Source organism: Pseudomonas sp. NPDC096917 (genome assembly GCF_044762555.1).
In the GTDB taxonomy this organism is placed as follows: Bacteria; Pseudomonadota; Gammaproteobacteria; order Pseudomonadales; family Pseudomonadaceae; genus Aquipseudomonas.
This window is the reverse complement of record NZ_JBIWEO010000009.1, coordinates 161,454-217,640: the sequence shown is the minus strand read 5'-3', so window position 1 is coordinate 217,640 and position 56,187 is coordinate 161,454. Positions and strand designations below refer to the sequence as shown.

Genomic DNA, 56,187 nt, shown 5'->3' with positions numbered 1-56,187 from the left:
ACCGGGTTGGTGGTGCTGCTGGCGTGGTGGTTTGGTGCCGAACACATGATGCTGATGACCTTGGCGCCCAAGTCGGTGACCTCGCCGATTGCGATGCTGGTGGCCGAACAAATTGGCGGTGTGGCCGCGCTGGCTGCAGTGTTTGTACTGATCACAGGGGTGATTGGTGCGATTTTCGGGCCGGGCCTGTTGAACCTGCTGGGCGTGCACAGCCCAGAAGCGCGCGGCATGGCGCTGGGCATGACGGCTCACGCCGTGGGCACCTCGGTGGCCTTGCATGAAGGCGAGGAGTGCGGCGCTTTTGCGGCGTTGGCGATGAGTTTAATGGGCGTGGGCACGGCGGTGTTTTTGCCGTTGGCCGTGACTCTCGTGGTGTAAGGAGGGCTTTATGAAATTGCCGCTGTTCCCCTTGAGTACCGTGCTTTTTCCCGGGTGTGTGCTGGATTTGCAGATTTTCGAAGCCCGCTACCTCGACATGATCGCCCGCTGCTTGAAGCAAGGCACCGGCTTTGGGGTGGTGTGCATTCTTGAAGGCAGTGAAGTCGGCCAAGCCCCGCAAGACATTGCCGTGGTCGGCTGTGAGGCGCTGATTCGTGATTTCCAGAAGCAGGAAAACGGCTTGCTGGGGATTCGCGTCGAAGGTGGGCGCCGGTTTGAGGTGCTGAGCACCGAGTTGCAGCGCGACCAGTTGCTGATAGCCGAAGTGGAATGGTTGGATGAGATCCCGGAGCAGCCGCTCCAGGATGAAGACCAAGACCTTTTGGCGTTGCTCAAGGCCTTGGCAGAACACCCGATGGTGGCTGCGCTGAACATGAGGACCGACGTCGCGGGTCAGCAATCACTGGCTAACCAACTGGCCTATCTGCTGCCTTTTGCCGAAGAGGACAAGATTGACTTGCTGCAGGTTGATGACCCGCAGCAGCGTCTGGACGGGATTCAAGCCCTGCTCGATGAAATGCAGGGCGAAATGCTCAGCTAATCCTCGCCCAGCTTATGTAGGCGTGAGTTGGCTCGCGATCTGTTGATCTTTCAAAAGATCGCGGGGCTCCCGAGCGTACAAGGCAAGGGGCATTCAATAGGCGTAGCGCAGCATCTCTTTGGACAAATGGCCCAGCATGAAAAAGCCATACAGCGCCGCACACGAAGGCAAGATCATCCACCAGACTTTCTCTGGCACCGCTGTCAGCACCATGTAGCGTTGGGTCAAGGCCAGGGCGAAGGCGTTGACGGTGATGGCGAGCAGGGCACCGGCCATGATGTCAGTCGGCCAGTGAGCTCCCAGGTACACCCGCGACATGGCGACAGTTATCGCCAGCAAGCAACCCATCAGCACGCAGGTAATGCGCATGCGTTGCGGTTTTTCGCGGCCCGCCAGAATCGCCAATGCCACAAAGAAGGCAAACGCCCCTGAGCTATGGCCGCTGGGCATGCTGTAGCTGGTCAGCGGATCCACCAATACTTCAGGGCGCATGCGTGCAAAGAAGTGCTTGGTGGCGGTATTGGCCACGGCGGTAAACAGGGTGACCCCGCCGAAGAAGATCAGCGCACGCCACTGTTTGTTGAAGAACAGCCATGCACACACCAGTACTGCGGCCAACAATTGAGTACGGAAGTTGCCGATTTGCGTCACCAGCACCGCGGCCAGGTCCATGGCGCTGCTGCGGTGCTCTTGCACCAGAGCGTTGATGCCTTGGTCGAACGCGCTCATGTGCGTGTAGCCGAAGAACACCGCGATCAGCAGGGCCAGGCTCAGTGTGCCGATCAGCACGGTAGCTTTAGGTTGGCGCCGAATATTGGCATGGATGCACAGCCCCAGCAGCGCCGCGACACTCACGGCAACGATGGCGGCTTGTGGCCAGAAACCTTCGGGCAGCGGCAAGCGAATGGCTGCGCCAGTCGCCCAGCCGGGCAAAAGGTAGGCGACAGACCAGCCCGCACCGGCCAGCAAGCTCACGATGATGAAGCGTGGGATGGGCATGTCGCACATCCCGGCGACCATCGGCAGCATCGGACGCAGCGGGCCGATGAAACGGCCGACCAGCAGGCTGACGATGCCGTAGCGATGAAAGTAACTCTCGGCGCCGGCTATCCATTCTGGGTGGCTGCGCAGCAAAGGCAGGCGCCGAATATTTTGATGGAAGCGTCTGCCCAGGGCGTAAGACAGCACGTCACCCAGCAGGCCGCCGAGAAACCCCAGCAGCAATGTTTCGCCTAAGGAGAGTGCGCCGCTACCGGCCATGACCGCGATTGCAAACAGCAATACCGTGCCAGGAACGATGATCCCGACAATGGCCAGGCACTCTGTGCAGGCCACAATAAAGACCGCCAGACCCAGCCATTGCGGGTTGGCCGTCAGCCAACTGGTCACGCTATCGAGCCATGGGCCCATACTTCAACTTCCTTTTGTTTTTTGTAGAGAATCAGCCGCCCTCTGTAGGAGCGAGCTTGCCTCGCGATCTTTTGATCGTTTAAACGATCGCGAGGCAAGCTCGCGCCTATAAAGGTTCTTCGTTTCGCAACAGCAAATAATCCTGCCCTTCAACCTGACCGCGCCGCAGCGGGTTGCGGGTGCAATACGCTGCGTAATCAGCGTCGACAAATCGGTACATCAAATGTTCGTCGCGACCGTGCGGGATCCCCAGGCGTGTGGTCTGCAGGATCTTCGACGGTCGTTCTCTGACGTCATCGACCCGCAATCGTTCGGGGGCGAAACCTTTGGCATCCCATTGCGGGACTTTCAGGCCGAGGGATTTGCACAGCAATGTCTGCCCCGCGCACAGTTTGTGCTCGTTACGGGGTTGGCCTTTGGCATCCGGGTTGTTGAGTTGCATCTGCGCCAGGCTCTCGGGGCCGGACAGTTCGTCCAGCCATGGGTGCGCGGATTTAATCAGTACAGCATTGCCGGGCCCGTGGGCGCTGAAGTTCAGCGAGTCGCCACCGCGCGCGTAGTACATGTAGATGTGTCCGCCATCCAGAAACAAAGCCTTACGCTTTTCTGTGTACCCTAGCGACGCATGGCTGCCTTTTTCGGCGCAGTAATACGCTTCGGTCTCGATAATGCGGGCACTGAGCCACAGTCCGTTGACCTTGTGACGTATGACCTTGCCCAGCAGTTCGCGCGCGAGGAGCTGGGCGTCGCGATTGAAAAAGGCGTCAGGCAGCATGGTTGGCATCGTCGCAGCGGTCATTGGAGGGCTTAAAAGCACGAGAGCATAGCAAGTCATGCTTAATTGGGGCTGAACGAGGGCTATTTGCAGCCCATTTTGACCATCCGCCTGTCACCGCTGTGCGTGAGGCGGCTTGATCGCTATAATCGGCCGCTTTCCCCTCTGCCAAGACCATTGAGACCATGACTGAGTCCGTTCTTGACTACATGACCCGCCTGGGTCGCGCTGCTCGTGAAGCCTCCCGAGTGATCGGCCGTGCCAGCACTGCGCAGAAAAACCGTGCCTTGCAAGGCGCTGCGTCCGCCTTGGATGCGGCCCGTGCGCAGCTGACTGCCGCCAACGAGCTGGACCTGGCCGCTGGCCGGGCCAACGGCCTGGAGCCTGCAATGCTGGAGCGTCTGGCGCTGACCCCGGCGCGTATCGACAGCATGATTGTCGGCTTGCGCCAGGTGGCCAGTCTGCCGGACCCCATCGGGGCCATTCGTGACATGAGCTACCGTCCATCGGGGATTCAGGTGGGCAAGATGCGCGTTCCGCTGGGTGTGGTCGGGATTATCTATGAGTCGCGTCCGAACGTGACCATCGACGCCGCCAGCTTGTGCTTGAAGTCGGGTAACGCGACCATTCTGCGCGGAGGCTCTGAAGCTATTCATTCCAACCGTGCCATTGCCACCTGCATCCAGCGAGGTCTGGCCGAGGCCGGGCTGCCGCCGGCGGTGGTACAAGTGGTTGAAGTGACTGACCGTGCCGCTGTGGGCGCGCTGATCACCATGCCCGAGTATGTCGACGTGATCGTGCCGCGCGGTGGCAAAGGCCTGATCGAGCGCGTGAGCCGCGATGCCAAGGTGCCGGTCATCAAGCATCTGGACGGTATTTGCCATGTGTACGTCAGTGCCCACGCCGACCTGGCCAAGGCTCAGCGCATCGCTTTCAATGCCAAAACCTACCGTTATGGCATTTGCGGGGCGATGGAAACCTTGCTGGTGGATCAGGCCGTGGCGGCGCAGTTTTTGCCGGCTATGGCCGAACAGTTTCGCGCCAAGGGCGTCGAACTGCGCGGGTGTGAACGCACTCAGGCGCTGATCGACGTGGCGCCGGCGAGCGAAGAAGACTGGAACACTGAATACCTGGCCGCGATTTTGTCGATTCGTGTCGTTGATGGGCTGGATCAGGCGATTGAGCACATCAATCACTATGGCTCCCATCACACTGACTCGATCGTGACCGAGCATCAGGGCGAAGGCCGCCGTTTTATGGCCGAAGTCGATTCCAGTTCAGTGATGCTCAACACCCCAACCTGCTTCGCCGATGGATTTGAATACGGATTGGGTGCGGAGATTGGCATTTCTACTGATAAGCTGCACGCCCGCGGCCCGGTCGGTCTCGAAGGGTTGACCTGCGAGAAGTACATCGTGGTCGGTGACGGCCAGTTGCGCGGTCAGGAGCCGAGCTGACTTGGTCGACCTTAGCCCATTAGTGGGGCGGCCGGTCATCGACGTGTTACCCCGGCGCATTGGTGTGCTGGGGGGCACCTTCGACCCGGTGCATATCGGGCATTTGCGCGGTGCGCTTGAAGTGGCGGAAATGATGGAGCTCGATGAGTTGCGTCTGACCCCTAACGCCAGGCCGCCACACCGCGACACCCCTCAGGTGTCGGCGCTCGACCGTTTGGCGATGGTTGAGTGTGCTGTCGCCGGAGTAGCTACGCTGGTGGTTGACCCTCGGGAGCTGCAACGGGACAAGCCGTCCTACACCATTGATACCCTGGAACTGATGCGGGCCGAGCTGGCCGCTGATGACCAGTTGTTTTTATTGCTGGGCTGGGACGCTTTTTGCGGCCTGCCCATGTGGCACCGCTGGGAAGAGATACTCCAGCATTGCCATATCCTGGTGCTACAGCGCCCGGATGCCGACAGCGAACCGCCGGATGCCTTGCGCAACCTGCTGGCAGCGCGCTCGGTAAGCGACCCGCTGGCCCTGAAGGGGCCCGGCGGACAGATTGCATTCGTCTGGCAGACGCCGCTCGCGGTATCCGCCACCCAGATCCGTCAACTGCTGGCCAGCGGTAAGTCGGTACGTTATCTGGTGCCCGACGCGGTCCTGGCCTACATCGATGCGCACGGGCTGTACCGTGCGTCGAACTAAAAAGGCGTGTTTCAAGGCACGATTGAACGTGTATTGAAGTACCCGAACATACGAGCAAAACGAGTTTTATATGACTGACAAAGATGTAAGCAAAGTAAAGCGCAAAGGCACATTCAAAAGCGCTCCGCTGCCAGTAGCTGTTAGCACGGGTGTGGTTCTGGCTGGCGAAGAGCTGGCGAAAGTGGCTGTTGCCGCTCTGGAAGACGTAAAAGCCCAAGACATCCTGGTTATCGACGTTCGTGATAAGCACAGCATCACTGACTTCATGATCATCGCGACCGGTACCTCCAACCGCCAGATCGGTGCGATGCTGGACAAGGTCCGCGAAGCCGTTAAAGCACAGGGCGTCAAGCCACTGGGCGAAGAAGGCAAGGGCGACAGCGACTGGGTTCTGCTGGATATGGACGACGTGATCGTGCACATGATGACCGCCAGCGCGCGTCAGTTCTACGACCTGGAACGTCTGTGGCAAGGCGCTGAACAGAGCCGTGCCCTCAGTGCAGCTCACCACAGCCCGGAAAACACCCACGAGCATTTCATCAAGCTCAACAAAGACCAGGAATAAGGGTTAGCTGTGCGCCTGCGTTTGATCGCTGTCGGTTCGCGGATGCCCAAGTGGGTGGAAGAAGGTTGGCATGAGTATGCCAAGCGTCTGCCATCCGAGCTGGCCCTTGAACTGGTAGAAATACCGCTCAATACCCGTGGCAAAAATGCCGACGTTGCCCGATTCATCCGTCAGGAAGGCGAGGCCATGCTGGCCAAAGTCGGCCCGGGGGAGCGGATTGTCACCCTCGAAGTGCACGGCAAGCCCTGGAGTACCGAGCAACTGGCGGTTGAGCTGGACCGCTGGCGCCTCGACTCGCGTACGGTGAACTTTATGGTGGGCGGCCCAGAAGGGTTGGCGCCTGAAGTCTGCGCTCGCGCCGATCAGCGCTGGTCGCTGTCGCCGTTGACGTTGCCGCACCCGTTGGTAAGGATTCTGATCGGTGAGCAGTTGTATCGCGCCTGGACGGTATTGTCCGGGCACCCTTATCACAAATAGCTCAGCGCCTCAGAATGACCCAGCCGATTCGCCTTAAAGACCACGAAAAGGACGCACGCCTTGTGCGTAGACGCGTCGTGGTCGGCGCATGTGTGGTGGTGGCCCTGATATGCGTACTGATTGCTCGTCTGTACTACTTGCAAGTGGTGCAGTACGACTATCACTCCACGCTGTCCGAAAACAACCGGGTGCATGTGCAGCCGATCCCCCCGACTCGCGGTCTGATTTTTGACCGCAATGGTGTGGTGATCGCAGACAACCGTCCCAGCTTCAGCCTGACCATGACCCGTGAGCGCTCGGGTGACTGGGCGCAAGTGCTCGACGCCATCGTCGAAGTGCTGCAACTCACGCCTGAAGACCGCGCCTTGTTTGAAAAGCGCATGAAGCAGGGGCGTCGGCCGTTTGAGCCGGTGCCGATTCTGTTCGAGCTCAACGAAGAACAAATCGCCCGGATTGCCGTCAACCAGTTCCGTCTGCCCGGTGTTGAGGTGGTTGCACAGTTGGTACGTCACTACCCGCAAGGTGCGCATTTTGCGCACTCGGTGGGTTATATGGGGCGGATCAACGAGAAAGAGATTAAAACCCTTGATCCGGTCAACTACAGCGGCACTCACCACATCGGTAAAACCGGCATTGAACGCTTCTATGAAGCCGAGCTGCACGGTCAGGTGGGTTACGAAGAAGTTGAAACCAACGCGCGTGGCCGTGTACTGCGGGTGCTCAAGCGCACGGATCCGATTCCGGGTAAAGACATCGTCCTGAGCCTGGATATCAAGTTGCAAGAGGCGGCCGAAGAAGCGCTGGCTGGCCGACGTGGCGCTGTGGTCGCATTGAACCCGCTGACGGGTGAAGTGCTGGCGATGGTCAGCCAGCCGAGCTTTGACCCTAACCTGTTTGTAACCGGCATCAGCTTCAAGGCTTACGCCGAGCTGCGTGACTCGATTGACCGCCCGTTGTTCAACCGGATCTTGCGGGGCCTGTATCCGCCGGGTTCGACCATCAAGCCTGCGGTCGCGATTGCGGGCCTGGACAGCGGCGTCGTGACCGGCTCCACTCGGGTCTATGACCCCGGCTATTACCAATTGCCCAATTACGATCACAAATACCGTAACTGGAACCGCACCGGTGATGGCTATGTCGATTTGGACACCGCGATCATGCGCTCCAACGACACCTATTTCTATGACCTGGCCCATAAGCTGGGCATCGACCGTTTGTCGAGCTATATGAATCAGTTCGGCATTGGTCAAAAAGTCTCGCTCGACATGTTTGAAGAGTCGGCCGGTCTTATGCCGTCCCGTGAGTGGAAGCGTGCGACCCGGCGTCAGGCGTGGTTCCCGGGCGAAACACTGATTTTGGGCATTGGTCAGGGCTACATGCAGTCCACCCCTCTGCAACTGGCCCAGGCGACTGCGCTGATTGCCAGCAAAGGCAAGTGGAACCGTCCACACCTGGCTAAAACCATTGAGGGTGTGCCACCGGTAGATCCCAATCCGATGCCCGATATTGTGCTGCGCGACCCGTCCAACTGGGCCAAGGTCAACCACGGCATGCAGCAAGTGGTGCATGGTGCGCGCGGCACTGCGCGGGTTGCAGGCGTTGGGGCGCAGTATCTGATTGCCGGCAAGAGTGGTACGGCGCAGGTGGTCGCAATCAAACAGGGCGAGAAATACGACCGCTCCAAAGTCCAGGAACGCCACCGTGACCACGCCTTGTTCGTCGGCTTTGCACCGGCCAACAACCCGCAAATCGCGGTCTCGGTCATGATTGAAAACGGCGAAGCCGGCAGTCGCGTAGCTTCACCCGTGGTGCGTAAGGTCATGGACGCCTGGCTACTGGATGCAGACGGCAAGCTCAAACCTGAGTACGCCAGCGCTTCAAAGGCGGAGGCTACGGCCAATGATGAGTAATTTTGACCGCATCCTCTCCAGTGAGGATGTGATGCGTCGTCGTGCCACGCTGCTTCAGCGTTTGCACATCGACGGCCCTTTGCTGATTTTGTTGCTGACACTCGCAGCTGGCAGTTTGTTTGTGCTGTATTCGGCCAGCGGCAAAAGCTGGGACCTGTTGAGCAAGCAGGCGACCTCATTTGGTATCGGTCTGGTGTCGATGTTCATCATCGCCCAGCTGGAACCCCGCTTTATGGCGCGTTGGGTGCCGATCGGTTATCTGGCCGGTGTCATGTTGCTGGTGGTGGTGGACGTCATGGGCCACAACGCCATGGGCGCCACGCGCTGGATCAATATTCCGGGGGTCATTCGCTTCCAGCCTTCTGAATTCATGAAAATCCTGATGCCCGCGACCATCGCCTGGTATTTGTCCAAACGCACCTTGCCGCCGCAGCTCAAGCATGTGGCGGTCAGTTTGTTGCTGATCGGGATTCCCTTTGGCCTGATCGTACGTCAGCCCGACCTCGGGACGGCCCTGCTGGTACTGGCTGGCGGTGCCTTCGTGCTGTTTATGGGCGGTTTGCGCTGGCGCTGGATTATCAGCGTGCTGGCGGCTGCCATACCGGTGGCGATTGCCATGTGGTTCTTCATCATGCACGACTACCAGAAGCAGCGAATCCTGACCTTCCTCGATCCGGAGAGCGATCCGTTGGGCACCGGCTGGAACATTATCCAGTCCAAGGCGGCCATTGGTTCGGGCGGTGTGTTTGGTAAAGGCTGGCTGCTGGGCACCCAGTCGCACCTGGACTTTCTGCCGGAAAGTCACACTGACTTCATCATCGCCGTGATGGGGGAGGAGTTCGGCCTGGTGGGTATTTGCGCATTGCTGTTGATCTACCTGCTGTTGATTGGTCGCGGCCTGGTGATTACCGCCCAGGCACAGACGCTGTTCGGCAAGTTGCTGGCTGGCAGTTTGACCATGACTTTTTTTGTTTACGTTTTCGTCAACATCGGTATGGTCAGTGGCCTGTTGCCGGTGGTGGGTGTGCCATTGCCGTTTATTAGTTACGGCGGAACTTCGCTCGTGACGCTGCTGTCAGCGTTTGGAGTTTTGATGTCGATCCACACGCATCGAAAGTGGATCGCGCAAGTTTGATTAAGGTGAACAATTCAATGCAAGCAATGCGTGGCTGGGCCGCTCGATACGTGTCATGGGTGGGCCTGCTGGGTCTGTTCGGTGCCGCGTCTAACGCGGTGGCCGGCGACTATGAAGGTTCTCCCCAAGTGGCTGAGTTCGTTGGCGAGATGACCCGGGACTATGGGTTCGCCGGTGAACAGTTGATGGGCGTTTTCCGCGAGGCTGAGCGCAAGCAGGCCATTCTCGACGCCATTTCTCGGCCGGCCGAGCGTGTCAAGCAGTGGAAAGAATACCGGCCGATGTTTCTGACCGACGCCCGGGTCGCCCGCGGTGTCGATTTCTGGCGTGAGCATGAGGCCGTACTGGCTCGTGCCGAGCAGGAATACGGCGTTCCGGCGCAGGTGATTGTGTCGATCATCGGCGTTGAGACCTTCTACGGTCGCAATACCGGCAATTACCGGGTGATTGATGCGCTGTCGACCCTGGGCTTTGATTACCCGCCGCGCGCCGAGTTTTTCCGCAAGGAATTGCGCGAATTCCTGTTGCTGGCCCGCGAAGAACAAGTCGACCCGCTGAGCCTCAAAGGTTCTTACGCCGGGGCGATGGGCTTGCCGCAGTTTATGCCGAGCAGCTTTCGCGCCTATGCGGTGGACTTCGATAACGATGGTCACATCAATATCTGGAGCAACCCGGACGATGCCATTGGCAGCGTTGCCAGTTACTTCAAGCGCCATGGCTGGGTCGCGGGGGAGCCCGTGGTGGTGCGTGCCGACGTGCAGGGCGATCGGGTCGATGAAGGTTTGACCCAGGGGATTGAACCGGTCAAGACCGTCGGGGAGTTGCGAGCGCTGGGCTGGTCGAGTCATGATGCGCTGCGCGACGATATGCCTGTAACGGCGTTCCGTCTTGAAGGCGAAAAGGGGCCTGAATACTGGATGGGCCTGAAGAATTTTTATGCGATCACACGCTACAACCGTAGCGTGATGTACGCCATGGCAGTGCATCAACTGTCCGACCTGCTGGTTCAAGTTCGGGGCAACAAGTAATGGCGTTTCCTGCGATCCGCACTCCTTTGAAACTCGCCGCCTGCGCGGCGATGGCGCTGCTGGTGGTGAGCTGTTCGAGCAGTCGCTCGAGCAGCCCGCAAACCTCGACCGCTATCAGTTCCAAGCCGGGGCTGGACATCAACCGCGCTCACAAGGACGGCGCGCCGTGGTGGGATGTCGATGTCTCGCGCATCCCGGATGCCACGCCGACGCTGCATACCGGCCCCTACAAGGCCAACCCTTACACGGTATTGGGTAAAACCTACTTTCCGATGCAAGAGTCCAAGACCTATGTGGCCTCGGGCACTGCGTCCTGGTACGGCACCAAGTTTCACGGGCAGAACACTGCCAATGGCGAAGTGTATGACCTGTACGGCATGAGCGCCGCGCATAAAACACTGCCATTGCCCAGCTACGTCAAAGTGACCAACCTGGACAATGGCAAGGCCGTGATTTTGCGGGTTAACGACCGTGGCCCGTTCTATTCGGACCGCATCATCGACTTGTCGTACGCCGCAGCCAAAAAACTCGGCTATGCCGAAACCGGTACGGCTCGGGTCAAGGTCGAAGGCATTGACCCGCAAGCCTGGTGGGCGCAGCGTGGTCGTCCGGCGCCGTTGATGCTCAACGAGCCTAAAGTGGCACAGGCAGCACCCGGTTTGACGGTTTCGACCGGCAAGGTGGAGCAGTGGACACCACCGCCTCAGCAGCACGCTTCGGATGTGATCCCGCCCGTGGTTGCGCAAAAGGGCCAGGGCACTTATTTGCAAGTCGGTGCATTTGCAAATCCGGACGCTGCCGAGTTGCTTCGATCCAAACTCAGTGGCATGGTCAGCGCCCCCGTCTTCATCAGCTCGATTGTGCGCAATCAGCAAACCTTGCACCGCGTTCGCCTGGGGCCGATTGCCTCAGCCGGTGAAGTGCAGCAAATGCAAAACAGCGTGCGATCGGCCAATTTGGGCCAGCCGAGCGTTGTGACGGATCAGTAACACTGATTAAAGCGTTGGGCCTTGAATCCTGGAGGCCCAAACGCAGTGGCAAGGATCAACAATAAAAGCCTGTCCAGAGGCTCACTTGCAACTGAATACGCGACAGCCCGTCATACGGCTGTCACAAAAGTTTTGCCCGCGAGGGTAAGTTTTCACTAACAAATTCGAGAGACGGATGAACATCACCACCTTTGCCAAACGCCTGTGCCTGCTTGTCCCGCTGATCATCACCCCGGCTGCCTGGGCAGTCGAGATGATGCCGTCGCCGCCTCAACTGGCTGCCAAATCCTACGTTCTGATGGATGCCAACAGCGGTAACGTGCTGGTAGAAAACAACGGCGACCAGCGTCTGCCGCCAGCCAGCCTGACCAAGCTGATGACCGCATACATCGCGACCCTGGAAATCCGTCGCGGCCAGATTGGCGAGAACGACCCGGTGACCGTCAGCGAGAACGCCTGGCGCACAGGTGGTTCGCGTATGTTCATCAAGGTCGGCACCCAAGTATCGGTCAGCGACCTGCTCCACGGGATCATCATTCAGTCGGGTAACGACGCCAGCGTTGCGCTTTCTGAGCACATCGCCGGCAGCGAAGACGCATTCGCGGACATGATGAACAAAACCGCTGGCGACCTGGGCATGACCAATAGCCACTTCATGAACCCGACCGGTCTGCCGAACCCGGATCACTACTCGTCGGCTCACGACATGTCGTTGCTGGCTCGTGCAATCATTCACGAAGACCCGACTCACTACGCGATCTACTCGCAGAAAGAGTTCTTCTGGAACGGTATCAAACAACCTAACCGCAACTTGTTGCTGTGGCGTGACAAGACCGTTGATGGTCTGAAAACCGGTCACACCGACGAAGCCGGCTACTGCATGGTGTCTTCGGCGGTACGTGATGGCATGCGCCTGATCGCCGTGGTATTCGGTACTAACAGCGAAGCGGCCCGTGCGGCTGAAACTCAGAAACTGCTGACCTACGGCTTCCGTTTCTTCGAAACCCAAACCTTCTACCAGAAGGGCACCGAGCTGGCTCAGGCTCCGGTCTGGAAAGGCACCACTCATGAGGTTAAAGCCGGCCTGGCCGATGACCTGACCATGACGTTGCCTAAAGGCCAATTGAAAAAGCTGGCCGCCAGCATGACCATGAACCCACAACTGATGGCGCCTATTGCCAAAGGTGATGTGATCGGTAAGGTTGAGGTCAAACTGGACGACAAGGTTGTGCACAGCGCCGACCTGATCGCCCTTGAACCGGTTGAGGAAGGTGGTATTTTCCGCCGCGTCTGGGATAGCATCCGTCTATTCTTCTACGGGATGTTCAACTGATAGCACTTCCTTGTATGCCCCCGTGCTAACCATGCACGGGGGCATTCTGTAGTTCTGGGCTTACGAGGCCGATACGCCATGACCGACACCGAAGTAAAGGCGCCAAAGATCGAATTTCCTCAAACTGATTATCCGGTCAAGGTGATCAGCGACACGGGTGTGGGCAACAAGGACAAGATCATTGAGATCGTGCTCAAGCACGCGAAGATCAATGATCAGCGCATTGACGAGCGCCAAAGCACCAATGGCAAATACACCACGATCCAGTTGCACATTGTTGCGACCGATCAAGACCAGCTGTACAACATCAACAGTGAATTGCGAGCCACCGGCTTCGTACACATGGTGCTGTGATGTCGCAGGTCTTGGGTATTCGCGAGTTGGGCCAGCTCGACTACGAGCGGACTTGGCTGGCGATGCAGCGTTTCACTGACGAGCGCAAGCACAAGCCGGACACGCAAGATGAAGTCTGGCTGGTGCAGCATCCGCCAGTGTTTACCCAAGGTCAGGCAGGCAAGGCCGAACATCTGTTATTGCCGGGTGATATTCCGGTGGTTAAGTCGGACCGCGGCGGGCAAGTGACGTATCACGGGCCTGGCCAGTTGGTCGCTTATCTGTTGCTTGACGTGCGCCGCCTTGGTTTTGGCGTACGAGAACTGGTGAGCCGGATGGAGCATTGCCTGATCGACCTGCTGGACACTTATGGTGTGACAGCAGCGGCCAAGGCTGATGCCCCGGGCGTTTACGTTGACGGCGCGAAAATCGCCTCCCTGGGTCTGCGTATTCGCAATGGCTGCTCTTTTCACGGTCTGGCCCTGAATGTGGACATGGACCTGGAACCGTTTCGACGGATTAACCCCTGTGGTTATGCGGGGCTGGCGATGACCCAGTTGCGTGACCGTGCAGGGCCGATTGAATTTGCCGAGGTGAGTGCCCGGCTGCGCGCGCAGCTCGTCAAACACCTCGACTATGCTGAGCAGACGACCCTAACGGGCGGAATCGATTGATATGACTACTGCGCAAGACGCTGTTCAAACCCTGATCCCGACGCTGGATATCTCCGAACGTGTGGCCCGTGCACAAGAGGCCCGTTCCAAGGTTGAGACCGGCGTTAAATTGCGCGGTGCCGAAAAGGTTGCGCGTATCCCGGTAAAGATTATTCCGACCACCGAGCTGCCAAAGAAGCCGGACTGGATTCGCGTGCGCATCCCGGTGTCGCCGGAAGTCGACCGCATCAAGGCCCTGCTGCGCAAGCACAAGTTGCACAGCGTGTGCGAAGAAGCATCCTGCCCCAACCTGGGCGAATGCTTCTCGGGCGGCACGGCGACGTTCATGATCATGGGCGACATCTGCACCCGTCGTTGCCCGTTCTGTGACGTGGGCCACGGCCGTCCGAAGCCACTGGACGTCAACGAGCCAGAAAGCCTGGCAATCGCCATTGCTGACCTGCGTTTGAAGTACGTGGTGATCACCTCGGTAGACCGCGACGACCTGCGTGACGGTGGTGCCCAGCACTTTGCCGATTGCATCCGCGAAATCCGTCGACTTTCGCCCAACGTGCTGCTCGAAACCCTGGTTCCGGACTACCGTGGCCGTATGGACATTGCGCTGGAAATCACCGCAGCCGAGCCGCCAGACGTGTTCAACCACAACCTGGAAACCGTGCCACGCCTGTACAAGGCTGCGCGCCCGGGTTCTGACTACCAGTGGTCGCTGACCTTGCTGCAACGCTTCAAGCAAATGATGCCGCATATCCCGACCAAATCCGGCCTGATGCTGGGTTTGGGCGAGACCGATGAGGAAGTCATTGAAGTGATGAAGCGCATGCGCGAGCACGACATCGACATGCTGACCCTGGGCCAGTACCTGCAACCGTCGCGCAGCCACTTGCCGGTGCAACGTTTTGTTCACCCTGACACCTTTGCCTGGTTCGCCGAAGAAGGTTACAAAATGGGCTTCAAAAACGTAGCGTCGGGCCCACTGGTGCGTTCTTCGTACCACGCTGACGAACAAGCCAAGCTGGTTAAAAACATGCTGGTGGGTGCCTGAAACGATGAATAGCCGGCTCACCGCGCCCGTGTCTTTCAAGACTCACAGCGCGGTGCCCGCGCTGCCTGCTGGCGGGGTGATCGGCCTGATCGCCCCGGCCGGTCCTGCCGAACTTGATCTGCAACTCGCAACCCAATGGATGCATGCCCGTGGCTATCAGCTCAGGGTGTTTCCAGGCGTTTGGGAAAAAGAAAGTTACCTGGCAGGTTCAGATACCGTTCGCTTGCGCGACCTTCATAACGCGTTTGCAGACGACAGCATTGATGCGATTTTCTGTTTGCGCGGTGGTTATGGTTGTTCGCGCTTTCTTGAAGACATCGATTTTGAGCTGCTGAGACGCCATCCCAAGCCGTTCGTGGGCTATAGCGACATCACTGCGCTGCATTTGGCGATCACCCGCTACGCAGGCTTTGTGACCTTTCACGGGGCCATGCTCAAGGCAGACCTTCTGAATAATAAGCAGCAGCCAACTGAGTCCTCTCTTATGCGCATGCTGAGGGGGCAACAACCTGCTTTGCTCGAACACCCGGCGGCCTATCCGTTGACCACCCTGACGCCAGGCTCGGCCAGTGGCCGTTTGCTGGGCGGCAACCTGTCGATGATCTGCGCTGCCATGGGCACTGCGTTTGAGCTGGATGCTCAGGGCATCATCCTGTTTATCGAAGACGTCAACGAACCGCTGTACCGGGTCGATCGTTTGCTCAACCACCTGCGACTGGCAGGCAAGCTTGGCCAGTTACGCGGGGTGCTGGTGGGGGATTTTGCCGGGGTGGATGTGCAGGCGCTGGAGCGGTTGCTCAAGCAAGAACTCGGGCCGCTGAACATCCCGGTGCTGGCTGGCTGGCGCAGCGGACATTGCGACCCGAACATCACCTTGCCGATGGGCGCGCAAGTGCGCCTGGATGCGGACAATCAGCAATTGTTGCTTGAGCAAGACGTGGTTCTGACTGCAGGGCTTTGAGTCCAAAGCCCCTCTAGACCTCTCCCTTTGGGAGAGGGGCGGGGTGAGGGCGCTCTTACTGACTGCGCAAACGCTCCAGCAGTTTATGCGAAGGATAGCCGTCCGCCGGCCAGCCAAAAGCCTGCTGCGCACTGCGGATTGCTTTGCGGGTGTTCGCGCCAATAATCCCGTCAGGATTACCCGCATCGTAATTGCGCTGCGTGAGCAGGGTTTGCAGCTCGATTCGCTCGGATCGGCTCAGCGGCAGGTCATCTTTTGGCCAATCACCCAAAATGGTTCCACCACCATTGAAGCGCTGAGATAGCAGGCCCACGGCCAGTGCGTACGACGATGAGTTGTTGTAACGCAAAATGGCGCGGAAGTTATCCAGCACCAAAAAAGCCGGGCCTCGGTAGCCAGCAGGCAGTAACAAGGTTGCGCTCAACTCTTCGCTGCCAGTAGGCGCTTGGATGCCAGTTGGCAGTGTAACGCCCAGCTTCTGCCACTCGCTGACGCTTTTTCGGACCGAACCATCGGCCAGTGCGTAATCAAAACCACTCGGTAATTCAACTTCAAACCCCCATGGCTGACCCTGCTTCCAGCCTGAGCTTTGCAGGTAGTGCGCCGTCGAGGCCAGGGCGTCAGCCGAGCTGTTCCAGATGTCTCGGCGCCCGTCGCCATCGAAATCCACGGCGTGGGTTTCATAGGTGGTCGGGATGAACTGGGTCTGGCCCATGGCACCTGCCCAGGAACCGAGCATTTTTTCAGGGGTGATATCACCCTCCTGGATGATTTTCAGCGCGGCGATCAGTTGGCTCTGGGCGAACTCAGGGCGGCGGCCTTCGAAGGCGAGGGTTGCCAGTGAGCGGATCACCGACTTGTTGCCCTGGAAAGTACCGAAGTTGCTTTCCATGCCCCAGACCGACACCAGCGCCTGGCGATCAACGCCGTAGCGTTGCTCGATGCGGGTCAGCAACTCGGCGTTTTGCTCCAGCAGGCGCTGGCCGTTACGTACCCGCAAAGGCGACAGCGCACCGTCCAGGTACTCCCAGACCGGGCGGCTGAACTCAGGTTGGCTGCGGTCGGCCTTGATCACGCTCATGTCGGGCGTGATGCCGGCGAACGCGTTATCGAATACGTGCGGTGAGATGCCGGCGTTCAGGGCTTGAACGCGGAAATTGGCCTGCCATTCGCTAAAACTTTGGGCGGGCTGAATATTGGGCACATCGGTGCTCGCAGCGCTGGTGGTGACCGCGGGCGCAGTGGGCGTGACGGGCAGGGGTTGAGCATCGGCTGCGGTCGGTTTTTCTGCGCAGGCGACTAACAAAATGACGCTGGAAGCAGCAATCAGTTGGCGCATTGGCCAACGACGTGAAGAACTTAAGGTCATGCGCAGGTCCAGGTAATGCAAATCAGATGCAGACCTTATCATCCCCGCTGTCAGGCAGCCAGAAAGTAAAAAGCCTCCCGGTCTCTCGACTGGAAGGCTTCGCGGCGGTAGCTGCCTTTGCCTTTGGCAGGGCGTTCCTGGCGGCTGCGGAACAAGGGTTGGGCGACGATGGATTTGGCCTTGTTGGGGCGCTTGCTCATGGCATTTGCTCTCACGGGGTTTAAACAAGCGCAAATCATCGGCCAGTTTTTTGAAGATGTCCAGTGGCTGTCCAGCAACACTAAATCCCACGGAGAAAGTTGGTTTACTCCGATGGCAAATTCAGACGTTGCCCACACATCAGCAGCGTTAATCGACTCAGGCTGCTCCACGCAGAACCCGCTGCCTGACCTTTGATTTGCGCATCAATGCGCTGTGCATCCATCAGCAATTGAGCCCAGCGTTGCGCCGTATAACGTTGCAAGGCTTTGCTCATCAGCGGTTTGCGCTTGTCCCAGACCGGTGGTCGGGCCTGGCTAAAGGCTTTGTCCAGTGAGATGCCCTGGCTGTACTGCAAGGCAATGTTGGCCAGTACCCGCAACTCTCGGGCCAGCGCCCACAAAATCACCGGCGGCTCAACGCCCTCGCCGCGCAGGCCTTCCAGCATGCGCAAGGCGTGCGCCGCTTCGCCGTTAAGCACCGCATCAACCAGTCCGAAGACATCGAAGCGCGCACTGTCAGCCACCGCAGCCTGCACGGTTTCCACCGTAATCTGGCCGTCTTCGGCCATCAGCTTGAGCTTTTCGACTTCTTGGGCGGCTGCCAGGAGGTTGCCTTCTACCCGAGCAGCAATCAGTTCGACCGCGTCCTGACTGGCAGACAGCCCAGCTTGAGACAAGCGCTGGCGAATCCATTGCGGCAACTGGCTGGCGTCTACCGGCCAGATTTGTATGAATTGGGTCTGCGGGCCTTCAACCAGGGCCTTGCCCCACTTGGTTTTCTGCGCGCTGCCATCGAGCTTGGGCAAGCTGATCAGCAGCAAGGTGTCTTCGCCAGGGCGTGAGCAGTATTCGAGCAGTGCCGCAGCCCCTTTGTCACCAGGCTTGCCGGAGGGCAGGCGCAGTTCCAGCAGGCGCTTCTCGGCGAACAGCGACATGCTGGCACCCGCTTGCAGCAGCGAACCCCAGTCAAAGCTGGCGTCAGCGCTCAATACCTGGCGTTCATCAAAGCCTTGTTTGCGGGCGGCACTACGGATGGAGTCGGCAGCTTCCTGGCACAGCAACGGGTCATCGCCGCTGATGATGTAGATGGGCGAGAGGTTGCCTTGCAGGTGTTTGGCGAGTTGAGCGGGGGCGAGTTTCATAGGGCTTGATAGATAACGGGGCGCCACAGCGCCCCGTATGCCTTACTGGTTTGGCAGTTCGAGTGGCGACTGTTGCGGCGTTTCGGCTTCAGCCTTGCGTGCCGCTTCCAGGGCTTGTGCTTCAGCACGCGCCTTCTCATCCGCCACTTTTTGCAGCTCGGCCAGGCGCGCCGGTGTCAGTTGCGACAGACGCAACAGCATTTGCTGCACCAGGTCACGGGTCATTTCTCTGCGGGTCATCGCCGCTTCCTGAGTAGAGCCGCTCAGGTTGTTGCCGTCCTGCAGGTAAACCTTGCGCGCCTCAATCTTGCTATCGAGCAAAGGCAGGTTGTTTTCGCCTCTGATCTCGTAGTTCCAGACTTTGGTCAGCTCGTACTCAGCTGAAGAGTTGGTGCCGACATAGCTGGCAGCGCGCGAGCTTTCTTTTTCGTTGGTCAATACCAGTTTGTAGGGTGCGCTGTCAGTGACTTTGACGCCGCTGCTTTCAAGCGCCTGGCGCAGTTCGCGAACCGAGTCGCCATAAGCATTGCGTGCGCTCACACCCAATTCGGTCATGGTCAGCTGATCGGTGCCGGTGCCACGCAGCTGAAAGCCGCAGGCGCTCAACAGAACAGCGAGACCCATCACCAGCAAGTTGCGTTTGATCATGTGTTGCTCCCCTTGAAACCAGGAGGGCCGACGTGGCGGCCCGAAAGGTTTTGTTGGACGCCCGCATGCTGTACGGGCGTCTGTTCCAATTAGCTGGCGACGATGTTGACCAATTTGCCAGGCACCACGATCACTTTGCGGATCGTCAGGCCTTCGGTGAAGCGCAGCACGTTTTCGTTGACGCGGGCAGCCGCTTCAACGTCTTCGCGGCTGGCGCTTGCCGGCATGTCGATCTGGCCGCGCAGTTTGCCGTTAACCTGAATAACCAGCTGCAGGGTGTCTTGCACCAGCGCGCTTTCGTCCAGGGTTGGCCACGGCGCGTCGATGATTGCACCGGCGTGTCCCAACTGATTCCACAGCTCATGGCTGATATGTGGAGTGATCGGCGCCAGGATCAACGCAACAGTCTCAAGGCCTTCTTGCAGCAAGGCGCGATCCTGTTCGGTGGTTTGTGGTGCTTTTTCAAGCACATTCATCACGGTCATCACCTGGGCGACGGCGGTGTTGAATTTGTGGTGCAGGCCGACGTCCTGGCTGGCTTGCTTGATCGCCTGGTGGATGGCACGGCGAATGACTTTCTGCTCGTCGTTCAGGCTGGCGATGTCCAGCGCGCCCGGCAGGCCTTGGCCGACGTGAGCGTGGGCCAGGCGCCATACGCGCTTGAGGAAACGGTGCGAACCTTCAACACCCGAATCCGACCATTCCAGGCTTGCGTCAGGCGGCGAGGCAAACATCATGAACAGGCGGCAGGTGTCTGCGCCGTATTGTTCGATCATGTATTGCGGGTCCACGCCGTTGTTCAGCGATTTGGACATTTTCTGCGTACCGCCGATTTCCACCGGCAAGCCGTCAGTCTTCAACGTGGCGCCGATGATCTTGGCCTTGGCGTCACGTTCGATTTCGACGTCGTCCGGGTTGAAGAAGTCCTTGCCGCCGTTGTCCAGCGTACGGTAGTAGGTCTCGGCGATGACCATGCCTTGAGTCAGCAGGTTCTTGAACGGCTCGTTGGAGCTGACCAGACCTTCATCACGCATCAGTTTATGGAAGAAGCGCGCGTACAGCAGGTGCAAAATCGCGTGTTCGATGCCGCCAATGTATTGGTCAACCGGCAGCCAGTGGTCAGCGGCCTTGCGCTCAACCAGACCGCCGTCGAAATGCGGCGAGGCGTAGCGAGCGTAATACCACGACGATTCGACGAAGGTGTCCATCGTGTCGGTTTCGCGCTTGGCCGGTGCGCCACATTTAGGGCAACTGCACTCGTAGAATTCAGGCATGCGCGCCAATGGAGAACCGGCGCCATCGGGTACCACGTCTTCTGGCAGCACGACCGGCAGTTGGTCTTCAGGGACCGGCACGTCACCGCAGGTGTCGCAATGCACGATCGGAATCGGGCAGCCCCAGTAACGTTGACGGCTGATGCCCCAGTCTCGCAGGCGGAACTGGGTGCGCGATTGGCCCAGGCCTTTGGCGGTCAGAGCGGCTTCGATGGCATCGAACGCAGCCTGGAATTCCAGGCCGTCGAACTCGCCTGAGTTGATCAGTGTGCCGTGTTCGCCGTAAGCGGCTTGCCATGGAGCGGGTGTCTCATCGCCTGCGCTGGTACGAACCACGGCCTTGATCGGCAGGTTGTACTTGGTGGCGAATTCGAAATCACGCTCGTCATGCGCCGGGACTGCCATAACTGCACCGTCGCCGTAGTGCATCAGTACATAGTTGGCGACCCATACCGGGAGCTTTTCGCCGGTCAGCGGGTGTTCAACGAACAGCGAGGTTGGCAGGCCCTTTTTCTCTTGGGTCGCCATGTCAGCTTCGGCCACGCTGCCGCCTTTGCATTCAGCGATAAACGCTTGCAGTTGCGGGTTGCCTTGCGCAGCCAAGGTGGCCAACGGGTGTTCGGCGGCGACGGCCACGTAGGTGGCGCCCATCAGGGTGTCTGGACGGGTGGTGAATACTTTGAGTGCGCCCGCTTCGCCGATGGACTCGACGTTGTAAGGGAACTGCACTTCCATGCCACGGGATTTGCCAATCCAGTTGCGCTGCATGGTTTTGACCTGCTCCGGCCAGCCGGGCATGTCGTCGAGGCTTTCAAGCAGCTCATCCGCGTAAGCGGTGATCTTGAAGTAGTACATCGGGATTTCGCGCTTTTCGATCACCGCGCCCGAACGCCAGCCGCGGCCGTCGATCACTTGCTCGTTGGCCAGAACGGTCTGGTCGACCGGGTCCCAGTTCACGGTGCCGTTTTTACGGTAGATCACACCTTTTTCGAACAGGCGAGTGAACAGCCATTGTTCCCAGCGGTAGTAATCAGGCTTGCAGGTGGTAATTTCGCGGGACCAGTCCACAGCCAGGCCGAGGCTGCGCAGCTGGGTTTTCATGTAGGCGATGTTTTCGTAAGTCCATTTGGCCGGTGCGACTTTGTTTTTCATCGCGGCGTTTTCGGCCGGCATGCCGAAAGCGTCCCAACCCATGGGTTGCAGAACATTTTTGCCCAGCATGCGCTGGTAACGGGAAATCACGTCACCGATGGTGTAGTTGCGCACGTGGCCCATGTGTAGCTTGCCGCTTGGGTACGGGAACATCGATAGGCAGTAGTAGGTTTCCTTGCCTAGATCTTCGCTGACTTCGAAGGACTTTTGGTTGTCCCAGAATGATTGGGCGGCGGCTTCTATTTCACGGGGCTGATATTGTTCGTGCATGGCTACTTGTACTAATAAAGGGTGGCCTAGTCCTCTTCAACTTACACAGGCATTTGTGTTGCCCGGTCAGGTTGGAGCAGGGGTTACAGGAAGTTCCGTAGCATACATGACCCCACTCTATCGAGGGAAACCCTGATTGCCTCATCATTCCGTTGGTCGCGGCAACGCGCTGGTTTTACAAGCGCAGCTAAGCTGTATGTGGGGGGAGAAACTTCCTTAATGAGGTGTACGGATGGCAGAGTCGCAACGCAAAGAAATAAAATCGGAGGTGTACGAGCGGCTGATTGATCGTTTGAGTGTGGCTCTTGATTCAGCAAAGACGGCAGTGCGATTACGAGACGAGCGCCCTGCCGAATTGGAATTGCGTGGTTTGAGTCGTGCCGAGTTAGAGTTGATCAACGTCTATTTAAACCGGATCGGGCGTGAGGCTGATGAACGCCCCCAAGGCAGCTTGAATGTGCAAAATGCCCCTCGCAAGGCCAAGGTCATCTGGCTCAAAGACAGGGTGCAGGGAACGTAGGGCTGTGTGGCGATCCAGGCCGGGCCCACGATGAACGCGCAGCGTACAGGGTTGATGCATCAGGGTTTGAGTGTTGACCAGCCCTGTTGATGCCTCCCTTCAACCCCCTTAGGCTTCGGGCATCTCTGGAGATGCTCGATGCCTATTCGATATGTCGTTAAACAACTTCTCTTGCCTCCGGGCATTCTTCTGTTGTTCCTGCTGCTGGCCTGGTGGTTTAGGCGCTCGCGTCCGCGTCTGGCGGGTGTGCTGTTTGCCTTGGGGCTTGGCGGATTATGGTTAATGAGCTTGCCCATTGTCGTGGAGTGGGGCGCGCGTGCCATCGAGCGTGAGCCCGCGTTAGCCCAAAGCGAGTGGTCGACCCTGGCTGAGCGCGCGGATGCGATTGTGCTGCTGGGCTCCGGGCGCGAGCGTGGTGACCCGGCCTGGGGCAGTGATCAGCCGACCATGATCGGGCTCGAGCGCCAGCGGTATGCGGCGCGACTGGCGAAGGCTTCAGGCTTGCCGGTGCTGACTACGGGCGGCTTGCACTACGGTACACCGCCCAGTGAGGCGCAGATCATGGCCGACTCGTTGCGAGACGATTCGGGTGTTGAGGTGCGCTGGAAAGAAGAACAAAGCCGCACCACATGGGAAAACGCCCAAATGAGCGCCGACATTCTTTTGCCTCAGGGCATCAAGCGTGTCGTGGTGGTCACCCAGGCGTGGCACATGCCGCGCTCGGTATGGAGTTTTGAAAAAGCCGGTTTTGAGGTGGTGCCTGCGCCGGTCGGCTTTTTGAGTGCTGACAACGCCCGCCCGTTGGGTGGTTGGCTGCCGGAGTACAAATCGGTCTGGCAGTCTGGGCTGTTACTCAACGAAGCTGTGGGGCAGATTGCCTACCCGTTGTTTTATCGTAACCAAGCCCGCTGATAAGCCTGAGAAGCGAGCTGCCCGCGAAGCAGGCAGCTCGGTGTGACTGGAAGATGCGCGAGCCAGCTCGCTCCTGTAAGGAGTTGGCTTTTATGGTTTACACCGTCTTGGCAATCCGGCTGGTAATCAGCGCCCAGCCGATCAGCAGCACGCAAAGAATTGCCAGTGGCCATGAGCGCCATTGCAGATACGGCGTCAGGTTGTGCATCGGTACGACGTCGCCATACATGATGCCGCGCTCGAATTGCGGAATCTGGGTGGTGATTTGACCGAACGGGTTAATCAGTGCGGTGACACCGTTGTTGGTTGCCCGGATCATCCAGCGGCCTGCTTCAAGGGCGCGCATTTGTGCCATCTGCAAATGTTGCAGCGGACCAATCGAAGTGCCGAACCAGGTGTCGTTGCTGATGGTCAGCAAAATATCGCTTTGGGCAGCAAGGCCAGCGACAAAGTCCGGATACACCACTTCGTAGCAAATCAGCGGGGCGATCTGATAACCCTTGGCTTGCAACATGGGTTGATCGGATGGGCCACGAGCAAAGTCTGACATGGGTAGGTCAAAGAACGCGATCACACCGCGTAATACGTCCTGCAACGGTACGTACTCACCAAAGGGCACCAATTTTTGCTTCAGGTAAATACCATCGCCTTCACCTACCGCGGTAATGCCGTTGAAGTAACGCGATTCGTGGCGCACGTCCTGGCGGATCGGCACGCCGGTAATTAACGCGGAATTTCGTTCGGCGGCAAACCGCCCCATCATCGTCAAATAGCCTTCGGCGTTTTCTTTGAGGACCGGGATGGCGGTTTCTGGCCACACGATCAGGTCGGCCCGTTTAGAGCTGAGGGTCATGTCGCGGTACAGCGCCAACTGCGCGTTGAGCTGTGCCGGGTCCCATTTCATGCTCTGCTCAATGTTGCCCTGAATGGCGGCCACGCTCAGCGGATTGCCCGACGGGCTGGTCCAGGCGTGATGCTTGAGTGCGATGCCGATGCACCAAGGGCCGATCAACAGCGCGACGGCTAAGCCAATAAAGGCCTTGCGCTTGATCTTGATCAGGCGCGGCAAGTTGCACAGCAGGGCGGCGGTCAGGGCCAGGGTGAACGAGATTAGCCACATGCCACCCAGTGGCGCGAGCCCGGCCAGTGGGCCATCTAGCTGGCTGTAACCCGAGTAAAGCCATGGGAAACCGGTCAGGAACCAGCCGCGAAATGCCTCTTGAACCACCCACAGCGCAGCAAACGCCAGGGCATCGGCCAGTGGCGCTTCGTTGCGACGAATCCAGCGCGCCCACACCCAGGCGGGCAGGGCGAAGAACCAGGCGATGGCCGCCGTGAACAGCAGCATCAGCAAGCCGGCCAGCAGCACCGAGGCGCCACCGAAGTGGTGAATGCTGTAATAGATCCAGCTGGTGCCCGCGCCAAACAGGCCGAAGCCGTAGCACCAGCCACGTCCCAGCGCCTGTTTGGGCGAGAGGTCGCGCAAGCCAAGATAGAACATGGCCAGGGCAACCAGTGCCAGAGGCCAAATATCAAAAGGAGCCAGCGCCAGGGTTGTCAGTGCGCCGGCTACCACGGCCAGCAGGTTACCGGGCCAGCCGGGGGAGGTTATCCAGCGCATTTCAATCCTTAGCGTTAAGGTTTAGCGGGCAATGGGTGTTAAGCGAATCAAATGAATCCGGCGGCTGTCAGCATTCAGAATGCGGAACCGATAAGGGCCGATTTCAGTGATTTCATTGCGTTTTGGCAAGTGCCCGAACGCGCTCATGACCAAACCGCCAACGGTGTCGAATTCGTCGTCGGAGAAGTCGCTGTCAAAGAACTCGTTGAAGTTCTCGATGGGCGTCAGGGCCTTGATCAGGAAGTCGCCGCTGGGCAGTGGCTTGATATAGCTGTCTTCTTCGACATCGTGCTCGTCTTCGATGTCGCCGACGATCTGCTCCAGAACGTCTTCAATCGTGACCAGACCGGCCACGCCGCCGTATTCGTCAATGACGATGGCCATGTGGTTATGGTTGGCACGGAACTCACGCAGCAACACGTTAAGGCGCTTGGACTCAGGGACAAAGGTCGCCGGACGCAGCAAATCCTTGATGTTGTACTTGTCGCCGTTCTCTTGAAGGATCAGCGGCAGCAGGTCTTTGGCCAGCAGGACGCCGAGGACGTCATCGTGGCTTTCGCCGATCACCGGGTAGCGCGAGTGCGCCGCGTCAATGATCGCCGGGAGAAATTCGCGGGGTGTCTGGGTCGCCTTGATGCTGATCATCTGCGAGCGCGGAACCATGATGTCCCGTACTTGCAGGTCAGCCACTTGAATGGCGCCTTCGACGATGGCCAGCGCTTCGCTGTCCAACAGTTTGTTCTGATGTGCTTCGCGCAGCAGCTCAAGCAGCTCCTGGCGGTTTTTCGGCTCATGGGCAAAGGCCTGGGTCAGCTTACCTAACCATGACTTTTGCCCGTTGCTCGATCGGTCTTCGCTCATAGCGATTTACTCGTATCCCTTGGTTGTTTCAGTGGGTGGTTAATCGGTTTCGTCGTCTGCATACGGATCCGGATGACCCAGTTCCGCAAGCAACGTTCGTTCCAGAGCTTCCATTTCTTCAGCTTCGTCGTCTTCTATATGGTCGTAACCCAGAAGATGCAAGCAGCCGTGAATCACTAAGTGAGCCCAGTGGGCTTCAAGCGCCTTGCCCTGTTCAGCGGCTTCGCGTTCGACCACGGCCACACAAATCACCAGGTCGCCGAGTAACGGGATGTCGAGGAATTCGTCGGGCACGTCAGCCGGAAAAGACAGCACATTGGTTGCGTAGTCTTTTTGACGCCAGGTGTGATTAAGCTCACGGCCTTCGGCCTCGTCCACCAGGCGAATGGTCATTTCCGAGTCAGCGGTGCGCTGGCGCAGCGCCAGTTCGCACCATTGGCGCAACTGGGCTTCGCTGGGAGAGGCGGCTTCGGTCGCCCGTTGCAGGTCAAGCTCAAGCATCGTGGCGGTAGTCCTTGGCGGCCGGCAGGGCGGCCAGTTTGTCTGCGGCTTCCTGTTCGTAGCGCCCGTAGGCCTCAACGATGCGTTGCACCAATGGGTGGCGCACTACGTCCTTGGACTGGAAGTGAGTAAAGCTGATGCCCGGCACGTCCTTGAGCACTTCGATGACATGATTCAGGCCCGATTTGGTGCCTTTTGGCAGGTCGATCTGAGTGATGTCACCGGTGATCACGGCGGTCGAGCCGAAACCGATACGGGTCAGGAACATCTTCATCTGCTCAACGGTGGTGTTCTGGCTTTCGTCGAGAATGATGAAGCTGTTGTTCAGCGTACGGCCGCGCATGTAGGCCAGCGGTGCCACTTCAATGATCTGGCGTTCGATCAGTTTGGCCACGTATTCAAAGCCGAGCATCTCGTACAGTGCGTCATACAGCGGGCGCAGGTACGGGTCGATCTTCTGCGACAGATCGCCTGGCAGGAAACCGAGCTTTTCACCGGCTTCAACGGCTGGGCGCACCAACAGGATGCGACGAATTTGCTCGCGCTCCAGGGCGTCAACGGCGCAGGCCACGGCCAGGTAGGTTTTACCCGTACCGGCTGGACCAATGCCGAAGTTGATGTCGTTGCCCAGGATTTCCTTCACGTAGCGCTGCTGATTGATACCGCGAGGGCGAATCATGCCCTTTTTGGTGCGCAGTGAAACGCTGGCTTCAGCCACGGGGTTGCTGGCGAGGTCTTGCAGGTCAGATTCCTGCAGGAACAGGTGCACCAGATCCGGCGAAAGCTCAGTGGCTTTGGTTTCGCGGTAGAGGCGACGCAGCAGGTTTTCTGCGCTGGACGTGAGTTTTGGGTCGCCGATCAGCTCGAATTGATTACCGCGATTGCGGATTTCGATCGTGAGACGCTGTTCGATCAGGCGCAAATGCTCGTCGAATTGTCCGCACAGATTGGCGAAGCGGCGAGCCTCAAAAGGCTCGAGGAGAAAACGATGTGGTTCGATGGGTGCGTTCAAGGTCGTTTTTAGCCGCCCTAAGGCAATTAAGATGAATTGAAGGATAACGCTAGCAGGTCATGCGCGAAAGGACTTACTGATGCGACGTAAAACCTGTAGTTGCTGCCGCAGGCTGCGAACGTCCACACGGCGGACGCAAACCTTGTGGCGTTTATCGCAGCCTAAGGCAGCGACTACAGATGGCGTCAACTCAGTAATGACCCCCGCAACGAGTGCGGTTGCGCCGCATCGATATGCACGTCGGCAAACTGGCCGATCAACTGCGGATTGTCACAGCGGAAGTTGACGATGCGGTTGTTCTCGGTACGGCCTTGCAACTCGCCAGGGTCTTTTTTCGAGTAATCGGTGACCAGAATCCGCTGAGTGGAGCCCACCATTTGTCGGCTGATTTCGAAGCCCTGCTGGTTGAGGCGATGCTGCAGCGCGTTCAGGCGCTCCTTTTTACGCTCCTCCGGCGTGTCGTCGGCCAGGTCGGCTGCGGGCGTGCCGGGGCGCTGGCTGTACACAAAGGAGTACGAGAAGTCGAAACCGACGTCTTCGATCAGTTTCATGGTTTGTTCGAAGTCTTTTTCAGTCTCGCCCGGGAAGCCGACAATAAAGTCAGAGCTGATGCAGATGCCCGGCACCGCCGCGCGCAATTTGCGCAGCTTGGACTTGTACTCCAGTGCGGTGTGGTTGCGCTTCATCGCTGACAGAATACGGTCCGAACCCGATTGCACGGGCAAGTGCAGGTGCTTCACCAGCTCAGGCACTTCGGCGTGTGCCTGGATCAGGCTGTCGGAGAACTCCAGCGGGTGCGACGTGGTGTAGCGGATGCGCTCGATCCCGTCGATAGCGGCGACCACGCGAATCAATTCGGCGAGATCGGCCAGGCGACCGTCTTCGGTCAAGCCGCGGTAGCCGTTAACGTTCTGCCCCAGCAGCGTCACTTCGCGCACGCCGTTTTCAGCCAGGTGAATCACCTCGGCCAACACGTCGTCGAACGGGCGACTGACCTCTTCGCCGCGGGTGTAAGGCACCACGCAGAACGTACAGTACTTGCTGCACCCTTCCATTACCGACACGTAAGCACTCGGGCCGTCGATGCGAGGCTCGGGCAAGTGGTCGAATTTTTCGATTTCGGGGAACGACACATCCACCTGTGGCAGTTTGGTGATGCGTGCAGCGTCGATCATCTCAGGCAGGCGGTGCAACGTTTGCGGGCCGAATACCACATCAACATACGGCGCTCGGTCGCGGATCGCGGCGCCCTCCTGGCTGGCCACGCAGCCCCCCACCGCAATTACCATCTCGGGGTTGGCCAGTTTCAGTTCACGCCAGCGGCCCAGTTGCGAGTACACGCGGTCTTGGGCGCGCTCACGGATCGAGCAGGTATTGAGCAGGATGACATCAGCGTCTTCGGCGCGCGCTGTGACTTCCAGGGCCTGATGTTCACCCAGCAGGTCGACCATGCGCGAGCTGTCGTACTCATTCATCTGGCAACCGTGGGTTTCGATGTAAAGCTTCTTGGCCATGGGTGTTCATCAAGTGGTTCAAAGAACCGCGCATTATAGGGGGCATGGCCGTTGGTTCCTAGCGCTACGCGTCCAGTGGCTATGCTATAGTTCGCGCCCTCTTTTATATCCTCAGATGTCACCCGCCCACCATGACCAAACGTGAAGCTCCAATCTACAAGGTGATTTTCCTCAATCAGGGCCAGGTGTTCGAAATGTACGCCAAGCAGATCTATCAAAGTGATCTGTGGGGCTTCCTGGAAGTCGAGGAGTTCGTCTTCGGTGAGCGCACGCAAATGGTCGTCGATCCGAGCGAAGAAAAGCTCAAGGCCCAATTTGAAGGTGTAGTGCGCAGTTTTGTGCCGATGCATTCGATTGTGCGTATCGACGAGGTTGAGCGCCTGGGCACCCCAAAAATCAGCGAAGCGCGTGGCGTGAGCAACGTGATGCCGTTTCCGTTTCCGATGCCGGATAAGTAAAACCCCGAGCGCACTTTATGCCTGGGTGCAGGCCGTTTTGTTCACTTAAGAGCGGCACACGGCCATCTGTAGGAGCGATTCTGCTCGCGAGCTTTTAAAAGATCGCGAGCAAGCACGCTCTAACAGGGGCTGCTTTGGCTCAGGTGAGCAGCATTGCAGTGGCGGGGGATTCAAGGCAGTGGCGAAAACGGCGAGCGGCCATCGGCTGACTGCAGTTCTAGCAGGTATTTGCGGAAAATCTGCCCCAGGATCTGGGTTGCAGTTTCGAGTTGGTCGCGAGGCATTTGTTCGGCCACCAGGTCGGCGGTGTCGAGCGCGTCTTCGGCGCCATTGACCGCAGCCATTTTCAGCACGATATACGCCTGAATGTTATTGGCCGGGACCCCTTCGCCCTTGAAGAACATGGTGCCGAGCTGGAACTGGGCCATGGCGTGACCTTGCAGTGACGCCTGCTCGAAGTAGCTCAGGGCTTTATTGAGGTCTTGTGGGGCATTTTTACCGTCGTAATAGAACTGGCCTAACTCGTATTCAGCTTCTGCATCCCCGGCCTTAGCTGCTTCAACGCACGCAGCGAGTGCCTCCTGAAGGTCTTCTGGCTGAGTATTGAGGGTGCAGCGACCCATCGCTGGGATCAACAACGAGTTACCGCCTGCCTGGGCAAGCAGCGGTTGTAGGAGCAACAGGCAGCCCAGTGCAAGGGCGCGGCCGGTGCGGTTCATGGGAATCGACGTACCTCTGAAAGGCGGGCATACCCGACCAAGGGATGAGTAGGCGCGCATTATGAAATAAGCGGAGGCAACCTTACAAAGTCTTTACTCGTTTTTCTGCTGCGTGACCGCCATATCGATTGATTTAAGCCGATTCTCGACGGGTGGCGTCAGAAATTACCTTGTAACGGGCATAAAAAAGCCGACAAGGGAGCTAACCCCTTATCGGCTCTAGGGATTACTTCAGCGCAGCGAAAGCGCGCTCGGCAGCATCCAGGGTCAGTTGCAACTCGACTTCGCCATGGGCAATGGACGTGAAACCGGCTTCAAAAGCACTCGGTGCCAGGTACACGCCGCCTTCCAGCATCAGGTGGAAAAAGCGCTTGAACAGATCGGCGTCGCTGGCCATTACGTCGTCGAATGTCACGATGTCATCGGCGCCGCTGAAGTACAGGCCAAACATGCCGCCCGCCTGAGTGGTGACAAACGGGATGCCGGCGGCGTCCGCGCGCTGTTGCAAGCCATCGAGCAGGCGTGTTGTGTAGTCGGTCAGTTCGCCATGGAAGCCCGGACGGCTGATGAGGCGCAAGGTGGTCAGGCCTGCGGCCATGGCCAGCGGGTTGCCGGACAACGTGCCCGCCTGATAGACCGGGCCCAGCGGGGCGATGTGTTGCATGATTTCGCGTTTGCCGCCAAAGCAGCCAACAGGCATGCCGCCACCGATGATTTTGCCGAAGGTGCTCAGGTCCGGGGTGACGCCGTAGTGGGCTTGAGCGCCGCCGAGGGCAACACGGAAACCGGTCATCACTTCGTCGAAAATCAGCACCACGCCATGTCTGTCGCACAGGCTGCGCAGGCCTTGCAGAAAGCCCGGAGCCGGCGGCACGCAGTTCATGTTGCCGGCGACCGGCTCGACGATGATGCACGCCACGGTGTCGCCCACTTCGGCCAGCAGTTTTTCAACCGCGTCGATGTCGTTGAACGTGGTGGTCAGGGTGTGTTTGGCGAAATCGGCAGGTACACCACCGGAGCTTGGAACGCCCTGGGTCAGTGCGCCGGAACCGGCCTTGACCAGCAGGCTGTCAGAGTGGCCGTGGTAGCAGCCTTCGAACTTGAGAATGTTGTCGCGGCCGGTGAAGCCTCGCGCCAGACGAATGGCACTCATGGTGGCTTCAGTGCCGGAACTCACCATGCGCACCATTTCCATCGACGGCACAATCGAGCACACCAGGTCGGCCATTTCGGTTTCCATGGCGGTCGGCGCGCCATACGACAAACCGTGTTCCAGCTGCGCACGCACCGCGTCCAGCACCTGCGGGTGGCTGTGGCCCAGAATCATCGGGCCCCAGGAGCCGACGTAGTCGACATACCGCTTATCGTCTTCGTCTGTGACATAGGCGCCTTCGGCATGTTTGAAGAACAACGGCGTGCCGCCCACGCTCTTGAATGCACGAACAGGCGAGTTAACCCCGCCAGGGATGTGTTTTTGGGCGTTGGCAAACAGGGTTTCGGAACGAGACATGATGGGCTCTCTCTGAATCAGAATTCGGTATTTAAATAAACAGCAGGGCGTTGAACGCGCGGGTGCGTCGAGTCACTTCCTGAGTGCTGTCAGCGCCAAACAGGCCGTGCACCACCGCCAGCAAATCGGCTCCGCGCTCGACCAGCGGCGCCGCGTTATCGAGGGTAATGCCGCCAATCACACAAATGGGCAGGTTAAGCCGCGAGCGCGCCTGTTCAATGACATCCAGGGACGCCGGGACAGCACCGGGTTTGGTGCTGGAGGTGAAAAAGCGGCCAAAGGCCACATACGTTGCCCCTTCTTTGGCTGCCTGCTCGGCCAGGTCGATCCGGTCGTGGCAGGTTGAACCAATAATGGCCTGTCGACCCAGCAGTGCCCGCGCCGGCGTCAGCGGGCCGTCGGTTTGGCCTAGATGAACGCCTACGCCCAGACGTGCTGCCAGCTCAGCGTCATCGTTGATGATCAGGTGCGCCTTGTAGCGCTCGCATAACCGCTTCAACGTTTCGGCTTCGCGCAGGCGGCGGTTTTCGTCGTTGCTCTTGTCGCGGTACTGCAAAAGGGTCAGCCCGCCATCCAGCGCTGCCTCGACATACTGTAAAAATTTGCCGGCCAGCAGCTGGCTATCAGTGATTGCGTAAAGACCACGCAGCTTCATCGGTCGAGCCTCATTCGTTACGAACAGAAGTCCAGCGGCAAACGGCGAGGCACATATTGGCCCTGGCCCAGTTGCTCGGCATCACGCAGGGTGCGCCACGTGTAATTGAGTGCGGTTTCAACAGCGCTGACCAGATTTTCGCCAATGGCCAAACGCCCGGCCAATGTACTGGCCAAGGTGCAGCCCGAGCCGTGATAGCTGCCCGGCAACCGATAGCAGGTGAAGGTGTGACGGCTGCCGTCGCGGCTGTACAAGCGGTTGTGGACTTCGTGTTCATCGCCGTGTCCGCCGGTGATGAGTAAATGTTTGCACCAAGGCAGGAGTTTTTCGGCGCACTCATCGGCGCTGCCCTCGGGCAGTTCGGCCAGAATGCGGGCTTCAGGCAGGTTAGGCGTGGCAATGACGGCCAGCGGCAGCAAGCGCTCGCGCATGGCATAGCCCACTTCGTCTTTGCCCAGTCGTCCGCCACCGCCGGCGCGCAACACCGGGTCGCAGACCATTGGCAGATGCGGGTGGGCTTGAAGCAGTTCGACCACGGTGTCGACCATTTCCAGTGAGCCGAGCATGCCCAGCTTGACGGCCGCAACCGTGGAGTCGCTGAGCACGGCATTGGCTTGCGCCAGCACCCACTCTCGATCCAGCACGCGGAAATCGCTGACATTCACGGTGTTCTGCACAGTCAGGGCTGTTACCACAGGAGCGGCGTGGCAGCCTTGAGCCAGCAGGGCTTCGATATCTGCCTGCAAGCCGGCACCCCCACTGGGGTCATGGCCGGAGAGACAGAGGACAACGGGGCGAGAACTGTAGATATTCATGGTGCGCGAGCTTACCACCAAACGCTTTTTTGCGGCGGCTTGCTCCGCGTTGAATGATAGGTCGCCTATAAGTCTTTAATTGTCCTGCAAAAGAAAGCGGATAATCCTACGCTGATGCTCTGTGATGCCCGTTCTAGAGCCTTCTCTTTGATCGTTTAAGGGGTGTGTATTTGCCATCATTGGCTATGCTAGAGTTGGTCCCCAATTAATAACAGGTAAGCCGGTGAACGTGGCCTCGAAAGTAATGGGGAATTATGCACGTTATCGGATGCGCCACGCTGGGGCTGTATGCGCTATTTGGTGATTATGTTACTGGGCTGGCTACCGATGCTGGCCAGCGCAGTTGAGTTCGACGAAACCACTCAGAGCTTGCCCCTGGGCCGAGTGATGCAGGTCTTCGAAGATACAGAAGGCTTGGCGACGCTCAACGATGTCACCAAACACGATGACCTGTTCAAAACGCACGATAAAGCCACGCTCAACGCGGGCTATTCGCACTCGGTGTTTTGGCTGAAAGTCGATTTACGTTACCTGCCCAAAAATCCTGAAACCCATCGCACATGGTTGCTGGAGCTGGCTTATCCGCCGCTCGATCATATTGATTTGTACCTGGCCGATGCCGCGGGCAACTACCACCTGGCTGAACGAACGGGCGATGCGCTGCCCTTTGACAGTCGGCAAATCAAAGAAAACAATTACCTGTTCGAACTCAACTTCAGCCCCGGGCAGAGCCGGACTGTGTACTTGCGTCTGGCCAGCCAAGGCTCAATTCAGGCCCCGCTAACCCTATGGTCTGCGCAGTCGTACCTGGAAGAGCAACCGCTACGGATCTATATCCTGGGGTTGATTTACGGGGTGTTGCTGGGGATGCTGGTGTACAACCTGTTCATCTATATCAGCGTGCGCGACACCAGCTACCTCTATTACATCTTCTATATCGGTTCGTTCGGCCTCTACCAGCTCTCGGTCAATGGTGCAGCGGTGCAGTACTTTTGGCCGAACAACCCGTGGTGGGCCAACGCGGCTACCCCGTTCTTGATTGGCTCTGCCGCGTTCTTCGGCTGTCAGTTTGCGCGCTCCTTTTTGCACACCGCCTCCCACAGCCGCTGGCTCGACCGCATATTGATGTTTCTGATGGGCGTTGGTGTACTGGTGATGGTGCTGTCGCTGGTCACCAGCTATGCCGTGGCATTGCGCCTGGCGACGGCTCTGGCCTTGGCGTTTATTGTTGCCATCTTTGTTTCTGGTGTGGTGGCCTGGGCTCGTGGCTTAAGGGTGGCGCGCTACTTTGTGATTGCTTGGTCGGCCTTTCTACTCGGAGGCCTGGTCAATACGCTGATGGTATTGGGCTACCTGCCAAACGTGTTCCTGACCATGTATGCCAGCCAGATTGGCTCGGCGATCGAGGTAGGTCTGCTGTCGCTGGCGCTTGCCGACCGGATCAATGCCATGCGCGACTTGCAGGCGCGCACGTTGCAAGAGACCGGGCAAAAACTGGCGGCGATGAACCAGCAACTGGCACGTACCAACCAACTTAAAGACGAGTTTTTGTCCACGGTCACCCATGAATTGCGCACGCCCATGAACGGCGTGCTTGGCTCACTGGAGCTGATCAAAACCCTGGACATGAACCCGGAGCTTGAGCTCTATACCCGGACTGCCGAAGGCTCTGCCCAAGAAATGATGGGCATGGTCAACGGCATTCTGGCCCTGACCGAGTTGCAGGCCGGTCGGCTTAAGGTCAATCCCCGGCCTTTTAGCCTGAATGAACTGCTTACGGATCTGGACAACCAATTCGGCCCGAAGGCACGGGACAAAGGGTTGTCGTTTTCCTATGAGGTGGCGCAGGGCATGCCCGATCAATGGGTGGGGGATGCCGAGAAAATTCGCCAGTGCCTTGCGTGTCTGTTGGACAACGCCATCAAGTTTACCCATGAAGGTGGGGTGATTCTGCGCGTCACCGGCCAGGCGACCGACCAGTGGCGTTGGGCATTGGCCTTTGATGTAATCGACAGCGGCATTGGTTTTGTCCATCAGGAGGAAGCCGAGCTGTATCAAAACTTCTTCCAGGTGGATGGTTCCATGACCCGAAGCTATGGCGGGTTGGGCATCGGTCTGGCCATTTGTCGGCGTTTGGTTGATCTGCTGGGTGGGCGTTTGACCCACCATTCGCAGCCGGGCCGAGGCTCACAGTTCCAGATGTCGCTAGAGCTTGAATCGCTGGCCCAGCCGGTTTCGGCACCTGCGTTGCACCCGCAAAAAAGCCCGGGGGAGCTGACGGTGTTGCTCGTTGAAGACAGCAGTGCGGCACCTTTGCGCGCCATGTTGCTCCAACTGGGTTATCGCGTACTCAGTGTCGACAACGGCCAGGCGGCCATTGACGTTTTGCGTCGAGAACGGGTGGATGCGGTGTTGCTCGGCTGCCCGTTGATGCTGGTCACGGGTGCCTCGATGGGCAATCAATTGTTGACCCTGGCCGCGTGCACGCAGTTGCCAGTGCTGGTGCTGTTTGAATCCCAGGCCGAGGCTCAGGCGGCGCGTGAACAGGTTGACGCGATTACTGACTATTTGATCAAGCCGTTGCGGGTTGAAGACCTGCAGCGAGCGCTGTCGCAGCGCCTGTCGACCCTCGAGTGATGGCGCAAGCGCCGGGATTTAGGCGTTTATGCCACTTGTGATGATGGCTGTGCGTGCTTCACTGGGTCCAGTGGATTGATCCTTGGAGCCCGCGCAATGAACCTGCACCCGTACGCCGAAACTCACACAGTCACCAACCAGCCGCCATCTCTGGACGGCGTCAATCTGTACCGCATTGACCTGCCTTTGCAGCACTGGAGTCAGCGCTTTGGCGCGGGTTGGGCGCAATCGCGGATTGATCAGTACGGTGCGCTGGCGGGTGGCCCTTTGATGGCTGCGGGCTTTCTGGCCAATGAAAACAAACCGGTGTTTGTCAGTCATGACCGTTTTGGCCATCGGATAGATCTGGTGCAGTTTCACCCGGCCTATCACGAACTGATGCGCACGGCGATCGAGCACGGCTTGCCGTCCTTGCCCTGGACCGACCCGCAGCCGGGCGCGCATGTCGCCCGAGCGTCCATGACCTATCTGCACAGCCAGGCCGAGGCGGGCAGCGGTTGCCCGTTGACCATGACCTTCGCCAGCGTTCCGGCGCTGCGTCTGCAGCCGGATATTGCCGAGATTTGGCTGCCCAAAGTTCTGGCCACTGAATACGATCCGCGTAACGTCGACATCAGCCAAAAGGCCGGCGTGACCCTGGGTATGGCCATGACCGAAAAACAGGGCGGTACTGACGTGCGCGCCAATACCACGCGTGCTTACCCGGTGGGCACTGGCGGCCCAGGGCAGGCCTACGAACTGTTGGGGCATAAATGGTTTTGCTCGGCCCCCATGTGCGACGGCTTCCTGACCCTGGCGCAAACCGACAAAGGCCTGACCTGTTTCCTGTTGCCACGTCATCGCCCGGACGGCAGTCGCAATGAGTTCTACATTCAGCGTCTTAAGAACAAGCTGGGCAACAGCTCAAACGCCTCCAGTGAAGTTGAGTTTCGTGGGGCATTGGCCTGGATGATTGGCGAAGAAGGGCGCGGTGTGCCGACGATTATCGAAATGGTCGCCATGACCCGTTTCGATTGCATGGTCGGCTCCAGTGCGTTGATGCGTCAGGCGTTGACCCAGGCCAGCCATCATTGCGCCCATCGTTTGGTAGGCGGTCGGGTACTGGCCGAACACCCCCTGATGCAAAACGTACTGGCTGATCTGGCGCTGGAAAGCGAAGCGGCGCTGGCATTGAGCCTGCGCATGGGCCGTGCGCTGGACCATCTGGATGACCCGCAAGAAGCCAAGTTCTCACGTCTGGTCACTGCGGTGGGCAAGTACTGGATCTGCAAACGGGCCCCGGCGATGATCAACGAGGCGGCCGAATGCATGGGCGGTGCGGGGTATGTTGAAGACAGCATCCTGCCGCGCCTTTATCGCGAGGCGCCGGTCAATTCGACGTGGGAGGGTTCGGGTAATGTGCAGTGCCTTGACGTATTGCGCGCCCTGTCCAAAGAACCCGGCGTGCTTGACGCCTTGTTTTGCGAGTTGGGCGATGGGCATGGCGATGCGCGATTGGCACAGCATATCGAGCAGTTGAAAAAGGCCTTCCAGGACACCGACGACATCCAATACCGCGCCCGGCAACTGACCGAAGACATTGCCTTGGGCCTACAGGCCAAACTGCTCTTGGAGGCGGGTAACAGCGATGTGAGCGATGCCTTTATTGTCAGTCGGCTACACGGCAGCGGGCGGGCTTACGGCAACTTGCCGCGTGGCTTGAATGTGGCTGCCATCGTTGAGCGATCAACCCCGCACATCCTCTAACCCCAGCCATCCACATACTGTGGGAGTGGGCTCGTGCCGACAGAGTTTTGTGGTGTGCCCGGTATGCATTGCTCAATGATGCAGGCAAGATAAAGGCCTGCCAGTTCAGAAGACAGGATGCTTATCGTGACCGAAGCTTTTATTGTCGTTTCAACCGCTGCCGAGGCTGTCGATCGCCTCGCCGCCCTGCATGAACGCGCAACCACGGCGTTAAGCCAGGCACTCAAGCGCTACCTCAAGGACCGGGTCGAGCCCACTTCAGAAGAACGTGCACTGTTTCGCTACCCGGAATTGCGCCTGACCTACCGCATTAACGGCGAAGTCCCCACCACAACGCGTGCGTATGCCAAGGTGCAACTGCCAGGCACCTACAGCGTCACCGTCACTCATCCGGCTTCGTTCCGTAACTACTTGCTGGAACAGTTAGTGCCGTTGATGCGTGACTTCACGGTGGTGGTCGAAGTCGGGGTTAGCCAGCAAGACATCCCGTATCCGTATGTGGTCGAGCAGGGCGATGAACTCGCCGGTTCCGGCGTGACCGCTGCCGCCCTGGCTCGCGTGTTCCCAAGCACCGATCTGTCAGCTGCCACTGATGGCATTGCGGATGGTCTGTACGATTGGGAAAACACCGATCCGCTGCCTCTCGCGCTGTTTGACGCCGCCCGCGTCGACTTCTCGCTGCGTCGTCTGGTGCACTACACCGGCAGCGACTGGCGCCACGTACAGCCGTGGATTCTGCTGACCAACTACCACCGTTACGTCGACCAGTTCATCCTGCACGGCCTTGAGCAACTGCGTGACAACCCGCGCTTTGTCCGCATGGTGATGCCCGGCAACGTGATCATCGAAAAGTCCATGGACTACGGCGAAGCCCAGGCGATTGCCTCAGGCGTGGTGTGGCACCGCTACCAAATGCCTGCGTATCACTTGGTGGCCAACGACGGCCATGGCATCACGCTGGTCAACATCGGCGTAGGCCCGTCCAACGCCAAAAACATCACTGATCACCTGGCGGTGCTGCGCCCGCATTGCTGGTTGATGATTGGTCACTGCGGCGGCTTGCGCCAATCGCAGACCATTGGCGATTACGTGTTGGCACACGCTTACATGCGCCGCGACGGGATCCTCGACCGGGTTGTGCCGCCCAATATTCCGATTCCGGCCTTGGCTGAAGTGCAAATGGCGTTGCAGGAGGCCGCGGCTCAGGTCACTGGCGAGCGTGGCGACGAACTGAAAAAGCGCCTGCGTACCGGTACCGTCCTGACCTACGACGACCGCAACTGGGAACTGCGCTGGGCGCAAGAACGTCCGCTGATCAACCTGTCGCGCGCGGTGGCCGTGGACATGGAAAGCGGCACCATCGCGGCACAAGGGTATCGTTTACGCGTTCCGTACGGCACCTTGCTGTGCGTCTCGGACAAGCCACTGCACAGCGAAATCAAGCTGCCGGGTTCGGCCAACGCGTTCTATGAGCGGGCCGTGAGCCAGCACCTGAAAATCGGTATTGCTGCCGTGGACTTGATGCGCAGCCAGCTCACTTCGCTGCACTCACGCAAACTGCGCAGCTTCGACGAGCCGCCATTCCGTTGATTCAAGTGGTCATTTAGCGAGCAGGGCACTAGGGTCTGTTCCCGTTTCATTGCAGCCGCGACGAAAGCCTACGTGGTGCAGGGCAAGGCGCGAGTAACGCCGCCCAGCGACGCGGCTTGCAATGAAACGGGAACAGACCCTAGCATTACCAGCCCTGATCGCTAGATGTCCTTTTTGTCATGTCCCGTCCTGCTCGTCCCGCCCCACGCCGTCCGGCGCCTAAAAGTACCAGCCCTGGTGCTGCCAATCGCCGGGTGGCGAAGGCCCCGCCGTCTGATCCCAAGTTGTACCTGTTCAATAAACCGTTCGATGTGCTGACCCAGTTCAGTGACGAAGGCGGCCGGGCGACGCTCAAGGACTTTATCCCCATTCCCGGCATTTACCCGGCCGGGCGTCTGGACCGCGACAGTGAAGGCTTGTTGCTGCTGACCAATGACGGCCAGTTACAGGCGCGGATTGCCGATCCTAAACACAAATTGCCCAAAACCTATTGGGTGCAAGTGGAAGGCGAACCGACGCCCGAGCAGTTGCAGCAGTTGCGTGATGGCGTGCAATTGAATGACGGCAAGACCCTTCCTGCTCAAGCGAGAGCGCTTGAAGAGCCGCAGTTGTGGCCACGCAACCCACCGGTACGGTTTCGCAAAAGCGTACCCACTTCATGGTTGGAGCTGGTGATTCGCGAGGGACGCAATCGTCAGGTGCGGCGCATGACGGCGGCCGTCGGCCTGCCCACTCTGCGTCTGGTGCGGGTGCGCATTGGCGACTGGACAATTGAAGGGCTGGATCAGGGGCAATACAAAGAAGTGCCGGCGCGGCTATAGCGCGCCTGACTCGATCAAACCGATGACCACACTTTTGATGATGAACGCGGCGACACCGAGCCCCAGCACAAAAAACAGAATCATCGAGCCGAAGCGCCCGGCCTTGGACTTCTTCGCGAGATCCCAGACGATAAAGCCCATGAACAAGATCAAGACACTGACTAGAATCGTCATCATCCATTCTTCGAGTACGGCAGGATCCATCGGTGTTCTCCAGCGGCCAGGGGGCAAAAACCGTTGAAGTATACGTCAGGACGTCCCCGTGAAAATTGATCTAGGTAATGTGAGCAACTGCAAACCTGTAGGTGCTGCACCAGGCTGCGAAAAGGGCCGCAGGATCTTCGATTTTATTGATTGAGGCTGGGGCAGCGGCTAAAGGGGGTGACTTACGTGCGCAAATGCGTCAACGGCAACTCGGTGCTGTTAAGCACCTGGTTCAGCACAAAGCTTGAGCGCACGCTGGTCACACCGTCGATACGGGTCAGATGGCCCAGCAGCAGTTTTTGATAGTGGTCCATGTCGGGCACGACGACTTTCAATTGGTAGTCGGCGTCCATCCCTGTCACCAAACTGCATTCCAGCACCTGTGGCAGGCTGCGGATCGCGGCTTCAAAGTTCTCGAAACGCTCAGGCGTATGTCGGTCCATTCCGATTAGTACGTAGGCTGTGAGGCTCAAGCCCAACAGCTTTCGATCCAGCAAGGCGACCTGGCGCGAAATGTAGCCGTCATCTTCGAGTTGTTTGACCCGTCTCGAGCACGGCGAAGGCGACAGCCCAATACGTTCGGCCAATTCCTGATTGGAAATGCGCGCATCACGTTGTAATTCCGCCAAAATGCTCAGGTCATACCGGTCGAGTTTGCTCACGAAGACACCCTTTGTCATAACTATTGCGTGAAAGTATCCATCTGAAGTCAAAAATTGCGCAAGTCATATTTTATTCAGCAATCTTAGCAATCCTGTGTCGTCCGCACAGGCCTATTCTTAACACCAGAATCACTGCCCGGACATAGAGTCCACTGCGGCCCGCCGAATCAGGCCTGCCGCGGCCGCCAACCCAACAGGGTTGCCCCGGCCCCCGGGCTACGCACTGTCCAGAAGACGGCGCGAGGTGAGCCAACATCACAAGTGTTGAGCCAGGACGGAAAAATTCAAAGGGCGACCGACGGGTCGCCCTTTTTTATTGCCTAAAAATAAATTGAGTAACTGATAGCCTTGCGTCGAACCGGTTCCCGGTTTTCCAGTCTTATATTTACGCCCTATCCCTTAGTGAGGAACATCATGAAATCGCACATCTGGCGTTTGGCGACAGTTGGCTTGCTCTGCGTGAGTGTCAGCGGCCAGGTGTTGGCTGATGAGCGAGGGGACGGAGGCCCTCAAGAAGCTCGCCCCAATGGTGGGCAGCACGGAGGGCAAGGACAAGGCGGTAATAATCAGCCGCGTCAGGAACACAGCCAGGGTCGACAGGAAGGCGGGCAGGGCAATCAGCCGCGAGTTGAACGCGGCCAGCCCAACGAAGGCCATGGCCAGCCCCAGAATAGTCAGTGGCAAGGTCGACCCCATCAAGAAATCAATGGCCAGCCGGGTCGCCCGGCTCAGCCTGGTAATGAGCAACATTTCGATGTCAGGCCACCGCAAGCCAGTCCGACTCATCCGGGCAATAACCTGCAGATTCAGCCGCGGCCCAATGCCGTTCAACAAACCCAGGTCCCTGACCGGGGTGGCAATCCAAACTGGCAGCAAGGCGGGGGTTCAAACCCAAGGCCCGGCTTCAACTCCGGCGGCGGCAACGCTCACCCCAATGATGCGCGCTGGGCCGGCCGTCCTGACGGGCATGGCAATGGCTGGGGCCCCGGCCCGCAATACCGGCCAGGCTATACCGTGGACCGATTCCAGGGCCAGCACTGGCAAGTGCCCTATCGCGGCCAGAACTACTTCTTTTCGGGCGGCTACTGGTATCGCCCACAAGGTCCGAAGTACGTCGTGGTCCAGCCGCCTTATGGTATTCGCGTAGGCTATTTGCCTGATTTTGCACGAGAAGTGTGGGTTGGCAGTACCTTGTTGTTCCTGGCGGCTGGCGCGTACTACGCCTACCAACCGGCTACTCAGGACTACATCGTGGTGCAGCCTCCGACCACGATCCTGCAGCCAGCGTCGCAGCCTGTGAGCAATGGTTATGACGTCGTGGCTTATCCTGCCAACGGTCAAACCCCGGCCCAGATTGATCAGGACCGCTATGACTGCTACCGCTGGGCCGTTGACCAGAGTGGTTTTGACCCGGCCAAAGTCACCTACGCGCCTTCACCGGCAGTGGTACAGACCTACCGGCAAGCACAAGGTAACTGCTTGAGCAGTCGTGGTTACCAGGTCAATTACTAGAGGCCGCGTGGGTACTGTGGGGCTTTGAGATTACGGGTTGCTGCGCAACCCTTCTCAGCCTTGGGCAGCGACTACGCGACGGTCTTGGGTTTGACGACCTCTTGCGGGTCGGCATGCACCAGCACCTCGGCCTTCGGGTAGGCTTTCTCAATGGCTTCGGCAGCGCGATCGCTGATGGTGTGGGCCTCGGACAAGCTGAGGTGTCCCGGTAACTCAAGGTGCAGTTGTACAAACCAGACGTTTCCCGAAATGCGGGTGCGAAGGTCATGTGCGCCCAGCACCTCCGGTACGCCACAGGCCAACGCCAGCATGTTCTCGCTGACATCGCTGGGTAACTCTTCGTCCATCAGTACGGCGAAACTCTCGCGTGCGATCTGGATTGCGCTCCACAGGATGTACACGGCAATCCCCAGACCAAACCACGCATCCAGTTGCGGGAAGCCCACGCTGGCCAACACCAGCGCTACCAATATGCTGCCGTTGAGCATTAAGTCAGAGCGATAGTGCAGCGAGTCTGCGCGCACCGCATTCGAGCCCGTGGCCTTGATGACCCGGTATTGCAGGGTCAGCAGCAGCACGGTCATGACCAGCGAAAAGATGATCACGCCAATCCCGATCCACGGCGCACCGACCGGTTCGGGATTTTTCAGCCGTTCGAAGGCCTGAAAGGCAATCAGCACGGCACTCACACCGATAAACAGGGCTTGCGCCATGCCCGCCAAAGACTCGGCCTTGCCGTGCCCATAACGGTGATCGTCATCAGCCGGGCGTAGCGCGTAATGCACCGCCAGCAAGTTGAGAAACGATGTCACGCCATCGAGCAGCGAGTCCGTCAGCCCGGCGAGCATGCTGATCGAGCCACTGAGCCACCAGGCGATGGCCTTGGTGATGATCAACATACTGGCTACCGCTACCGATGCGCGGGTGGCCAGGCGTAATAGACGAGCGTGTTCCGTGCTGCTGGTCATGGACTTTCCTTATCAGGCTGCGGGTTTCAAGCCATACATCGCCAGTTGCTGGGTGCTGCCCTTGTGCTGGATCAGGCGCGGGTCGTCCAGCGGGAAGCTGCGGCCCAGCTCACTTTCTAGGATCGCCTGGAGCTTACTGTTGTCCACCTTGCCATCAGCGCCAATGGCTTCACGCAGTTTTTCGGGTGCGATTTGTGCGGTTTTGCCTGGCGGCAGATAAATCGCCCCCGTCGCAAAGTCGACCCCAAACGCAATCAAGCCTGGAATCACGTAAAACAGCAGGCCGACCGCATCCAGTACGACAACCACGGGATCGATCTTGCCGTCGATCTGGCCACGTCGATCCGGGAAGAAAATACTGCCGCAGGCAGTCATTTGAGTGAGTAGCGTCGCAACCACGACACCGCCAATGACGCGGGAAAATGTACGCATAGGAAAACCTCTAACACACTGAAGAATTAAGACCACGCTTAATGCATAACCGTTCGCCGTTATACTCGCCGCTCTGTTCTGGAGCCACCATGATTTCTTTGCCGATTGATGAAGTTTTACCTGCACTGCGTCAAGCCTTGCGTGAGCGCCACGAAGCGGTGCTCGAAGCACCGCCCGGCGCCGGTAAAACCACCCGTGTGCCGCTGGCGCTTTTAAATGAGCCGTGGCTGGCCGGTCAGCGCATCGTGATGCTGGAGCCGCGGCGCCTGGCAGCGCGGGCCGCCGCCGAGCGTTTGGCCAGCGAAATGGGTGAAAAAGTCGGCGAAACAGTCGGTTATCGAATTCGGCTCGACAGCAAGGTCGGGCCCAATACCCGTATCGAAGTGGTTACCGAAGGCATTCTGACCCGCCGCCTGCAGGAAGACCCGGCGCTGGAAGGCGTCGGGTTGCTGATTTTCGATGAGTTCCACGAGCGTAGTCTGGATGCCGATCTGGCGTTGGCCCTGAGCCTCAATGGCCGTGAGCTGTTTCGTGATGAGCAGCCGCTGAAAATTCTGTTGATGTCGGCGACCCTCGAAGGCGAGCGGTTGGCCAGCCTGCTTGACGATGCCCCGGTGTTGCGCAGTGAAGGGCGCATGTACCCGGTGGCGATGCGCTGGGGGCGGCCTTTTGTGCCGGGCGAGTTTATCGAGCCGCGTGTGGTGCAGACCGTGCTGGATGCCATCAGCGATGAAACAGGCAGCCTGCTGGTGTTTTTGCCCGGCCAGGCCGAGATCCGCCGGGTCAATCAACAGTTGGCCGACGCGCTGGGCCAACGCAGTGACATTGTGCTTTGCCCGTTGCATGGTGAGTTGGATCTGGCCGCGCAGCGCGCCGCCATCGAACCGGCGCCCAGCGGCACACGCAAAGTGGTGCTGGCCACCAATATCGCGGAAACCAGCCTGACCATCGACGGCGTTCGCGTGGTGATCGACGCCGGTTTGGCAAGGGTGCCGCGTTTTGATCCCGGCAGCGGCATGACCCGCCTCGATACCCAGCGCATCTCCCGCGCCAGCGCCACCCAGCGGGCTGGCCGGGCCGGGCGACTGGAGCCGGGTGTGTGTTATCGGTTGTGGTCCGAAGATCAGCACACCCAGTTGGCTGCGTATGGGAGTGCTGAAATCCTCCAGGCCGATCTGGCCGGGCTGGCCCTGCAACTGGCCCGCTGGGGCGTGACTCCTGCGCAACTGATCTGGCTGGATGTACCGCCTGCTGCCAGTTATGCACAGGCCCAGCAGTTATTGGAACGCCTGGGTGCCTTGCGTGCACAGACCGGCCAGGACTGGAAGCTCACACCCCACGGCGAAGCCATGGCGCAATTGCCGGCACACCCGCGCATCGCCCATTTGCTGCTGCGCGGCCAGGATCTGGGGCTGGCTGACATGGCCTGTGACGTGGCTGCGCTGCTGGGCGAGCGCGATATTCTGCGCGGGGCCGGGGCTGATGTGCACAGCCGCCTGACCTTGCTCACGGGGCAAAGCCGAGCGGCTCGAGGCGGGCAGGGCGGGGTACAACGCGCCAAACAACTGGCCCGGCAATACCGGGGTTACTTGCGCGGCAAGCCGACACGAGCGGTGGCCGACCCTGATCATCCCCGCTGGCTGGGCGCGTTGCTGGCGCTGGCCTATCCCGACCGCATCGCCCAGCAACGTAAGCCGGGTGGCGCCGAGTACCGGCTTGCCAATGGTCGGGCGGCACTGTTCAGCGACGTTGATGGGTTGATGAAGCAGCCGTGGCTGGTCATTGCGGATTTGGGCAGCCGGCAAGGCCAGCGTGAAGAGCGCATCTACTTGGCAGCCGATTTTGACCCCGCCTTGCTGGATGATGTGCTCAGTGAGCAAGTCAGCATCGTCGACCAGCTTGATTGGGACGAGCGCGAAGGCGTGCTGCGCGCCGAACGTCAACGCAAAGTCGGCGAGCTGGTGCTTAGCCGCGAGCCACTGACCGGTCTGGACGAAGCGGCGCGCACGCAGGCCTTGGTCAATCTGGTGCGGCGCAAGGGGCTTGAGTTATTACCCTGGACCCCCGAGCTGCGTCAGTGGCAGGCACGGGTGGCGTTGTTGCGTCAGCTAGACCTGAAGACTCAAGACGCTAGCGAGTGGCCAGACGTCAGCGATGCGGCATTGCTGGCAGGGTTGGAAGACTGGCTGGGTCCGTACCTGAGCCGTGTGTCGCGGCTCAGCCATTTTGCAAACCTCGACTTGTCGAGCATTGTGCATAACTTGCTGAAATGGCCCTTGCCCCAACGCCTAGATGAACTGGCGCCGCAGCACATCAAAGTGCCGTCGGGCTCCTCGGTGCGGCTGGACTACAGCGAACAGCCGCCGATCCTCGCGGTGCGTCTGCAAGAACTGTTCGGGCTGGCCGATACCCCGTGTATTGCGGGTGGGCGGCAAGTGGTCAAACTGCACCTGCTGTCGCCCGCCCGCCGCCCCGTGCAAGTGACGCAAGACCTGGCCAACTTTTGGCGCAGCACCTATGCCGAAGTGAAGAAAGACTTGAAAGGGCGTTACCCCAAACACTATTGGCCCGACGACCCGCTGGTGGCTGAAGCCACGGCGCGGATCAAACCGCGCAAGACGTAAGGCATTGGGGCTGGCACGAAACCCTGTAGCCGTTGCGAGAAGCCTTCAACAAAGAGGTGCTCAATCCGCCGGTAACAAGAACCGCCCGACGACGGGTAGGTGGTCTGAAATGGCCTGTGTGTCTTGCTGGCGAACATAGCCTTTAACGCGTTGCAGTTTAGGGCTGTAGAACAGGTAGTCGAGGGTTCGATCAGGCCCCTCGGCGTCTGGATTGTTCGGGACATGGGTCAGCCACCGTTCGCGGTCGATGCCGGTCGCTTCCGGGTTGCTGGGGAGCATCGGGTATTTTTCCCATAACAGATGCAGCTCACTGTCTGCTGAGTAACCCAAACGCAGTTCTGCCGGTAAGCGCAAAAACTGGCCAATCGGCAGCAGGTTAAAATTGCCACCAATGACCCACGGCGTCCCTTGGCTCTCATATTTGTCGACCACGGCGGCAGTCGCCTGCATTTGCCGGCGCAGGTTGCTGTTGTTGAGCGTCGGCGCATCGAGCTGGGTGTTGATGGCGACCAGTTGCCCACCATCATTGAGTGGCAAGTAGCTGACCAGCATCGCAGGCTTGGGCTGGAACTGACGGCTGATCAGGTTGCTTTCGGCCACTGGCAGTTGCAGGCGCTCGGCATGCTCGATCTGAAAACGGCTGAGAGTGACGATCTTGCGTCCCACGCTGCCAAATATATGGCGGTTGGGGACGAAGTCCGCTTTCCAAGTGAAGGCCTGGGTGCTGCACGGATAAAGGTCGACCAGGCGCTCTTGCAATAATACGAGCTGGTTTTGATAGTCACTGGACTTGGCTTCTTCATCGAGGTCTTGCAGCAACAACAAATCCGGCTGCTCATCGCGAATCACCCGCGCCACTTCGTCCAGGCTAAATGCCATGTCTTCACGGGTTGGACGGTCATCCGGGCCGCTGCCATCAATCAGGTTGTACCAGAACACATAGCGCTTACCGGCCAGGTATTGCACGTTCCAGGTCATTATTTTGATCGCTTGCCCGGCCACCAGGGTGGGAGCCGCGACAGGGCAGATGACGGCCAATGTCTCTTTGGGCTGCGGGCGCCAGGTAATGCTGTAGATCAGGCCCGCCACAACCGCCGCGATCAGCAGCAAACCTAATACAGTGGGGCGCAGAATACGTGGCATGGGCTCAGCTTATGAGGGGGCTAGGGAGTTGCCGAGCATACCTGACGGCAGCACGGCACCCCAAGGCTCTGCGCGCATGAAGTTGTGCCAGTTATGAGTCGGACTTCTCGTTAATTAACATAAATAGTCGGAACAGGACGACCGAGAGGAACAATTGCAGAAAACCGTTCGCGCTCTCGAGTGCGATAGACATCAGCGCGCTCTCGTCTTTGGGGAACAGCGAAAAGCTCAACTCCTTGAGTGCCATCAAAGGTCCCAAGACGGCCAGGATGCAGACAAAAATACGCCAGAAGTGGCCTCGGCTCATCGTCATACTCGACTTGATCGCCATGAGCGGCGGTTGGCCGCGCAGGACCAGGTTGTACTCAGAAAATGCGAGCACTACCGTCAGATAAATACCCGGAGCAATGAACATCGAAAGTCCCAGCACAATCAATAACGTGCTGATGGCCGCGAGCAAGGCGAACTTGGGCCACAGGTTGAGTGCTCGCGCGAGTACTTCTCGGTTGGCCGGGCTTTCGCCACGGCTGCGGGCATCAAGAAAAAAAATCAACGCCCCGGTGTACAACGGATACACCAGTAAACCGACCATCAGGCCGTAACCCTGTGGGGCATCGGGCCCTGCGGCGTTGTCGACGACGTGCTGCAACACGGCTTCAAGAATCACCAGCGGCAAGCACAGGGTCATGATCTGGCCCAGGTTGAGCCGGAAAAAATACAAGGAGTCACGAAGAATGGTGAGCGGATTCATTGTGGGGTATCAGCAGTCAAAATGCGGTGCGCCACTTTAACCGATGACAGGCGATGCTTAGCAAATGTAAACGATCGGTAAGGTCTGTTGAAACTTCTCGTAACGTCCCCATAACGTTTGAGTGCGTACTGTATTGCGCAGTCAGCAGATTTTTCGAGAATCGAACGAGGTCGTCATGAACAGCGAAGAGCAAACCCTGATTGATGGGCTATTTACCCGGTTGCAGCAGGCGCAGAGAGAGGCGGCCCCGCGAGACGCTCAAGCACAGACGCTGATCAACGAACACATTGCGCGCCAGCCTTCGGCGCCTTACTTCATGACCCAGGCGATTCTGGTGCAAGAAGCGGCCATCAAGCAGCTTGACCAGCAGAATAAACAGCTGCAAGCCGAGCTGGAACAAGCCCGCGCTGCAGCCGCGCCGGCACCTGCTGCGACCGGTGGCAGCTTCTTGTCGAGCATGTTCGGTGGCGGCAACCGCGCGCCTGCCCCGGCCCCTGCACAACCATTCAACACTGCGCCAAGCTCGGGCGGCTGGCGCGATGGTCCATCCGCACCCGCGCCAGCGCCAGCGTACGCAGCGCCACAAGCGGCGGCTCCTGCGGCGGCGGGCAGCGGCTTTCTCGGCGGCGCCTTAAAAACGGCAGCCGGTGTGGCCGGTGGCGTGATGCTGGCACAAGGCATCAGCAGCCTGTTTAGCCATCATCAACAGCCACAAGTGGTTGAGGAAATCATCGAAGAGCCGACGCCCACCAGTAACAATGGCTGGGGCAATGACAACCAGCAATTTGCCAGCAACGACCGGTCTGGCATTGAAGACGTCGGCTATGACGACGACAACAGCTTCTTCTCTGACGACGACTCCTTCGTCTAATCCCTCATCGCCTGGCGTGTGATGGCACGCTGGGCGGTTTATCCGCGCAAATCCTCGGCAGACTGGCATACTGCGGCCTTGTTTTTCAGCTACGTGCCCGCTTGCCTGGGCATCTTGAGGTTTGCCGGTGAAAAAAATTGCGGTCTTCGCGGATGTGCAGAACCTCTATTACACGGTTCGCCAGGCCTATGGCTGCCATTTCAATTACGCCGCTTTGTGGGCTGACATCAGTCAGCGCGGGGAAATTGTCGAGGCCTACGCCTATGCGATTGATCGGGGCGATAGCAAACAGCAGCAGTTTCAGCAGATCCTGCGCAACCTCGGTTTTACTGTAAAACTCAAACCCTATATCCAGCGCAGCGATGGCTCCGCCAAAGGCGACTGGGACGTGGGCATCACCATCGACATCATGGATTCGGCCGCCAACGTGGACGAAGTGGTGTTGGCCTCAGGTGACGGTGACTTTGACCTGCTGCTTGAACGCATTGCCAACAAGCACGGGGTTGAAACCGTGGCCTACGGTGTGCCCGGCCTGACGGCCAACTCATTGATTCGCGCAGCCACTCGCTACGTGCCAATCGAAGGCAGTTTGTTGCTGAAGTAACCCCTACTTTTTACAGGATTGATCAGGTTTGGAACGCATCGCGGTAATTGACTTTGAAACCACCGGACTCTCGCCGAGCAGCAGCTGCCGAGCCACAGAAATTGCGGTGGTGATCCTTGAGCAGGGGCGCATCGTCGAGCGTTATCAAAGCCTTATGAACGCAGGCGTGCGGGTGCCGGGGTTTATTGAACAACTGACCGGCATCAGCAACGCCATGCTGCGCTCCGCGCCGCCTGCGGAGCAGGTGATGAACGAGGTCAACGAATTCGTGGGCATCACCCCGCTGGTGGCGCATAACGCATCCTTTGACCAAAAGTTCTGGGATTACGAGATGGGCCGCATCAAACGCACCCGTTTGCAGAACTTTGCCTGCTCGTTGTTGCTGGCGCGACGTCTGATGCCCGCTGCGCCGAACCATAAACTCGGCACCCTCACCACCTTTGCCGATTTGCCCCATACAGGTCAGGCTCACCGGGCCATGGCCGATGCTGAAATGGCGGCCAACCTGACGGCCTATCTGGCCCTGCAACTGCGACAAAAACACGGTTTGAAAGAGCTCAATCACGACCTGCTATGCAGCTTGCAAAAAGTCCCTGCGGCCAAAATCAACGACCATCTGAAGCGCTATCGCGGTTTTTAAACGTTTACCCTCACCCACAACGCTCTCCCAGAAGGAGAGGGCCAGGGTGAGAGGCTTTTGAACTTCAGCCGCGTACCCAAAGTGTACGGTCACTTTTGGTGCATTCTGTTACTTATTATTTCGCTACCTTTTGTCTAGTATCTCCAGTCCCCTGCCTTTGCCTTCCGAGCTGCCTCCATGTCTGCCGCACGTCGTTTCCCGTTGCAACTGATCGGTGCTTTTTTTGCGTTGTATGTGATTTGGGGCTCGACCTATCTGGTGATCCGCATTGGCATTGAATCGTGGCCGCCGCTGATGATGGCCGGGGTGCGGTTTCTCGTGGCAGGTATTTTGATGTACGGCTTTATGCGCTGGCGTGGGGCACCTGCACCGACGCCGGTGCAGTGGCGTTCGGCAGCCATGATCGGTTTTCTGTTGCTGGCCTGCGGTAATGGCGGCGTGACCCTGGCCGAGCACTCGGGTGTGGCGTCGGGCGTGGCTGCGCTGGCCGTTGCCACTGTGCCGTTGTTTACCTTGTTGTTTGGCTACTTCTGGGGCGCGCGCAATACCCGACTGGAATGGGCCGGAATTGTCCTCGGCCTGATCGGCATTGGCATGCTCAACCTTGGTTCAAACCTGCAAGCCAGCCCGCTGGGCGCTGCGATGATTCTGTTTGCCGCTGCGGCCTGGGCCTTTGGTTCGGTGTGGAGCCGCCACTTACCGTTGCCCGCCGGGCCAATGGCCAGCGCTGCTGAAATGCTCTGTGCTGGCGTGATGCTGCTGCTGGGCAGCTTTATAAGTGGCGAGCGCATGACCCACATGCCCACCGCTGCCGGCTGGGGGGCGCTGCTTTATCTGGTGTTCTTCGGCTCGATCATCGCTTTCAGCGCCTATATGTACCTGCTCAAAAACGTACGTCCAGCCGCGGCCACCAGCTATGCCTACGTCAATCCGGCCGTGGCCGTGATGTTGGGCATCGCTTTTGCGGGCGAGACCATTGGCGTTGAAGAGTGCGCGGCAATGGCTGTCATCATCAGCGCCGTGGTGTTGATCGGGTTGCCGCAGTGGCGCAAGCAGAAAATCGATTGAATTAGGGTAAACTGCGCGCCATTGCAACGTATGCACACCCGTGCTGACCTTTTTCGACGGTATTCCCATGACATTCGCCACACTTGGCCTGATCGAACCCTTGCTGCGCGCCCTTGAGACGCTCGGCTACAAGACCCCAACCCCGGTTCAGGCCCAAGCGATTCCCGCAGTGCTGGCTGGCCGCGACCTGATGGCGGCGGCCCAGACCGGCACCGGCAAAACCGGCGGCTTTGCCCTGCCGTTGCTGCAATCGCTGACCATGGAAGGCCCGACAGTTGCCAGCAACTCGGTGCGTGCTCTGGTTCTGGTGCCGACCCGCGAGTTGGCCGAACAGGTCCACGAGAGCATCCGCCAGTACGCCGAGCACCTGCCGTTGAGCACTTATGCGGTATACGGCGGCGTCAGCATCAACCCGCAAATGATGAAAATGCGCAAAGGTGTTGATGTGCTGGTCGCCACGCCAGGCCGCTTGCTTGATCTGTATCGCCAGAAGGCAATCAAGTTCAACCAACTGCAAACCCTGATTCTGGATGAAGCTGACCGCATGCTCGACCTCGGTTTTTCCGAAGAGCTGCGCGATATTTATCGTGCATTGCCGAAAAAACGCCAGACCCTGCTGTTTTCGGCCACGTTCTCTGACGCGATCCGCCTGTTGGCCGAGCAGATGCTCGATAACCCGCTGAGCATAGAAGTCAGCCCGCGCAACGTGGCGGCCAGTAGCGTCAAGCAATGGGTCATCCCGGTCGACAAAAAGCGCAAGCCAGAGCTGTTTCTGCACTTGTTGCGCACCCAGCACTGGAAGCAGGTCCTGGTATTCGCCAAAACCCGTAACGGTGTGGATGAGTTAGTCGGCAAGCTGCAAGCTCTGGGCATCAACGCTGACGGCATTCATGGCGACAAGCCGCAAGCTACGCGCCAACGTGCACTGGATCGTTTCAAGGCCAGCGAGGTGCAGATTCTGGTCGCCACCGACGTCGCGGCGCGCGGGCTGGACATTGAAGACCTGCCGCTGGTGGTCAACTTCGATTTGCCAATCGTGGCGGAAGACTACATTCACCGCATTGGCCGTACCGGTCGTGCAGGTCAGAAAGGCGAAGCCATTTCGCTGGTCTGTGCCGATGAAGTGAACATGCTGTCGGCGATTGAGATGCTCACGCGTCAGACCTTGCCGCGCCACGAAGAGCAAGACTTCGAACCCGAGCACCGCGTGCCGGAGACCGACGCATCGGGTCAGGTGATCAAAAAGCCGAAGAAACCAAAAAAGCCTAAAACTTCAGGCGGTGGCGGCAAGCGCAACCTCGGCAAGTGGGTGGACAGCGGCGAAGCGGCCCCGGCAGAGCCATCGGTCAAACCGGTGCGCAAAGTACCGGTCTTCAACACCGGACCGCGCAAGCGCAAGCCTTAACGCGAATCCTTCAAAAGTGGGAGCGGGCAAGCCCGCACCCACAATGGGGTCTGCGTTGTGCGCTAAGCCAACTCAAAACCCCCAGCCCCGCCGCGCGCCCGCTGGCAAAACAGCCGGTGAGTAAATAGCCGCCGGTGGGGGCTTCCCAATCCAGCATCTCGCCCGCGCAGAACACACCCGGTAACGCTTTGAGCATCAGGTTTTCATCCATCGCCTCAAACCGTACGCCGCCCGCGCTGCTGATGGCTTCGTCCAGGGGACGCGCTCGGGTCAGTGTCAGGGGCAACGCTTTAATCGCTTTGGCCAGTCGCGCCGGATCGTTGAAGTCGTCTGCCATGGCCAGTTCGCGCAACAACGCCGCTTTCACCCCGTCCAGACCCAGTTGGCTGTGCAAATGTTTGCTCATGGAGCGTGAACCGCGCGGCTTGGCCAACGCCGCGGCGACTTTATCCACAGCCTTGTTCGGTAACAGATCGATCAGAATCGTGGCTGCGCCGTGTTGGTTGATCGTTTCGCGAATCGCTGCAGACCAGGCATATATCAAGCTGCCTTCGATGCCGCTGGCGGTGATCACACACTCGCCCAAGCGTGGCGTGCTGTGCTCAAGCGCGATGGCGATGTTCTTGAGCGGTGCTCCCGCGAATTTGCTGCGCAGCACCTCGCTCCAGCCCGCGACATCAAACCCGCAATTGCTCGGTTGCAACGGCGCCAGTTCGACCCCGCGCTCTGCCAGCCATGGCATCCACGCGCCATCAGACCCCAAGCGCGCCCAACTGCCGCCGCCCAACGCCAACAACACCGCCTGTGGCTTGAGCTGCTTTTCGCCTTCGGGGCTGTCGATGCGCAACTGACCCTGCGCGTTCCAACCCAACCAGCGATGGCGGGTGTGGATAACGACACCCGATTCGCGCAAACGCTTAAGCCAGGCGCGTAGCAAAGGGGCGGCTTTCATGTCGCTGGGGAACACCCGGCCAGAACTGCCGACAAAGGTTTCGATACCCAGCTCATGAATCCACTGGCACAAAGCGTCGGCATCAAAAGCCCGCAGCAGCGGTGCCATGTTCGGCGAACGTTCGGCGTAGCGTGACAAAAATGCCGGGTATGCCTCGGAGTGGGTGATGTTCATGCCGCCGACGCCGGCCAGCAAAAACTTGCGCCCCACCGACGGCATGCCGTCATACAGATCAACCTGTACACCCGCCTGGCTCAGCACTTCGGCGGCCATCAAACCGGCGGGGCCACCGCCCATTATGGCGACGTGAGGGGAAGGGGGCGTGGGTTGAGTCATGGCTAGGCTGCAAATCGGCGAAATAAGTCGCGCATTCTACCTGAGTGAACGCTCGGCAGCTCCCACGGAAATTTGTGTTGTACGAAAAACGTACAGCTTCTTGCAGGCCTTGTGCTCTGTGGCTTACAGGGGCTTTCGCTCAGGTTATCCACAGGCAGTTCCACAGGCATTGTGGGTAAAAAGCTCACGCTTCAGTGACAACCTGATGACACCCAGACCTTTTGCGCGCTGTGGTGCAAGATCCCATGCCGACGTGCCAAAGCCTTGCGGTCTTTGCTGTAGCCGCCGCCAATTACCCCGACTACCGGTATATCGCGACCCAGACAATGCCGCATCACGTTTTCGTCCCGCGCGGCGACACCCGCGTCGGTCAGCTTTAAATAGCCGAGTGCGTCGTCTTTATGCACATCGACCCCGGCGTCGTATAGCACTAGGTCCGGTTGATACAGCGGCAACAGATAATTCAGTGCCTCGTCGACGACCTGCAAATACTCGGCATCTCCCATGCCCATGGGCAGGCCTATGTCCCAGTCGCTTTGCGCTTTGCGCGCCGGAAAATTCTTTTCGCAGTGCAGGGAGACGGTAATCGCGTCCGGCGTATGCTCAAGAATCCGCGCGGTGCCATCACCTTGATGCACATCGCAGTCGAAAATCAGCACGCGGTTCACCTGGCCAGTTTCCAGCAAGTAGCGGCTGATCACGGCCAGATCGTTGAAGATGCAAAAGCCGGCCGGGTGGTCGTAGTGCGCGTGATGGGTGCCACCGGCCAAGTGGCAGGCCAGCCCATGTTTCAGCGCCTGCTCGGCAGCGAGCAATGAGCCGCCCACTGCGCGAATGGTCCGTCGCGCAAGGGCTTCGCTCCAGGGCAGGCCCAAACGACGTTGATCTTCACGGGCCAGTTCGCCTGCCATGTAGCGCTCGATATAGGCACGATCATGGGCCAGCGCAAGGATATCCACAGGGCACAGTTGCGGGCGCAACAAGTCGGCGTCACGGGTCAGCCCGGTCTCGACCAGGTGATCGCGCAACAGGCGAAACTTGTCCATCGGGAAGCGATGCTCCGGCGGGAACTCCGGGCTGTAGTCTTCGTGGTAAATCAGCGGTACTGGCATAGGGATTTAACGTAGGAGCGAGCGCTGGATATTAACAGCGCTGTACACTGCTCGACATGCCAAAAAGTCCGATCACCGATGGAGAGGCCTGATGGATCAGATTCAAGAGCTGGAAAGCCCCCGGTTACGCATGCGTCCTTGGCGCGACACCGATTTTCCAGCGTTCGCGGCCATGTGCGCCGACCCGCAGGTGATGCGTTATTTTCCTGCGCTCTTGAGCCGTCTTGAAAGCGCTGCATTGATTGGCCGGGTTCGTGGCCATTTTGCAGAATACGGCTACGGGATGTGGGCGCTGGAACGTAAGGACACTGGCGCTTTTATTGGCTTTACCGGGCTGATGAATGTCAGTTTTGCCGCTGCATTCACCCCGGCGGTTGAAATAGGCTGGCGACTGGCCCCAGAACATTGGGGGCTTGGATACGCCAGTGAAGCGGCCTGGGCGGCGCTGCGCTGTGCGTTCGATCGCTTGGCGCAGGACCAGGTGGTGTCGTTTACCAGCCAGTCGAATCTGCCTTCGCAAAAGGTCATGCAAGCGATCGGCATGCATCGAGACCTGGAAGGCGATTTTGAACATCCCGGGCTGGTTGAAGGCCATCCACTAAGGCCGCATGTGCTGTACCGCATTTCGCGGGCACAGTGGCTGGAAACGTTGCACGGTTAAAGAGGCCGCTTACGAACACTTGTTTGGGGCGATGCCAAAATTTTGTTGGCCGACGTAGCAAAGATTACGACGGTATTGCTCTGTGTGAGGAGAGTCTGAATGAGCCAAGTGTTGGATGATCTGGTCAATTTGCTGACCCTGGAATCAATTGAAGAGAACCTCTTTCGTGGCAACAGTCAGGATTTGGGCTTTCGCCAGTTGTTCGGCGGTCAAGTGCTTGGGCAATCATTGTCGGCCATGAGCCAGACCGTTGAAGATGCTCGCCATGTGCACTCGATGCACGGCTATTTTTTGCGTCCGGGCGATGCCAGCCTGCCGGTGGTGTACCAGGTTGATCGGGTGCGTGACGGCGGTAGTTTCAGCACGCGCCGGGTGACCGCGATCCAGAAGGGCCAGCCGATTTTCACCAGCAGCGCCTCGTTTCAATATGACGAGGTCGGCTTTGAGCATCAAACGGCGATGCCTGATGTGGTGGGGCCGGAAAACCTGCCCTCCGAACTGGATATGATTCGCCAGAGTGCGCACCTTATTCCTGA

The 56,187-nt window shown here is 58.8% G+C and carries 55 protein-coding genes (2 of these 55 running past the window's edge); 31 read left to right on the top strand and 24 right to left on the bottom strand.

The annotated features are described in order from the left end of the window. Positions 1 to 378, top strand: partial view of an LrgB family protein gene (locus tag ACIQYF_RS12945; protein ID WP_402861889.1) — the 3' portion only. The gene continues 339 nt to the left of window position 1, outside the view; only the last 378 of its 717 coding nucleotides appear in the window; its start codon lies beyond the left edge, outside the window; the stop codon is at positions 376 to 378. A 10-nt stretch (positions 379 to 388) separates the two neighbouring features. After that, entirely contained in the window at positions 389 to 979 is a 591-nt protein-coding gene (locus ACIQYF_RS12940) for an LON peptidase substrate-binding domain-containing protein (RefSeq protein ID WP_402861886.1), read from the top strand. Positions 980 to 1,072: 93 nt separating this feature from the next. Here ACIQYF_RS12940 and ACIQYF_RS12935 read toward each other — a convergent pair whose 3' ends face one another. After that, positions 1,073 to 2,389, bottom strand: coding sequence for a bifunctional DedA family/phosphatase PAP2 family protein (locus ACIQYF_RS12935; protein ID WP_402861883.1), 1,317 nt, complete (start codon positions 2,387 to 2,389; stop codon positions 1,073 to 1,075). 106 nt (positions 2,390 to 2,495) lie between these two features. Further along, complete coding sequence (locus tag ACIQYF_RS12930; protein ID WP_402861969.1) at positions 2,496 to 3,173, bottom strand: DNA-3-methyladenine glycosylase; 678 nt, start codon at positions 3,171 to 3,173, stop codon at positions 2,496 to 2,498. Positions 3,174 to 3,349: 176 nt separating this feature from the next. Here ACIQYF_RS12930 and ACIQYF_RS12925 point away from each other — a divergent pair, with 176 nt between their 5' ends. From ACIQYF_RS12925 to ACIQYF_RS12865, 13 genes are all read left to right on the top strand, one after another. Further along, positions 3,350 to 4,621: a glutamate-5-semialdehyde dehydrogenase gene (locus tag ACIQYF_RS12925; RefSeq protein WP_402861880.1), complete on the top strand. Its 1,272-nt coding sequence runs from the start codon at positions 3,350 to 3,352 to the stop codon at positions 4,619 to 4,621. Positions 4,622 to 4,643: 22 nt separating this feature from the next. Further along, a complete protein-coding gene (nadD, locus tag ACIQYF_RS12920; protein ID WP_402861966.1) occupies positions 4,644 to 5,312 on the top strand; it encodes a nicotinate-nucleotide adenylyltransferase in 669 nt (222 codons plus the stop codon). A 70-nt stretch (positions 5,313 to 5,382) separates the two neighbouring features. Further along, positions 5,383 to 5,877 carry a ribosome silencing factor gene (gene rsfS, locus ACIQYF_RS12915; protein WP_402861877.1) on the top strand — a complete coding sequence of 165 codons (495 nt, stop codon included), beginning with the start codon at positions 5,383 to 5,385 and terminating at the stop codon, positions 5,875 to 5,877. Between the two features lie 9 nt (positions 5,878 to 5,886). Then, complete coding sequence (gene rlmH, locus ACIQYF_RS12910) at positions 5,887 to 6,354, top strand: 23S rRNA (pseudouridine(1915)-N(3))-methyltransferase RlmH (RefSeq protein ID WP_003444191.1); 468 nt, start codon at positions 5,887 to 5,889, stop codon at positions 6,352 to 6,354. A gap of 14 nt (positions 6,355 to 6,368) precedes the next feature. Then, complete coding sequence (gene mrdA, locus ACIQYF_RS12905) at positions 6,369 to 8,264, top strand: penicillin-binding protein 2 (RefSeq protein WP_402861873.1); 1,896 nt, start codon at positions 6,369 to 6,371, stop codon at positions 8,262 to 8,264. A gap of 31 nt (positions 8,265 to 8,295) precedes the next feature. Beyond that, complete coding sequence (gene rodA, locus ACIQYF_RS12900) at positions 8,296 to 9,399, top strand: rod shape-determining protein RodA (RefSeq protein WP_192812409.1); 1,104 nt, start codon at positions 8,296 to 8,298, stop codon at positions 9,397 to 9,399. A gap of 17 nt (positions 9,400 to 9,416) precedes the next feature. Further along, positions 9,417 to 10,427: a lytic murein transglycosylase B gene (gene mltB / locus ACIQYF_RS12895; RefSeq protein ID WP_402861869.1), complete on the top strand. Its 1,011-nt coding sequence runs from the start codon at positions 9,417 to 9,419 to the stop codon at positions 10,425 to 10,427. After that, positions 10,427 to 11,416: a septal ring lytic transglycosylase RlpA family protein gene (locus ACIQYF_RS12890; protein ID WP_402861866.1), complete on the top strand. Its 990-nt coding sequence runs from the start codon at positions 10,427 to 10,429 to the stop codon at positions 11,414 to 11,416. The genes mltB and ACIQYF_RS12890 overlap by 1 nt, the downstream gene beginning before the upstream one ends. A gap of 175 nt (positions 11,417 to 11,591) precedes the next feature. Further along, positions 11,592 to 12,749, top strand: coding sequence for a D-alanyl-D-alanine carboxypeptidase family protein (locus tag ACIQYF_RS12885; protein ID WP_402861863.1), 1,158 nt, complete (start codon positions 11,592 to 11,594; stop codon positions 12,747 to 12,749). 78 nt (positions 12,750 to 12,827) lie between these two features. Further along, positions 12,828 to 13,103, top strand: coding sequence for a DUF493 domain-containing protein (locus ACIQYF_RS12880; protein WP_019411986.1), 276 nt, complete (start codon positions 12,828 to 12,830; stop codon positions 13,101 to 13,103). Then, a complete protein-coding gene (gene lipB, locus ACIQYF_RS12875) occupies positions 13,103 to 13,756 on the top strand; it encodes a lipoyl(octanoyl) transferase LipB (RefSeq protein ID WP_402861858.1) in 654 nt (217 codons plus the stop codon). Before ACIQYF_RS12880 ends, lipB begins: the two co-directional genes overlap by 1 nt. A gap of 1 nt (position 13,757) precedes the next feature. Then, positions 13,758 to 14,798, top strand: coding sequence for a lipoyl synthase (lipA, locus tag ACIQYF_RS12870; RefSeq protein ID WP_402861855.1), 1,041 nt, complete (start codon positions 13,758 to 13,760; stop codon positions 14,796 to 14,798). 4 nt (positions 14,799 to 14,802) lie between these two features. Continuing rightward, on the top strand, positions 14,803 to 15,759 hold the full coding sequence (locus ACIQYF_RS12865) for an LD-carboxypeptidase (RefSeq protein ID WP_402861852.1): 957 nt from the start codon (positions 14,803 to 14,805) through the stop codon (positions 15,757 to 15,759). A gap of 55 nt (positions 15,760 to 15,814) precedes the next feature. Here ACIQYF_RS12865 and ACIQYF_RS12860 read toward each other — a convergent pair whose 3' ends face one another. From ACIQYF_RS12860 to leuS, 5 genes are all read right to left on the bottom strand, one after another. Further along, positions 15,815 to 17,128, bottom strand: coding sequence for a lytic murein transglycosylase (locus tag ACIQYF_RS12860; RefSeq protein ID WP_402861849.1), 1,314 nt, complete (start codon positions 17,126 to 17,128; stop codon positions 15,815 to 15,817). A gap of 50 nt (positions 17,129 to 17,178) precedes the next feature. Then, positions 17,179 to 17,328 (bottom strand): alternative ribosome rescue factor ArfA, encoded by a 150-nt coding sequence (gene arfA / locus ACIQYF_RS12855; protein ID WP_003444166.1) that lies wholly within the window; start codon positions 17,326 to 17,328, stop codon positions 17,179 to 17,181. A 104-nt stretch (positions 17,329 to 17,432) separates the two neighbouring features. Next, positions 17,433 to 18,470, bottom strand: a complete 1,038-nt coding sequence (gene holA / locus ACIQYF_RS12850; protein ID WP_402861845.1) for a DNA polymerase III subunit delta — start codon at positions 18,468 to 18,470, stop codon at positions 17,433 to 17,435. Between the two features lie 42 nt (positions 18,471 to 18,512). Continuing rightward, positions 18,513 to 19,118 carry an LPS assembly lipoprotein LptE gene (gene lptE / locus ACIQYF_RS12845; protein ID WP_402861842.1) on the bottom strand — a complete coding sequence of 202 codons (606 nt, stop codon included), beginning with the start codon at positions 19,116 to 19,118 and terminating at the stop codon, positions 18,513 to 18,515. A gap of 89 nt (positions 19,119 to 19,207) precedes the next feature. Next, positions 19,208 to 21,814 carry a leucine--tRNA ligase gene (gene leuS, locus ACIQYF_RS12840; protein WP_402861839.1) on the bottom strand — a complete coding sequence of 869 codons (2,607 nt, stop codon included), beginning with the start codon at positions 21,812 to 21,814 and terminating at the stop codon, positions 19,208 to 19,210. Between the two features lie 232 nt (positions 21,815 to 22,046). On the opposite strand from leuS, the gene ACIQYF_RS12835 reads away from it, so the two are divergent. Then, a complete protein-coding gene (locus ACIQYF_RS12835; RefSeq protein WP_402861836.1) occupies positions 22,047 to 22,334 on the top strand; it encodes a hypothetical protein in 288 nt (95 codons plus the stop codon). Positions 22,335 to 22,472: 138 nt separating this feature from the next. After that, entirely contained in the window at positions 22,473 to 23,246 is a 774-nt protein-coding gene (locus tag ACIQYF_RS12830; protein ID WP_402861833.1) for a YdcF family protein, read from the top strand. Between the two features lie 97 nt (positions 23,247 to 23,343). On the opposite strand, the gene lnt is transcribed toward ACIQYF_RS12830, so the two are convergent. The 5 genes from lnt to miaB form a co-directional block, all read right to left on the bottom strand. Then, positions 23,344 to 24,867, bottom strand: a complete 1,524-nt coding sequence (gene lnt / locus ACIQYF_RS12825; protein ID WP_402861830.1) for an apolipoprotein N-acyltransferase — start codon at positions 24,865 to 24,867, stop codon at positions 23,344 to 23,346. Positions 24,868 to 24,888: 21 nt separating this feature from the next. Next, positions 24,889 to 25,728 (bottom strand): HlyC/CorC family transporter, encoded by an 840-nt coding sequence (locus tag ACIQYF_RS12820; RefSeq protein WP_019411974.1) that lies wholly within the window; start codon positions 25,726 to 25,728, stop codon positions 24,889 to 24,891. 39 nt (positions 25,729 to 25,767) lie between these two features. Further along, positions 25,768 to 26,229: an rRNA maturation RNase YbeY gene (gene ybeY / locus ACIQYF_RS12815; protein WP_402861826.1), complete on the bottom strand. Its 462-nt coding sequence runs from the start codon at positions 26,227 to 26,229 to the stop codon at positions 25,768 to 25,770. Beyond that, positions 26,222 to 27,241: a PhoH family protein gene (locus ACIQYF_RS12810; RefSeq protein ID WP_402861823.1), complete on the bottom strand. Its 1,020-nt coding sequence runs from the start codon at positions 27,239 to 27,241 to the stop codon at positions 26,222 to 26,224. The genes ybeY and ACIQYF_RS12810 overlap by 8 nt, the downstream gene beginning before the upstream one ends. 185 nt (positions 27,242 to 27,426) lie before the next feature. Next, positions 27,427 to 28,755, bottom strand: a complete 1,329-nt coding sequence (gene miaB, locus ACIQYF_RS12805) for a tRNA (N6-isopentenyl adenosine(37)-C2)-methylthiotransferase MiaB (protein ID WP_402861820.1) — start codon at positions 28,753 to 28,755, stop codon at positions 27,427 to 27,429. A 131-nt stretch (positions 28,756 to 28,886) separates the two neighbouring features. On the opposite strand from miaB, the gene ACIQYF_RS12800 reads away from it, so the two are divergent. After that, a complete protein-coding gene (locus tag ACIQYF_RS12800; RefSeq protein WP_016779282.1) occupies positions 28,887 to 29,213 on the top strand; it encodes a DUF1820 family protein in 327 nt (108 codons plus the stop codon). A gap of 170 nt (positions 29,214 to 29,383) precedes the next feature. On the opposite strand, the gene ACIQYF_RS12795 is transcribed toward ACIQYF_RS12800, so the two are convergent. The 4 genes from ACIQYF_RS12795 to ACIQYF_RS12780 form a co-directional block, all read right to left on the bottom strand. Further along, the gene (locus ACIQYF_RS12795; protein WP_402861816.1) at positions 29,384 to 29,932 is read right to left on the bottom strand and encodes a tetratricopeptide repeat protein; all 549 of its coding nucleotides are present in this window, start codon (positions 29,930 to 29,932) and stop codon (positions 29,384 to 29,386) included. Between the two features lie 226 nt (positions 29,933 to 30,158). Beyond that, positions 30,159 to 31,442, bottom strand: coding sequence for a glutamate-1-semialdehyde 2,1-aminomutase (gene hemL / locus ACIQYF_RS12790; RefSeq protein WP_402861813.1), 1,284 nt, complete (start codon positions 31,440 to 31,442; stop codon positions 30,159 to 30,161). A 31-nt stretch (positions 31,443 to 31,473) separates the two neighbouring features. Next, positions 31,474 to 32,097, bottom strand: a complete 624-nt coding sequence (gene thiE / locus ACIQYF_RS12785) for a thiamine phosphate synthase (protein ID WP_402861810.1) — start codon at positions 32,095 to 32,097, stop codon at positions 31,474 to 31,476. A 17-nt stretch (positions 32,098 to 32,114) separates the two neighbouring features. Then, positions 32,115 to 32,912, bottom strand: coding sequence for a hydroxymethylpyrimidine/phosphomethylpyrimidine kinase (locus tag ACIQYF_RS12780; protein ID WP_402861807.1), 798 nt, complete (start codon positions 32,910 to 32,912; stop codon positions 32,115 to 32,117). Positions 32,913 to 33,200: 288 nt separating this feature from the next. Here ACIQYF_RS12780 and ACIQYF_RS12775 point away from each other — a divergent pair, with 288 nt between their 5' ends. The 4 genes from ACIQYF_RS12775 to ACIQYF_RS12760 all read left to right on the top strand — a co-directional run bounded on the left by ACIQYF_RS12775 (position 33,201) and on the right by ACIQYF_RS12760 (position 39,706). Then, the gene (locus ACIQYF_RS12775; protein ID WP_402861804.1) at positions 33,201 to 35,549 is read left to right on the top strand and encodes a 7TM diverse intracellular signaling domain-containing protein; all 2,349 of its coding nucleotides are present in this window, start codon (positions 33,201 to 33,203) and stop codon (positions 35,547 to 35,549) included. A gap of 96 nt (positions 35,550 to 35,645) precedes the next feature. Further along, positions 35,646 to 37,295, top strand: coding sequence for an acyl-CoA dehydrogenase family protein (locus tag ACIQYF_RS12770; RefSeq protein ID WP_402861801.1), 1,650 nt, complete (start codon positions 35,646 to 35,648; stop codon positions 37,293 to 37,295). A gap of 117 nt (positions 37,296 to 37,412) precedes the next feature. Beyond that, positions 37,413 to 38,885 (top strand): AMP nucleosidase, encoded by a 1,473-nt coding sequence (gene amn, locus ACIQYF_RS12765; protein ID WP_402861798.1) that lies wholly within the window; start codon positions 37,413 to 37,415, stop codon positions 38,883 to 38,885. A 254-nt stretch (positions 38,886 to 39,139) separates the two neighbouring features. Continuing rightward, the gene (locus tag ACIQYF_RS12760; RefSeq protein ID WP_402861962.1) at positions 39,140 to 39,706 is read left to right on the top strand and encodes a pseudouridine synthase; all 567 of its coding nucleotides are present in this window, start codon (positions 39,140 to 39,142) and stop codon (positions 39,704 to 39,706) included. Here the strand turns inward: ACIQYF_RS12760 and ACIQYF_RS12755 are convergent. Together ACIQYF_RS12755 and ACIQYF_RS12750 are read right to left on the bottom strand one after the other, a co-directional pair. Then, a complete protein-coding gene (locus ACIQYF_RS12755) occupies positions 39,701 to 39,910 on the bottom strand; it encodes a DUF2788 domain-containing protein (protein WP_019411961.1) in 210 nt (69 codons plus the stop codon). The genes ACIQYF_RS12760 and ACIQYF_RS12755 overlap by 6 nt on opposite strands. A 182-nt stretch (positions 39,911 to 40,092) precedes the next feature. Next, positions 40,093 to 40,590: an Lrp/AsnC family transcriptional regulator gene (locus tag ACIQYF_RS12750; protein WP_019411960.1), complete on the bottom strand. Its 498-nt coding sequence runs from the start codon at positions 40,588 to 40,590 to the stop codon at positions 40,093 to 40,095. A 396-nt stretch (positions 40,591 to 40,986) separates the two neighbouring features. Here ACIQYF_RS12750 and ACIQYF_RS12745 point away from each other — a divergent pair, with 396 nt between their 5' ends. Continuing rightward, positions 40,987 to 42,084: a DUF6515 family protein gene (locus ACIQYF_RS12745; RefSeq protein WP_402861793.1), complete on the top strand. Its 1,098-nt coding sequence runs from the start codon at positions 40,987 to 40,989 to the stop codon at positions 42,082 to 42,084. A 71-nt stretch (positions 42,085 to 42,155) separates the two neighbouring features. Here the strand turns inward: ACIQYF_RS12745 and ACIQYF_RS12740 are convergent, their stop codons facing one another. Both ACIQYF_RS12740 and ACIQYF_RS12735 read right to left on the bottom strand, forming a co-directional pair. Next, on the bottom strand, positions 42,156 to 43,052 hold the full coding sequence (locus ACIQYF_RS12740; RefSeq protein WP_402861790.1) for a cation diffusion facilitator family transporter: 897 nt from the start codon (positions 43,050 to 43,052) through the stop codon (positions 42,156 to 42,158). A 12-nt stretch (positions 43,053 to 43,064) separates the two neighbouring features. Then, positions 43,065 to 43,484, bottom strand: coding sequence for a polyribonucleotide nucleotidyltransferase (locus ACIQYF_RS12735; protein WP_402861787.1), 420 nt, complete (start codon positions 43,482 to 43,484; stop codon positions 43,065 to 43,067). 89 nt (positions 43,485 to 43,573) lie between these two features. On the opposite strand from ACIQYF_RS12735, the gene hrpB reads away from it, so the two are divergent. Further along, a complete protein-coding gene (gene hrpB / locus ACIQYF_RS12730; RefSeq protein ID WP_402861784.1) occupies positions 43,574 to 46,108 on the top strand; it encodes an ATP-dependent helicase HrpB in 2,535 nt (844 codons plus the stop codon). A 60-nt stretch (positions 46,109 to 46,168) separates the two neighbouring features. Here the strand turns inward: hrpB and ACIQYF_RS12725 are convergent, their stop codons facing one another. After that, positions 46,169 to 47,251: an endonuclease/exonuclease/phosphatase family protein gene (locus tag ACIQYF_RS12725; RefSeq protein ID WP_402861781.1), complete on the bottom strand. Its 1,083-nt coding sequence runs from the start codon at positions 47,249 to 47,251 to the stop codon at positions 46,169 to 46,171. 91 nt (positions 47,252 to 47,342) lie between these two features. Beyond that, positions 47,343 to 48,002 carry a YciC family protein gene (locus ACIQYF_RS12720; protein ID WP_402861778.1) on the bottom strand — a complete coding sequence of 220 codons (660 nt, stop codon included), beginning with the start codon at positions 48,000 to 48,002 and terminating at the stop codon, positions 47,343 to 47,345. Between the two features lie 175 nt (positions 48,003 to 48,177). Between ACIQYF_RS12720 and ACIQYF_RS12715 the strand changes: the two genes are divergently transcribed. The 5 genes from ACIQYF_RS12715 (at position 48,178) to ACIQYF_RS12695 (ending at position 52,590) form a co-directional block, all read left to right on the top strand. Next, the gene (locus ACIQYF_RS12715) at positions 48,178 to 48,873 is read left to right on the top strand and encodes a DUF2076 domain-containing protein (RefSeq protein WP_402861775.1); all 696 of its coding nucleotides are present in this window, start codon (positions 48,178 to 48,180) and stop codon (positions 48,871 to 48,873) included. Positions 48,874 to 49,000: 127 nt separating this feature from the next. Then, complete coding sequence (locus tag ACIQYF_RS12710; protein WP_402861772.1) at positions 49,001 to 49,477, top strand: NYN domain-containing protein; 477 nt, start codon at positions 49,001 to 49,003, stop codon at positions 49,475 to 49,477. Between the two features lie 28 nt (positions 49,478 to 49,505). Beyond that, positions 49,506 to 50,117, top strand: coding sequence for a PolC-type DNA polymerase III (locus tag ACIQYF_RS12705; RefSeq protein ID WP_402861769.1), 612 nt, complete (start codon positions 49,506 to 49,508; stop codon positions 50,115 to 50,117). A gap of 177 nt (positions 50,118 to 50,294) precedes the next feature. Continuing rightward, positions 50,295 to 51,185, top strand: a complete 891-nt coding sequence (yedA, locus tag ACIQYF_RS12700; RefSeq protein WP_402861766.1) for a drug/metabolite exporter YedA — start codon at positions 50,295 to 50,297, stop codon at positions 51,183 to 51,185. 67 nt (positions 51,186 to 51,252) lie between these two features. Then, a complete protein-coding gene (locus tag ACIQYF_RS12695; RefSeq protein ID WP_402861763.1) occupies positions 51,253 to 52,590 on the top strand; it encodes a DEAD/DEAH box helicase in 1,338 nt (445 codons plus the stop codon). Positions 52,591 to 52,600: 10 nt separating this feature from the next. Here ACIQYF_RS12695 and ACIQYF_RS12690 read toward each other — a convergent pair whose 3' ends face one another. Both ACIQYF_RS12690 and ACIQYF_RS12685 read right to left on the bottom strand, forming a co-directional pair. Next, positions 52,601 to 53,878: a TIGR03862 family flavoprotein gene (locus ACIQYF_RS12690; RefSeq protein ID WP_402861760.1), complete on the bottom strand. Its 1,278-nt coding sequence runs from the start codon at positions 53,876 to 53,878 to the stop codon at positions 52,601 to 52,603. 191 nt (positions 53,879 to 54,069) lie between these two features. Continuing rightward, positions 54,070 to 54,990, bottom strand: coding sequence for a histone deacetylase (locus tag ACIQYF_RS12685; RefSeq protein WP_402861757.1), 921 nt, complete (start codon positions 54,988 to 54,990; stop codon positions 54,070 to 54,072). A 91-nt stretch (positions 54,991 to 55,081) separates the two neighbouring features. Here ACIQYF_RS12685 and ACIQYF_RS12680 point away from each other — a divergent pair, with 91 nt between their 5' ends. Then, the gene (locus ACIQYF_RS12680; protein WP_402861754.1) at positions 55,082 to 55,651 is read left to right on the top strand and encodes a GNAT family N-acetyltransferase; all 570 of its coding nucleotides are present in this window, start codon (positions 55,082 to 55,084) and stop codon (positions 55,649 to 55,651) included. A 99-nt stretch (positions 55,652 to 55,750) separates the two neighbouring features. Beyond that, a protein-coding gene (locus ACIQYF_RS12675; RefSeq protein WP_402861751.1) for an acyl-CoA thioesterase domain-containing protein crosses the window boundary here: on the top strand, positions 55,751 to 56,187 show its 5' portion. It continues 433 nt past the right edge of the window; only the first 437 of its 870 coding nucleotides appear in the window; the start codon lies at positions 55,751 to 55,753; the stop codon falls past the right edge of the window.

Coding starts and splice junctions, on each gene's coding strand:
- ACIQYF_RS12940 (WP_402861886.1), top strand. CDS start 389: ATGAAATTGCCGCTGTTCCCCTTGAGTACCGTGCTTTTTCCCGGGTGT.
- ACIQYF_RS12935 (WP_402861883.1), bottom strand. CDS start 2,389: ATGGGCCCATGGCTCGATAGCGTGACCAGTTGGCTGACGGCCAACCCG.
- ACIQYF_RS12930 (WP_402861969.1), bottom strand. CDS start 3,173: ATGCCAACCATGCTGCCTGACGCCTTTTTCAATCGCGACGCCCAGCTC.
- ACIQYF_RS12925 (WP_402861880.1), top strand. CDS start 3,350: ATGACTGAGTCCGTTCTTGACTACATGACCCGCCTGGGTCGCGCTGCT.
- rsfS (WP_402861877.1), top strand. CDS start 5,383: ATGACTGACAAAGATGTAAGCAAAGTAAAGCGCAAAGGCACATTCAAA.
- mrdA (WP_402861873.1), top strand. CDS start 6,369: ATGACCCAGCCGATTCGCCTTAAAGACCACGAAAAGGACGCACGCCTT.
- rodA (WP_192812409.1), top strand. CDS start 8,296: ATGCGTCGTCGTGCCACGCTGCTTCAGCGTTTGCACATCGACGGCCCT.
- mltB (WP_402861869.1), top strand. CDS start 9,417: ATGCAAGCAATGCGTGGCTGGGCCGCTCGATACGTGTCATGGGTGGGC.
- ACIQYF_RS12890 (WP_402861866.1), top strand. CDS start 10,427: ATGGCGTTTCCTGCGATCCGCACTCCTTTGAAACTCGCCGCCTGCGCG.
- ACIQYF_RS12885 (WP_402861863.1), top strand. CDS start 11,592: ATGAACATCACCACCTTTGCCAAACGCCTGTGCCTGCTTGTCCCGCTG.
- ACIQYF_RS12880 (WP_019411986.1), top strand. CDS start 12,828: ATGACCGACACCGAAGTAAAGGCGCCAAAGATCGAATTTCCTCAAACT.
- lipB (WP_402861858.1), top strand. CDS start 13,103: ATGTCGCAGGTCTTGGGTATTCGCGAGTTGGGCCAGCTCGACTACGAG.
- lipA (WP_402861855.1), top strand. CDS start 13,758: ATGACTACTGCGCAAGACGCTGTTCAAACCCTGATCCCGACGCTGGAT.
- ACIQYF_RS12865 (WP_402861852.1), top strand. CDS start 14,803: ATGAATAGCCGGCTCACCGCGCCCGTGTCTTTCAAGACTCACAGCGCG.
- ACIQYF_RS12860 (WP_402861849.1), bottom strand. CDS start 17,128: ATGACCTTAAGTTCTTCACGTCGTTGGCCAATGCGCCAACTGATTGCT.
- arfA (WP_003444166.1), bottom strand. CDS start 17,328: ATGAGCAAGCGCCCCAACAAGGCCAAATCCATCGTCGCCCAACCCTTG.
- holA (WP_402861845.1), bottom strand. CDS start 18,470: ATGAAACTCGCCCCCGCTCAACTCGCCAAACACCTGCAAGGCAACCTC.
- lptE (WP_402861842.1), bottom strand. CDS start 19,118: ATGATCAAACGCAACTTGCTGGTGATGGGTCTCGCTGTTCTGTTGAGC.
- leuS (WP_402861839.1), bottom strand. CDS start 21,814: ATGCACGAACAATATCAGCCCCGTGAAATAGAAGCCGCCGCCCAATCA.
- ACIQYF_RS12835 (WP_402861836.1), top strand. CDS start 22,047: ATGGCAGAGTCGCAACGCAAAGAAATAAAATCGGAGGTGTACGAGCGG.
- ACIQYF_RS12830 (WP_402861833.1), top strand. CDS start 22,473: ATGCCTATTCGATATGTCGTTAAACAACTTCTCTTGCCTCCGGGCATT.
- lnt (WP_402861830.1), bottom strand. CDS start 24,867: ATGCGCTGGATAACCTCCCCCGGCTGGCCCGGTAACCTGCTGGCCGTG.
- ACIQYF_RS12820 (WP_019411974.1), bottom strand. CDS start 25,728: ATGAGCGAAGACCGATCGAGCAACGGGCAAAAGTCATGGTTAGGTAAG.
- ybeY (WP_402861826.1), bottom strand. CDS start 26,229: ATGCTTGAGCTTGACCTGCAACGGGCGACCGAAGCCGCCTCTCCCAGC.
- miaB (WP_402861820.1), bottom strand. CDS start 28,755: ATGGCCAAGAAGCTTTACATCGAAACCCACGGTTGCCAGATGAATGAG.
- ACIQYF_RS12800 (WP_016779282.1), top strand. CDS start 28,887: ATGACCAAACGTGAAGCTCCAATCTACAAGGTGATTTTCCTCAATCAG.
- ACIQYF_RS12795 (WP_402861816.1), bottom strand. CDS start 29,932: ATGAACCGCACCGGCCGCGCCCTTGCACTGGGCTGCCTGTTGCTCCTA.
- hemL (WP_402861813.1), bottom strand. CDS start 31,442: ATGTCTCGTTCCGAAACCCTGTTTGCCAACGCCCAAAAACACATCCCT.
- thiE (WP_402861810.1), bottom strand. CDS start 32,097: ATGAAGCTGCGTGGTCTTTACGCAATCACTGATAGCCAGCTGCTGGCC.
- ACIQYF_RS12780 (WP_402861807.1), bottom strand. CDS start 32,912: ATGAATATCTACAGTTCTCGCCCCGTTGTCCTCTGTCTCTCCGGCCAT.
- ACIQYF_RS12775 (WP_402861804.1), top strand. CDS start 33,201: ATGCGCTATTTGGTGATTATGTTACTGGGCTGGCTACCGATGCTGGCC.
- ACIQYF_RS12770 (WP_402861801.1), top strand. CDS start 35,646: ATGAACCTGCACCCGTACGCCGAAACTCACACAGTCACCAACCAGCCG.
- amn (WP_402861798.1), top strand. CDS start 37,413: ATGCTTATCGTGACCGAAGCTTTTATTGTCGTTTCAACCGCTGCCGAG.
- ACIQYF_RS12755 (WP_019411961.1), bottom strand. CDS start 39,910: ATGGATCCTGCCGTACTCGAAGAATGGATGATGACGATTCTAGTCAGT.
- ACIQYF_RS12750 (WP_019411960.1), bottom strand. CDS start 40,590: ATGACAAAGGGTGTCTTCGTGAGCAAACTCGACCGGTATGACCTGAGC.
- ACIQYF_RS12745 (WP_402861793.1), top strand. CDS start 40,987: ATGAAATCGCACATCTGGCGTTTGGCGACAGTTGGCTTGCTCTGCGTG.
- ACIQYF_RS12740 (WP_402861790.1), bottom strand. CDS start 43,052: ATGACCAGCAGCACGGAACACGCTCGTCTATTACGCCTGGCCACCCGC.
- ACIQYF_RS12735 (WP_402861787.1), bottom strand. CDS start 43,484: ATGCGTACATTTTCCCGCGTCATTGGCGGTGTCGTGGTTGCGACGCTA.
- hrpB (WP_402861784.1), top strand. CDS start 43,574: ATGATTTCTTTGCCGATTGATGAAGTTTTACCTGCACTGCGTCAAGCC.
- ACIQYF_RS12725 (WP_402861781.1), bottom strand. CDS start 47,251: ATGCCACGTATTCTGCGCCCCACTGTATTAGGTTTGCTGCTGATCGCG.
- ACIQYF_RS12720 (WP_402861778.1), bottom strand. CDS start 48,002: ATGAATCCGCTCACCATTCTTCGTGACTCCTTGTATTTTTTCCGGCTC.
- ACIQYF_RS12715 (WP_402861775.1), top strand. CDS start 48,178: ATGAACAGCGAAGAGCAAACCCTGATTGATGGGCTATTTACCCGGTTG.
- yedA (WP_402861766.1), top strand. CDS start 50,295: ATGTCTGCCGCACGTCGTTTCCCGTTGCAACTGATCGGTGCTTTTTTT.
- ACIQYF_RS12695 (WP_402861763.1), top strand. CDS start 51,253: ATGACATTCGCCACACTTGGCCTGATCGAACCCTTGCTGCGCGCCCTT.
- ACIQYF_RS12690 (WP_402861760.1), bottom strand. CDS start 53,878: ATGACTCAACCCACGCCCCCTTCCCCTCACGTCGCCATAATGGGCGGT.
- ACIQYF_RS12685 (WP_402861757.1), bottom strand. CDS start 54,990: ATGCCAGTACCGCTGATTTACCACGAAGACTACAGCCCGGAGTTCCCG.
- ACIQYF_RS12680 (WP_402861754.1), top strand. CDS start 55,082: ATGGATCAGATTCAAGAGCTGGAAAGCCCCCGGTTACGCATGCGTCCT.